The sequence below is a fragment of the Caballeronia udeis genome (assembly GCF_044909315.1).
GTDB lineage: Bacteria > Pseudomonadota > Gammaproteobacteria > Burkholderiales > Burkholderiaceae > Caballeronia > Caballeronia udeis_A.
This window is the reverse complement of record NZ_JBIYEB010000018.1, coordinates 1-57,671: the sequence shown is the minus strand read 5'-3', so window position 1 is coordinate 57,671 and position 57,671 is coordinate 1. Positions and strand designations below refer to the sequence as shown.

50 protein-coding genes and 1 rRNA gene (1 of these 51 running past the window's edge) are annotated in these 57,671 nt (G+C 60.7%); 21 read left to right on the top strand and 30 right to left on the bottom strand.

Annotated elements, in window-relative coordinates; genetic code table 11:
- Nucleotides 1-103, top strand: the 3' end of a protein-coding gene (locus tag ABH944_RS26215) for a DoxX family protein (RefSeq protein ID WP_404610294.1). 269 nt of this gene lie to the left of the window's left edge; only the last 103 of its 372 coding nucleotides appear in the window; the start codon falls outside the window, past its left edge; it ends in the stop codon at nt 101-103.
- A 78-nt stretch (nt 104-181) separates the two neighbouring features.
- Nucleotides 182-691, top strand: a complete 510-nt coding sequence (locus tag ABH944_RS26210) for a M48 metallopeptidase family protein (RefSeq protein WP_404610295.1) — start codon at nt 182-184, stop codon at nt 689-691.
- Nucleotides 692-696: 5 nt separating this feature from the next.
- Here the strand turns inward: ABH944_RS26210 and ABH944_RS26205 are convergent, their stop codons facing one another.
- Entirely contained in the window at nt 697-2,238 is a 1,542-nt protein-coding gene (locus ABH944_RS26205; RefSeq protein WP_404610296.1) for a DHA2 family efflux MFS transporter permease subunit, read from the bottom strand.
- Nucleotides 2,239-2,390: 152 nt separating this feature from the next.
- On the opposite strand from ABH944_RS26205, the gene ABH944_RS26200 reads away from it, so the two are divergent.
- Both ABH944_RS26200 and cls read left to right on the top strand, forming a co-directional pair.
- Nucleotides 2,391-2,834, top strand: coding sequence for a MarR family winged helix-turn-helix transcriptional regulator (locus tag ABH944_RS26200; protein ID WP_062081478.1), 444 nt, complete (start codon nt 2,391-2,393; stop codon nt 2,832-2,834).
- 222 nt (nt 2,835-3,056) lie between these two features.
- On the top strand, nt 3,057-4,340 hold the full coding sequence (cls, locus tag ABH944_RS26195; RefSeq protein ID WP_404610297.1) for a cardiolipin synthase: 1,284 nt from the start codon (nt 3,057-3,059) through the stop codon (nt 4,338-4,340).
- A 203-nt stretch (nt 4,341-4,543) separates the two neighbouring features.
- Here cls and ABH944_RS26190 read toward each other — a convergent pair whose 3' ends face one another.
- Nucleotides 4,544-5,836: a CaiB/BaiF CoA transferase family protein gene (locus tag ABH944_RS26190; protein WP_404610298.1), complete on the bottom strand. Its 1,293-nt coding sequence runs from the start codon at nt 5,834-5,836 to the stop codon at nt 4,544-4,546.
- A 315-nt stretch (nt 5,837-6,151) separates the two neighbouring features.
- On the opposite strand from ABH944_RS26190, the gene ABH944_RS26185 reads away from it, so the two are divergent.
- The 4 genes from ABH944_RS26185 to ABH944_RS26170 all read left to right on the top strand — a co-directional run bounded on the left by ABH944_RS26185 (nt 6,152) and on the right by ABH944_RS26170 (nt 8,616).
- On the top strand, nt 6,152-6,532 hold the full coding sequence (locus ABH944_RS26185; protein WP_404610299.1) for a COG4315 family predicted lipoprotein: 381 nt from the start codon (nt 6,152-6,154) through the stop codon (nt 6,530-6,532).
- A gap of 140 nt (nt 6,533-6,672) precedes the next feature.
- Complete coding sequence (locus ABH944_RS26180; RefSeq protein ID WP_404610300.1) at nt 6,673-7,191, top strand: sigma-70 family RNA polymerase sigma factor; 519 nt, start codon at nt 6,673-6,675, stop codon at nt 7,189-7,191.
- Nucleotides 7,188-7,982, top strand: coding sequence for an anti-sigma factor family protein (locus ABH944_RS26175; RefSeq protein WP_404610301.1), 795 nt, complete (start codon nt 7,188-7,190; stop codon nt 7,980-7,982). The genes ABH944_RS26180 and ABH944_RS26175 overlap by 4 nt, the downstream gene beginning before the upstream one ends.
- Nucleotides 7,983-8,046: 64 nt before the next feature.
- Nucleotides 8,047-8,616, top strand: a complete 570-nt coding sequence (locus ABH944_RS26170) for a YbhB/YbcL family Raf kinase inhibitor-like protein (RefSeq protein WP_404610302.1) — start codon at nt 8,047-8,049, stop codon at nt 8,614-8,616.
- Nucleotides 8,617-8,678: 62 nt separating this feature from the next.
- Here ABH944_RS26170 and ABH944_RS26165 read toward each other — a convergent pair whose 3' ends face one another.
- From ABH944_RS26165 to ABH944_RS26155, 3 genes are all read right to left on the bottom strand, one after another.
- A complete protein-coding gene (locus ABH944_RS26165; protein WP_404659540.1) occupies nt 8,679-10,178 on the bottom strand; it encodes a glycosyltransferase family 2 protein in 1,500 nt (499 codons plus the stop codon).
- A 26-nt stretch (nt 10,179-10,204) separates the two neighbouring features.
- Entirely contained in the window at nt 10,205-10,807 is a 603-nt protein-coding gene (locus ABH944_RS26160; protein WP_404610304.1) for a cytochrome b, read from the bottom strand.
- A 209-nt stretch (nt 10,808-11,016) separates the two neighbouring features.
- Complete coding sequence (locus tag ABH944_RS26155) at nt 11,017-11,958, bottom strand: LysR substrate-binding domain-containing protein (RefSeq protein WP_404610305.1); 942 nt, start codon at nt 11,956-11,958, stop codon at nt 11,017-11,019.
- Between the two features lie 118 nt (nt 11,959-12,076).
- Between ABH944_RS26155 and ABH944_RS26150 the strand changes: the two genes are divergently transcribed.
- From ABH944_RS26150 to yacG, 10 genes are all read left to right on the top strand, one after another.
- Nucleotides 12,077-13,429, top strand: a complete 1,353-nt coding sequence (locus ABH944_RS26150) for an MFS transporter (RefSeq protein WP_404610306.1) — start codon at nt 12,077-12,079, stop codon at nt 13,427-13,429.
- A 1-nt stretch (nt 13,430) separates the two neighbouring features.
- Nucleotides 13,431-14,441, top strand: a complete 1,011-nt coding sequence (locus tag ABH944_RS26145) for a hypothetical protein (RefSeq protein ID WP_404610307.1) — start codon at nt 13,431-13,433, stop codon at nt 14,439-14,441.
- Between the two features lie 169 nt (nt 14,442-14,610).
- Nucleotides 14,611-16,275, top strand: coding sequence for a tannase/feruloyl esterase family alpha/beta hydrolase (locus ABH944_RS26140; RefSeq protein ID WP_404610308.1), 1,665 nt, complete (start codon nt 14,611-14,613; stop codon nt 16,273-16,275).
- Nucleotides 16,276-16,390: 115 nt separating this feature from the next.
- A complete protein-coding gene (locus ABH944_RS26135) occupies nt 16,391-17,680 on the top strand; it encodes an HlyC/CorC family transporter (protein ID WP_062081449.1) in 1,290 nt (429 codons plus the stop codon).
- 210 nt (nt 17,681-17,890) lie between these two features.
- The gene (locus tag ABH944_RS26130) at nt 17,891-19,111 is read left to right on the top strand and encodes a GspE/PulE family protein (RefSeq protein WP_404610309.1); all 1,221 of its coding nucleotides are present in this window, start codon (nt 17,891-17,893) and stop codon (nt 19,109-19,111) included.
- Entirely contained in the window at nt 19,102-20,313 is a 1,212-nt protein-coding gene (locus ABH944_RS26125; RefSeq protein WP_404610310.1) for a type II secretion system F family protein, read from the top strand. The genes ABH944_RS26130 and ABH944_RS26125 overlap by 10 nt, the downstream gene beginning before the upstream one ends.
- Nucleotides 20,314-20,352: 39 nt before the next feature.
- Entirely contained in the window at nt 20,353-21,276 is a 924-nt protein-coding gene (locus tag ABH944_RS26120; protein ID WP_404610311.1) for a prepilin peptidase, read from the top strand.
- A 25-nt stretch (nt 21,277-21,301) separates the two neighbouring features.
- Nucleotides 21,302-21,925 (top strand): dephospho-CoA kinase, encoded by a 624-nt coding sequence (coaE, locus tag ABH944_RS26115; protein ID WP_404610312.1) that lies wholly within the window; start codon nt 21,302-21,304, stop codon nt 21,923-21,925.
- 156 nt (nt 21,926-22,081) lie between these two features.
- Entirely contained in the window at nt 22,082-22,837 is a 756-nt protein-coding gene (gene zapD, locus ABH944_RS26110; protein ID WP_031360708.1) for a cell division protein ZapD, read from the top strand.
- 56 nt (nt 22,838-22,893) lie between these two features.
- A complete protein-coding gene (gene yacG / locus ABH944_RS26105) occupies nt 22,894-23,085 on the top strand; it encodes a DNA gyrase inhibitor YacG (RefSeq protein ID WP_097265428.1) in 192 nt (63 codons plus the stop codon).
- A 35-nt stretch (nt 23,086-23,120) separates the two neighbouring features.
- Here yacG and ABH944_RS26100 read toward each other — a convergent pair whose 3' ends face one another.
- From ABH944_RS26100 to secA, 4 genes are all read right to left on the bottom strand, one after another.
- Nucleotides 23,121-23,558 (bottom strand): NUDIX domain-containing protein, encoded by a 438-nt coding sequence (locus ABH944_RS26100; protein ID WP_404610313.1) that lies wholly within the window; start codon nt 23,556-23,558, stop codon nt 23,121-23,123.
- Nucleotides 23,555-24,418 carry an ATP-binding protein gene (locus ABH944_RS26095; protein ID WP_404610314.1) on the bottom strand — a complete coding sequence of 288 codons (864 nt, stop codon included), beginning with the start codon at nt 24,416-24,418 and terminating at the stop codon, nt 23,555-23,557. Before ABH944_RS26095 ends, ABH944_RS26100 begins: the two co-directional genes overlap by 4 nt.
- A gap of 15 nt (nt 24,419-24,433) precedes the next feature.
- The gene (argJ, locus tag ABH944_RS26090; RefSeq protein WP_404610315.1) at nt 24,434-25,675 is read right to left on the bottom strand and encodes a bifunctional glutamate N-acetyltransferase/amino-acid acetyltransferase ArgJ; all 1,242 of its coding nucleotides are present in this window, start codon (nt 25,673-25,675) and stop codon (nt 24,434-24,436) included.
- A gap of 198 nt (nt 25,676-25,873) precedes the next feature.
- On the bottom strand, nt 25,874-28,684 hold the full coding sequence (gene secA, locus ABH944_RS26085) for a preprotein translocase subunit SecA (RefSeq protein WP_404610316.1): 2,811 nt from the start codon (nt 28,682-28,684) through the stop codon (nt 25,874-25,876).
- A 261-nt stretch (nt 28,685-28,945) separates the two neighbouring features.
- Here secA and ABH944_RS26080 point away from each other — a divergent pair, with 261 nt between their 5' ends.
- Nucleotides 28,946-29,437, top strand: a complete 492-nt coding sequence (locus ABH944_RS26080) for a DciA family protein (protein WP_404610317.1) — start codon at nt 28,946-28,948, stop codon at nt 29,435-29,437.
- A gap of 47 nt (nt 29,438-29,484) precedes the next feature.
- On the opposite strand, the gene lpxC is transcribed toward ABH944_RS26080, so the two are convergent.
- The 18 genes from lpxC to coq7 all read right to left on the bottom strand — a co-directional run bounded on the left by lpxC (nt 29,485) and on the right by coq7 (nt 50,094).
- A complete protein-coding gene (gene lpxC / locus ABH944_RS26075; protein ID WP_062081422.1) occupies nt 29,485-30,402 on the bottom strand; it encodes a UDP-3-O-acyl-N-acetylglucosamine deacetylase in 918 nt (305 codons plus the stop codon).
- A gap of 366 nt (nt 30,403-30,768) precedes the next feature.
- Entirely contained in the window at nt 30,769-31,272 is a 504-nt protein-coding gene (locus tag ABH944_RS26070; RefSeq protein WP_404610318.1) for a peroxiredoxin, read from the bottom strand.
- 267 nt (nt 31,273-31,539) lie between these two features.
- Nucleotides 31,540-32,733, bottom strand: a complete 1,194-nt coding sequence (gene ftsZ / locus ABH944_RS26065) for a cell division protein FtsZ (RefSeq protein ID WP_062081418.1) — start codon at nt 32,731-32,733, stop codon at nt 31,540-31,542.
- A gap of 99 nt (nt 32,734-32,832) precedes the next feature.
- The gene (ftsA, locus tag ABH944_RS26060; protein ID WP_062081416.1) at nt 32,833-34,065 is read right to left on the bottom strand and encodes a cell division protein FtsA; all 1,233 of its coding nucleotides are present in this window, start codon (nt 34,063-34,065) and stop codon (nt 32,833-32,835) included.
- Nucleotides 34,066-34,092: 27 nt separating this feature from the next.
- A complete protein-coding gene (locus ABH944_RS26055; protein WP_097265442.1) occupies nt 34,093-34,845 on the bottom strand; it encodes a cell division protein FtsQ/DivIB in 753 nt (250 codons plus the stop codon).
- A gap of 31 nt (nt 34,846-34,876) precedes the next feature.
- Nucleotides 34,877-35,824, bottom strand: a complete 948-nt coding sequence (locus tag ABH944_RS26050; protein WP_404610319.1) for a D-alanine--D-alanine ligase — start codon at nt 35,822-35,824, stop codon at nt 34,877-34,879.
- On the bottom strand, nt 35,821-37,233 hold the full coding sequence (murC, locus tag ABH944_RS26045) for a UDP-N-acetylmuramate--L-alanine ligase (protein WP_097265445.1): 1,413 nt from the start codon (nt 37,231-37,233) through the stop codon (nt 35,821-35,823). Before murC ends, ABH944_RS26050 begins: the two co-directional genes overlap by 4 nt.
- Entirely contained in the window at nt 37,230-38,375 is a 1,146-nt protein-coding gene (gene murG / locus ABH944_RS26040) for an undecaprenyldiphospho-muramoylpentapeptide beta-N-acetylglucosaminyltransferase (RefSeq protein WP_404610320.1), read from the bottom strand. The genes murC and murG overlap by 4 nt, the downstream gene beginning before the upstream one ends.
- The gene (gene ftsW / locus ABH944_RS26035) at nt 38,372-39,700 is read right to left on the bottom strand and encodes a putative lipid II flippase FtsW (protein WP_404610321.1); all 1,329 of its coding nucleotides are present in this window, start codon (nt 39,698-39,700) and stop codon (nt 38,372-38,374) included. Before ftsW ends, murG begins: the two co-directional genes overlap by 4 nt.
- Nucleotides 39,697-41,208 (bottom strand): UDP-N-acetylmuramoyl-L-alanine--D-glutamate ligase, encoded by a 1,512-nt coding sequence (gene murD, locus ABH944_RS26030; protein WP_404610322.1) that lies wholly within the window; start codon nt 41,206-41,208, stop codon nt 39,697-39,699. Before murD ends, ftsW begins: the two co-directional genes overlap by 4 nt.
- A 55-nt stretch (nt 41,209-41,263) precedes the next feature.
- On the bottom strand, nt 41,264-42,433 hold the full coding sequence (gene mraY, locus ABH944_RS26025) for a phospho-N-acetylmuramoyl-pentapeptide-transferase (RefSeq protein ID WP_031360691.1): 1,170 nt from the start codon (nt 42,431-42,433) through the stop codon (nt 41,264-41,266).
- A 15-nt stretch (nt 42,434-42,448) separates the two neighbouring features.
- The gene (locus tag ABH944_RS26020) at nt 42,449-43,861 is read right to left on the bottom strand and encodes a UDP-N-acetylmuramoyl-tripeptide--D-alanyl-D-alanine ligase (protein ID WP_404610323.1); all 1,413 of its coding nucleotides are present in this window, start codon (nt 43,859-43,861) and stop codon (nt 42,449-42,451) included.
- Complete coding sequence (locus ABH944_RS26015) at nt 43,858-45,399, bottom strand: UDP-N-acetylmuramoyl-L-alanyl-D-glutamate--2,6-diaminopimelate ligase (protein ID WP_404610324.1); 1,542 nt, start codon at nt 45,397-45,399, stop codon at nt 43,858-43,860. Before ABH944_RS26015 ends, ABH944_RS26020 begins: the two co-directional genes overlap by 4 nt.
- The gene (locus ABH944_RS26010; RefSeq protein WP_404610325.1) at nt 45,396-47,264 is read right to left on the bottom strand and encodes a peptidoglycan D,D-transpeptidase FtsI family protein; all 1,869 of its coding nucleotides are present in this window, start codon (nt 47,262-47,264) and stop codon (nt 45,396-45,398) included. The genes ABH944_RS26015 and ABH944_RS26010 overlap by 4 nt, the downstream gene beginning before the upstream one ends.
- Nucleotides 47,261-47,605 carry a cell division protein FtsL gene (gene ftsL, locus ABH944_RS26005; protein ID WP_062081391.1) on the bottom strand — a complete coding sequence of 115 codons (345 nt, stop codon included), beginning with the start codon at nt 47,603-47,605 and terminating at the stop codon, nt 47,261-47,263. The genes ABH944_RS26010 and ftsL overlap by 4 nt, the downstream gene beginning before the upstream one ends.
- The gene (rsmH, locus tag ABH944_RS26000) at nt 47,602-48,579 is read right to left on the bottom strand and encodes a 16S rRNA (cytosine(1402)-N(4))-methyltransferase RsmH (protein ID WP_404610326.1); all 978 of its coding nucleotides are present in this window, start codon (nt 48,577-48,579) and stop codon (nt 47,602-47,604) included. Before rsmH ends, ftsL begins: the two co-directional genes overlap by 4 nt.
- 16 nt (nt 48,580-48,595) lie before the next feature.
- Nucleotides 48,596-49,024: a division/cell wall cluster transcriptional repressor MraZ gene (gene mraZ / locus ABH944_RS25995; protein ID WP_404610327.1), complete on the bottom strand. Its 429-nt coding sequence runs from the start codon at nt 49,022-49,024 to the stop codon at nt 48,596-48,598.
- Between the two features lie 398 nt (nt 49,025-49,422).
- A complete protein-coding gene (gene coq7, locus ABH944_RS25990; RefSeq protein ID WP_404610328.1) occupies nt 49,423-50,094 on the bottom strand; it encodes a 2-polyprenyl-3-methyl-6-methoxy-1,4-benzoquinone monooxygenase in 672 nt (223 codons plus the stop codon).
- A gap of 316 nt (nt 50,095-50,410) precedes the next feature.
- On the opposite strand from coq7, the gene ABH944_RS25985 reads away from it, so the two are divergent.
- Entirely contained in the window at nt 50,411-51,568 is a 1,158-nt protein-coding gene (locus tag ABH944_RS25985) for a porin (protein ID WP_404610329.1), read from the top strand.
- A 177-nt stretch (nt 51,569-51,745) separates the two neighbouring features.
- On the opposite strand, the gene ABH944_RS25980 is transcribed toward ABH944_RS25985, so the two are convergent.
- Together ABH944_RS25980 and ABH944_RS25975 are read right to left on the bottom strand one after the other, a co-directional pair.
- Entirely contained in the window at nt 51,746-53,419 is a 1,674-nt protein-coding gene (locus ABH944_RS25980) for a long-chain fatty acid--CoA ligase (RefSeq protein ID WP_404610330.1), read from the bottom strand.
- A 155-nt stretch (nt 53,420-53,574) separates the two neighbouring features.
- Entirely contained in the window at nt 53,575-55,656 is a 2,082-nt protein-coding gene (locus tag ABH944_RS25975) for a molybdopterin-containing oxidoreductase family protein (RefSeq protein WP_404610331.1), read from the bottom strand.
- A gap of 170 nt (nt 55,657-55,826) precedes the next feature.
- On the opposite strand from ABH944_RS25975, the gene ABH944_RS25970 reads away from it, so the two are divergent.
- Nucleotides 55,827-57,038, top strand: a complete 1,212-nt coding sequence (locus ABH944_RS25970; RefSeq protein WP_404610332.1) for a M20 aminoacylase family protein — start codon at nt 55,827-55,829, stop codon at nt 57,036-57,038.
- A gap of 230 nt (nt 57,039-57,268) precedes the next feature.
- Here the strand turns inward: ABH944_RS25970 and rrf are convergent.
- Nucleotides 57,269-57,381 (bottom strand): 5S ribosomal RNA (gene rrf / locus ABH944_RS25965).
- Nucleotides 57,382-57,671: the final 290 nt, after the last annotated feature.

The window sequence follows — 57,671 nt, the reverse complement described above, 5'->3', positions numbered from 1 at the left end:
GGATCAGTTCTCGCAAGTTCCATCCTGGTTATTGCTCGTCCGGCTGACTTTGCAGGTCGTGCTGATTGCATGCATCTTATGGAGCACGCGTCGGCGTGCTTAACCAAATCCGCATAAGACGTGATGACTGAACCATCGCTCATATAATGCCGAAGGCACCACTCGGCGGTCCCGTCCCATCATGCTTCCTCTGAAATACCTCAGCGCCTATCCGGAAACGCTCCAGGATAAAGTCCGCAAACTTATCGCCGATGACCAGTTGGGCGTGTATCTCGCCGAGCGGTATCCGCACCGCCATGCCGTGCAATCGGACCGCGCGCTGTATCAATACACCGCGGATCTGAAGCAGGAGTTTCTGCGCGTGGCGCCCGCCATCGACAAGGTCATGTACGACGCCAAGCTCGACGTGCTGCGTCATGCGCTCGGCCTGCACACCGCCATATCGCGCGTGCAGGGCGGCAAGCTCAAGGCGAAGAAGGAGATTCGCGTGGCGTCGCTGTTCAAGGAAGCGCCGCCGGAATTCTTGCGCATGATCGTTGTGCATGAACTCGCGCATTTGAAGGAAAGCGACCACAACAAGGCGTTTTACCGGCTATGCGAATTCATGCAGCCCGGGTATCACCAGGTTGAATTCGATCTGCGCGTGTACCTGACACAGCGCGAGCTGACACGCGATTCGTCCATCAAGTAATTTCGTCAATCCGCAGCTGCGTGAGCGAGTGTTTCGCTGGCGGCGCTTCGCATCGGCCGGATCAGCAAGAGCAGCGGCACCACCAGCAAGGTCGCCACGAACATCAGCTTGAAGTCGTTCAGGTACGCAATCATCTGCGCCTGCTGATTGATCGATTGATCCATCAACGCGAGACTCATCTGCGACCCACTCTCGAGCATGGGCTGCATCGACGGATTGAACACGTTCACATTCGCTGCCAGGTCGGCGTGCGCGACCTGCGTGCCGCGCGTCATCATGGTCTGTACGATCGAGATGCCGATACTGCTGCCAATATTTCGCATGAGGCTGTAGGTTGCGGTGCCGTCGGCGCGTAACTCGGGCGTCAGTGTGGAGAACGTCAGTGCGCTCAGCGGCACAAAGACGAAACCCAGGCCAAAACCCTGAATCACGCCAGGCCACACGATGTCGGACACCGATAGCACCAGCGTGTAGTGCATCATCTGCCAAAGCGCGAACGCCGAAATCAAAAATCCCGCGAGCAACAAAAGACGCGCGTCGGTGCGTCGCAACAGCCGGCCGGCGACCAGCATGGCGATCATCGTGCCCGCGCCGCTCGGTGCCGTGACCAGACCGGTTGTGGCGACCGGATAGTTCATCAGGTTCTGCAACATGGGCGGCAGCAACGCGCGCGTCGCGTACATCACCGCGCCGATCACGAAGATAAAAAACACGCCAGTCGCGAAATTGCGGTCCTTCAACAATTCGTATTTGAAGAACGAACGCTTGCCGGCAGTCGCCGTGTGCGCAAGAAAAAATATAAAGCTCAGGACTGCCAGAATCGCTTCGATGCGGATTTCGATCGAGCCGAACCAATCGAGCTGCTCACCCCGATCGAGCAAGGCCTGCAATGCGCCGATCGCCAGACCAAGCGTGGCGAAACCAAACGCATCGAATTTCACGCCGAGCTTCGCGGCTCGCGCCGGCAGGAACGTCAGCACGCCAAAAAGCGCAAACGCGCCGATCGGCACGTTGATGAAAAATACCCAGCGCCAGTTGTAACTGTCGGTCAGCCAGCCGCCGAGCGTGGGCCCGAGAATGGGCCCGACCATCACGCCCATGCCCCAGACGGCCATTGCCTGCCCCTGCTTTTCGCGCGGATTGATGTCGAGCAGGATGGATTGCGAGAGCGGCACGAGCGAGGCTCCGAAAATCCCCTGCAGCAATCGCGACGCGACAATCTGAGCAAGACTCTCCGATAACCCGCACAGCGCCGACGCAACCGTGAAGCCGGCAATCGAGATGACCAGCAGGCGCTTCGTGCTCAGCCGGTCCGACAACCAGCCGGTAAGCGGTGTGGCAATTGCCGCGGCAACAATGTACGACGTCAGCACCCACGTGATCTCATCCTGCGACGCCGACAGCGTGCCCTGCATATGCGGCAGCGCGACATTGGCGATCGTGCTGTCGAGCGTCTGGATCAGCGTCGCAAGCATGATCGAAACCGTAAGCATGGGCCGGTTGAGCGGCGTGGCTGCGGCGCTCGCCGGCATCGATTCAGAAGACATTCAGGCGCCAGTTCCGTTGTCGGATCGCTTATCAGATAGTAAGCATGCTTATTATAACCAGGGTAACTATTGCGGCAAGGCGTCAAAAACCCGGGGAAACCCGCGTTCGCCCGGGTGCAGGTGAGCGCGTGCTTCTTTCGTATAATCCGTGCATGGAAACGCACCTCGACAAGCGCTTTGGTTTTCTGATCTCGGACGTTGGGCGTTTGTGCAGCAAGCGCTTCGACGAGCTCGCGAAATCATCCCTCGATCTCACTCGGGCGCAATGCCGCGCGCTCGCCTATTTGTCCCATTTCGGCGATGTGAACCAGGCGCGGCTAGCCGATCTGCTGGAGGTCGCGCCAATATCGGCGGGTCGCCTGCTCGACCGGATGGAGGAAGGCGGCTGGATCGAGCGTTTTTCGAATCCCGATGACCGTCGCGAACGGACGGTGCGGATGACGGCAAAGGCGGAAGGTGCACTGGGCAAGGCCCGCCGGGTGGGCGATTCCGTGGCGGCTGAAGCCCTGGAAGGGCTGGACGCCGACGAACGCGCACAGTTGATCTCGCTGCTACGGCGCGTGCGTGTGAACCTGAGCTCGATCGTGGACGAGTGAGAGATTTGGAGCAGCTCGGGGCCGCGTTATAGGGTGTCCGCGAAACCGCAAGGCGCGCACGCCGAGCGAGCCGATCAGATCGATCGACGCAGGGCAATAAGTAGAAGGTCCATCCCTTGCTACCAAGTGTGTCGGCACTTCCGTCGCGCACAACCGAGCTTCCCGGCTCGTGCAACACGTCCGCCTTGTCCTTGTCGCTGCCAGTCTCCTACGGAACCCGACATGCTCTTGCTCGCCATACCGCTTACGGTAGCCGTCACGCTCGTCGTGGTCCTGATCCTCGCGAACTTCGTAAGTGGCGAAAAGAAGGTAGAGCACAACATCGACCGGCTGTATGCCAGCGACGACCCGCAATTCATCCGCTCAATGAGCCTCCTGCTCGGGCCGCCAGTGACCTCGGGCAACCGGTACGCCGTGTTTCTGAACGGCGACGAAATTTTCCCTTCCATGCTCGACGGTATTCAAGCCGCCAAACAGACCATCACGTTCGAGACGTTCATCTACTGGTCTGGTGAGATCGGCGCGCAATTCGCGGCGGCGTTGTCGGAAAAAGCGCGCTCGGGCGTTGCAGTGCACATCCTGCTCGACTGGGTGGGCTGCAAGAAAATGGACCACCGTTATCTTGAAGAGCTGCGACAAGCCGGCGCCGACGTCGTGCAATACCACAAGCCGCACTGGACCGGACTTGGGCGAATGAACAACCGGACACACCGGAAGCTGCTGATCATCGACGGCCGCGTGGGTTTCACCGGCGGTGTGGGGATTGCCGAGGAGTGGACCGGGAACGCGCAGGACGAAAAGCATTGGCGCGATACGCATTTCCGGGTGGAAGGTCCGGTGGTCGGACACATGCAGGCGGTATTCATGGACAACTGGATCAAGGCGACGGGCAATGTGCTGCACGGTCCCAAGTATTTCCCGGATATCCCCCCGTTGCCGGAAGGCCATGCCAGTAACGGTGTTGCGCACATGTTCTCCAGCTCACCCACCCACGGCGCCGACGACATGGAACTGATGTACCTCATGGCAATCACGGCGGCCACGCAGAGCATTCATCTGGCCAGCGCGTATTTCGTCCCTGATGGTCTGGCCATCAATGCCTTGGTGGAAGCTGCACGGCGCGGCGTGAGAGTGCGCATTGTGACGCCGGGAAAACGCATTGATACCCATACGGTGCGCGAAGCATCCCGAGCCTGCTGGGGCGACCTGCTGGCCGTGGGTATTGAGATCCATGAGTATCAGCCGACCATGTTTCATTGCAAATTACTCGTGGTGGACGATTACCTGGTTTCGGTGGGATCGACGAATTTCGACAGCCGTTCGTTCAAGCTCAACGACGAGGCGAACCTCAATATTTACGATCGGGAATTTGCCCGTCAGCAAAGCGCGATCTTCGACGCCGATATTGAAAAGTCCCACCTCGTCACATACGAAGAGTGGCTGCACAGACCAATGCTGGAGAAGCTGATAGAGAAAGCAGTGCCGTTGCTCGATTGGCAGCTTTGAGCTGTATGCACGACTTTTCCCAGGCTCCCACTAGCTAGCGCTCCCTCAATGCCGCGTCAAACTACCCCCCGCCGCTGCTTCAATCAGCTTTCTCATAGGCCACGCCTCAGCGTACTGGCCGATCACGGCGACCTCACGATCCGCCTGCTCGGGTAGCAAACGGTCGTCCACCACGGACTAATGCCCTGCGCGTCACATTCAAGCTACCCGCCGATCACCCCCGTTCGCATGAGCTCCTCGATCTGCGCGTCGTCCATGCCAAGCACGTCGCGCAGCATGGCACTCGTGTGCTGTCCAAGCATCGGCGGCGCTTGATCGTAGGTCACCGGCGTAGCCGATAAACGCAGCGGACTCGCAACCGTCGGAGCAACGCCCGCGACGGGATGCGGTATCTCCCGCGCGGCGCCGCGAAATTGCGCCTGCTCGGAACCAAAAGCCTGCTCGATATCGTTGATCGGCCCGCACGGCACGCCGCACGCTTCAAGCGCATCGACCCATGCGTCGCGCGGACGCGTCATGAACACCGCAGCCAGTTGGGGCAACAATTCCGCCCGGTTTACGCTGCGCCCGCTATTGGTGGCGAAGCGTGCATCGAGTGCGAGTTCCGGTACGTTCATCGCGGTGCACAACGAACGAAACTGGCTGTCGTTGCCGCATGCGACGATCACATGGCCATCGCTCGCGGCAAACGTCTGATACGGCACGATGTTCGGATGCGCATTGCCCATGCGCTGTGGCGCAATGCCGGTGGTCAGATAGTTCATCGACTGATTGGCGAGCATGGCGAGCTGGCAATCGAGCAACGCGATGTCGAGATGTTGCCCGAGCCCGCTCTTTTCCCGTTCCATCAGCGCGGCGAGCACGCCGGTGGTGGCATACATGCCGGCCATCAGGTCCGTCACGGCCACGCCGACTTTTTCCGGACCGCCGCCCGCGACGCTGTCGGGCTCGCCGGTGATGCTCATCAGCCCGCCCATGCCCTGGATCAGGAAGTCGTAACCCGCGCGCTGCGAGAGCGGCCCGCTTTGACCGAACCCTGTCACCGAGCAGTACACGAGCCGTGGGTTCAGCGCCGAAAGACTCTCGTAGTCCAGCCCATATTTCCTGAGTCCGCCGACCTTGAAGTTTTCGACGACCACGTCACACGACTTCGCGAACTCGCGGATAAGTGCGGCCCCTTCAGGCGAACTCATGTCAATGGCAACCGACTGCTTGTTGCGGTTCGCGCACAGGAAATACGCGCTCTCCGACGTATCGCGGCCCTCGGCGTCGCGCAGGAATGGCGGGCCCCATGTGCGGGTGTCGTCGCCCGCGCCAGGACGCTCGACCTTGATCACTTGTGCGCCGAGATCCGCAAGGTTCTGCGTACACCACGGCCCCGCCAGCACCCGCGATAAATCAAGCACGCGAATGCCGTCCAGCGGGCGTTTTCTCGTTGTATTCGTGTTTGCACCCGGGGTCCCCGGCGACGGTTGGTTCTTGCTGTCCTGCACCATTTCACCTCGTTGGTTTCAAGCCGGGTTTGGGCTTATTGGCCCGTTCACGGCCGAAAAAATGCGAATCGGCACGTCTGGCCGGGCGGCTGGCGAAGAACCGCATCGTCCGATCCCGTCGATTGTAGCCAAGTCGCTGGATCGAGCGTCTTCGGCCGGGCGTTCGATGATCTGGTGAATCTTCAAGACGACGCACCAGCCAATCGACGGGATCAAAATCACCGGACTTCCGTCGAAATATTTGTCAGGCACCGGAATATTGCGTAAGCATCATCCGTTTATCCCGTACCTGCACAAAAATGGAATGGGACAAACAAGATGAGAATTCGCATCCCGATGCTCGCTGCAACCGTTGCCGCTTCCCTCACCGCGGCCGTCAGCCTGAGTGCCCATGCCACGCCGCCGATGGCCGCGGGCGGCATGTACACCGACGCGAAAGGCATGACGCTCTACACTTTCGATAAAGATCCTGCGTCTGGCCCGAGCGCCTGCAGCGGCGGTTGCGCTCAGGCGTGGCCGGCGGTCATGGCCGATTCATCGGACAAACCCCAGGGTGACTGGACGATGATGCCGACAGCAGACGGCGGCAACCAGTGGGCGTACAAAGGCAAGCGCGTGTACAGATTCGCAAAAGACCAGAAACCCGGCGATGCCAACGGCGACAATTTCAAGGACGTCTGGCATACCGTGAAGCAGTAAGCGTGAAGCAGTACGACGCCATTAGAGCGATGGAGACCAGCAAGTAGCGATCGATGGCCACTGCGCGCGTGCCGGCAATCTCGTCGTCACCGAAGCAGTGGCCAGGAGCGCTGAAGTGAACCAGTCATGAGCATAGGCCTTTGAGCTTCGATACCGACCTCGTTGGCGTTCTTCCGCAGTTGCGGCGGTATGCGCGCGCGCTGACGGGGGACCGCGCGTGGGCCGACGACCTGGTGCAGGACGTAACCGAACGTGCGCTGGGCCGGTCGAAAGGGTTTCGTGTCGGCAGCAATCTGCGCGCGTGGCTGTTCACGATCATGCGCAACCTCTATATCGATCAGTTGCGCGGCCGGCGCGATATTGCCGTCGACGATGAAACCGCGCCCTGGCGGCAGATGGCCGCGCCAGTGGGCGAAGTAGACGGGCTTGTGCTGCGCGACGTGCAACGTGCACTGTATTGCCTGCCGATCGAGCAACGCGAAGTCATGCTGCTCGTCTGCGTCGAGGACATGAGTTATCAGGAGGCATCCGTGGTGCTGAACGTGCCGGCCGGAACGGTGATGTCGCGACTGTCGCGGGCACGTGAACACATGCGTGTGCTGCTCGGTGAGGAGCCGGGCCGCAAATCGGCATCGTTGAAAATCGTGAGTGGCACATGACGAACCCCGAACGTCCGGAACAGGCGGAATCAAGCGCGGCAGCCAATGAGTTGCGCGCGCTGTCGGCGTTCATCGACGATGAAGCGCCGGAGGCCGAACGCGCTGAAACGGCTGAGCGCATTGCCCGAGATCCGGCGAGCGCGGCGACAGTGGCCGCGTATCGCGCGCAGGATAATGCGCTGCGGGCGCTGTTTACCGCCGCGGCCGACAACGAGCCGCAAGTCGTGGTGGTGCGTCCGCGCAGGCGTTACCTGATGGCGGCGAGCTGGCTGGTAGTGGGGATCGCATGCGGCTTCCTGATGCATATGCTGTTGCCGCTCCTCGCTCAGGATCGCCCGGCGCCGACGTTCGCGCAACGCGCGGATATTGCTTACGCCGTGTATGCGCCCGAGCAGCGGCACGCGGTGGAAGTGGCGGCGTCGCAGGAAGACCATCTCGTGACCTGGTTGTCCAAGCGGCTCAACCGGACCCTCACCATTCCCTCGCTGCACGAATACGGGTTCGAACTAGTGGGTGGCCGGTTGCTGCCCGGCGAGGACGGACCTGCGGCGCAGTTCATGTATCAGAACGCCAGCGGCGAGCGGCTTACGCTGTACATGACAAGCGGCTCGGGCAAGCACAAGGACGAGTACGCCATACGGATGCTGCGCGAAGGCCCGCGACGCACGTTCTACTGGACGACGGACCACGCGGGTTACGCACTCTCCGGACAGATCAGCGAGGCGAAACTCCGCGCCATCAGCTTCGATACCTGCGCAGCACTGGGCGGCGACCCGAAGAAATGGCAGTGAGAAATTGTCAGGACAAGCACACCGTACCCAAGCGAAGTTTTTGAGACCTAAGGCCAGAAGAACAATGAAGAGTGATCCAGGCATGCGCCGCACGAAGCGGCTTTTGCGCGTTGCCGTGATTGGCGCGGGATGTTTCCTGACAGCTGTGGCAATCGCCGATGAGCGCTTCACGCTGACCTCGCCCAGCCTCACCGATAACGCCACCCTCGATTCCCGCCATGCCGCCAGCGCGCAGGATTGCGGTGGCAAGAATGTCTCGTTGCCCCTCGCGTGGAGCAATGCGCCGCCCGCCACCGAAAGCTTTGCGGTCACTATCTTCGATCCCGACGGCGCGCGCGGCCTTGGCATCGTGCATTGGGTTCTCTACGGGATTCCTGCTACGACGACCACGCTGGCCGAAGGTGGGCCCCCGCCGGCGGGGAGTATCGGTGGAATCAACCGGACGGGGAAGGACGGTTATTACGGACCCTGCCCGCCACATGGCGATGCACCGCATCATTATGTGGTGCAAGCCTACGCGCTCGATCTCGCCGCCAATGCCCTGCCTCCCGCTCTCGATCGCGACGCGTTGATCGCCGCAATGAAGGGGCATGTACTGGCGTCGTCGAGCATGGTGGTGCGATACGCTCGATGATTACCGCGGCGCGATGATCAGGTCGTATATCAACGATCAACGCGCCGCGGCGTATGCCGTCATCAGGCCTCGTCCGCCGCTGCGAGCCCCGCCCTCGTCTGCACGCGCCATGCACGTGAGCCGCCGAGAAAGTCGATCCAGCCCAGCGCCGCGCCCGTATGGCGCAGCAACTGGAACGTGAACGGCTCGACCACAGCCGTCACGACCGCCATCCACAGGCTCGACCCGGCCGTGTCTCCCGTCCAGCGCCGGTACAAATGCACGGTCCACAAATGGAACGCGAAGTCGATAAGAATCTTCGCGCCGATCACACTGAAAATTGGCAAGACAATTGCGCCACGCCGCTCCACGATAAACCCCAGCAGCAACGCGAACGCCGTCAAGCCGTAGATAGGCTGCACGGTATCGAATGCCTTCACGGGCAACATCAGCAAACCGAGCGTGCCGTAACGCCGGTTGCCGGTCATATCGCGATTCCAGTATTGCGTCTGCAAAAAACCCGCAAACCAGCGCCGCCGCTGCCGCATGAAACCGCTGAACGAACTGGGCGCGTCCGTAATCGCATGCGCGTTGCCCACTACCCGCACGTCCCAGTCCAGACCGTGATCGACGGCATGACGGCGCAGCCGGTGAATCAGCTCGTAATCCTCCACCAGGCATTGCGGATCGAAACCGCCGACGGCCAGTAGTGCATCGCGGCGAAACGAGGCGAACGCGCCGGAGATCAGCAGCAGGCTATCGGCACGCATCCACGCAAACCGCGCGATGAAATTGCGGATGTACTCGTACGTCTGGAACCACTGGAAAAAGCGCCCGCTGATCGTTTTGCTGCACACCGGCACCAGGATGCCCGCCGCCGCAACCAGATTCGGCCGAGCTGCGAACGCGCTGCGCATCGCGAGGACGGCGTCGTCGGCCAGACGCGTATCGGCATCGACGGTCATCACTATCGGCGTACTGATCTTTTCGATCGCCACGTTCAGCGCACGCGCCTTGCCGCCATGCGCCACGCGCAGCCAAAAGAGCGTCGGATGCAGCGTCGACGCCGCGCTCAACTCACCCTCCGCCGGCGCGACAAGGCCGAAGCGCTGCGTGAGAAGCTCGGCGGTGCCATCGGAAGAACCATCGTCGGCGATCACGATTTGCGCCGCGCCATGCGTTTGCCCGAGCAATTTCGCAAGCGTGTTGGGCAGCACCACCGCTTCATTGTGCGACGCCACTATCACGCCGAGCTTCGGCAATGCGCGTTCGCGCTGCTTGCGGTCAAGCGGCTTGGGCGGCCTGACGAGTGTCCACGATTTCGCCGCGACGAACATCAGCAGCAAGGTGTCGTAGACCACGTAGGCGATGCCCGTCGACCATGCCACCACGCCGTGCAGGAAAAACGCGCGGGCGAACAACACGAGCCACAGCATGAGCACGCCGCCGTGAATCAGCACGCTCGCGAGCGTGACCGGGCGCGGCGCGATGCGCGGCGAAGCCTGCGCGAGCGCATCTTCCAGCGAGCGTGTCAAAAGCGGATCCGATTGGGTTGACTGGGGTGCGGTCTTTTTCGTTCGCATGGGGACGCCGTGTAGTTTCACATCCATCACGGCACCATCCGCGAAATCACCGACTTCTTGTCGATCCATTGATGCTTGAGCGCGCCGCCCACGTGCATCGCTAGAAGTGCGTACAGCGCATAACCCAGCCACGCATGCAACGCGCCGAAACGATCGTGCAACGATTCCTTCAGCACCGGATCGAGGTGCATCACAAACCCCAGACGCGGCCACGGAATCACGCCGAACAGATGCATCGGATGGGTAGCGGCGTCTTTCCACGCCGAGTCGTGCAGCCAGCCGGACAACGGCAAACCGATCATCAGCAGATACAGCAGAAAGTGCGCGATGTGAGCGGCCACGTGTTCCCACTTCGGAAATGCCTTCGGCAACGGCGGCGGCCGATGCGAAACACGCCACAAGATGCGCAGCAGCACCAGCCCGAGAACGGTAATGCCGATGGACTTATGGGTATCGACGACCGGACGCACCCATGAATCGGGAAACGATTCCGCCGTCAGTCCCAGCACGACGTTGCAGATAATCAGCAACGCAATGAGCCAGTGCAGGACCATTGCGGTACGCGTATAGCGCAACGGCATCTCGGTTTGTGGCGGTTTCGACGCCAGATTGGCGGCATGCGTGGACATTGAAACTCCGTGCGAAAAATGGGGATCGGCTGGATAGTTCTGCGCCCTGCCGCGCCGGGGTTGTTCAAGCGCGAGTGTTTGCAGACGACACGATCCAAACGCGCCGTGGCGCCGTTTTATTCCATCGATTCTGCGGGAAAACGCGAACTTACGTTTGTAGCGGGTTTGTCAGGTAAGGCGTCGAAATATATTGGCAGCTTCAGGCGGCTTTAAGCGCCCTCTGCGCCTTGCGCGTGCGGCGATGCAAACGCCAGCACCGCTTGCGCGAATCGCAGCGCAGCCGGATTCGCCGCGTCGCGGCGCGTGACAAGGTGCAGCGGCGCGGAGAACGCCTCGTCACCGGAGACAGCGCAATACACCACGCTTTCTTGCTGGTATCGCTGCATGGATGCCGGCACGAGCGTAATGCCGCCGCCCGCCGCCACCAGGTTGATGGCGCTCAGCATGCGCGGCACTTCGCTCACCACGTCCGGCTTGAATCCCGCCGCCTCGCAAGCGCGGATGAAGTCGGCGTACATGCCCGGCGCACCAGGCCGCCGCACAAAGATGAACGACTCCCCGGCGAGCGACTTCAGCGGTACACGCAGTTGTTTGCCCGGGCGCACGCCTTTCGCCGGCAGCAGAGCGTGGCCGACCGGCAGCACGAGCACCATGCGCTCTTCGTGCAGCAGGTCGAAGCGCAATTCGGCAGGCGTCTCGATCGGCTTGCGCAGGATGCCTGCATCGACGCGTCCATTCATCATCCGTTCGATGATGTCGGCGGCATTGATCTCGTTCAGGTCGATGGCGATATCCGGATGCGTCGCGCGAAAACGGCGGATCACGGCGGTGGCGAGCGGATGGAATGCCGCCGAACTCGTCAGTGCGATCCGCACGGAGCCGAGCTGGCCGTTCGCCACCCGCCGGGCGTTGACCACGCCTTGGTCGAGCGCGTCGAGCACGGCGCGGGCATCAACCTCAAACGCCGCGCCCGCCGATGTCAGCTCGACCCCACGCGGCAAGCGCGTGAAAAGGGCGAACCCCAGCTCACGTTCGAGCTCCTGAATCTGCTGCGACAACGGCGGCTGCTGGATATGCAGCCGCGCCGCCGCCCGCGTGAACTGGCGCTCTTCGGCGACGGTGAGGAAGTACCGCAGGTGACGCAGTTCCATCGACAGGCCTCACATATGTCATAGATATGGCAACGCCATCCGATATGTATTTTACATTTGCCATCCCGTTTCGTACTCTTCGACTCAAATACACATAAATGCACGGATCAGGAGACGTATGGAAACCACCTTCCCACCCAACGCGACCGACCATCCGCCGCCGTCGTTGGCGTCGCTCAGCAAGTCGCAGATTCGCCGCGCCGTGCTGGCGTCGGTGATCGGCAACGGGCTGGAATGGTTCGATTTCCTGATCTACGGCTACTTCGCGAAGATCATCGCGCACGTATTTTTCCCGGTAGGCAACACAGCGCTTTCAACAGCGCTGACGCTCGGGACATTTGCGGTCGGGTTTATTGTGCGACCGCTCGGCGGGATAGCGATCGGCGCGTATGCGGATCGCGTCGGGCGCCGCAAGACGCTCTCCATGCTCATCCTGCTGATGGCCGCCAGCACCTTGTTGATGGGCCTGACACCCGGCTACTCCAGCATCGGGATCGCCGCGCCTTTGCTTGTGCTGCTTGCACGCGTCATGCAAGGTTTATCCGTTGGCGGAGAGTTCGCCACGGCCGCCGCGATGCTCACGGAATACGCGCCACGCGGCAAGAAAATGTACTTCGGCAGCTTCCAGATGACGTCGCAGGCGGTGGCGCTCGTGCTCTCGTCGGCGTTCGGTTATTTCCTGACATCGAATCTGGATCGGGCGTCGCTTGAATCGTGGGGCTGGCGCGTGCCGTTCCTGGTCGGCGCGCTCGTCGGACCGGTGGGGTTTTATATCCGCCATAAAGTCGCTGAATCGCCCGAATTCGTGCAGTTGCGCGAACGGCTAGGCCACACGCCACGCCAGACCATTCGCGGCTTTTTCCGGCAACGCGGCGACGCGTCGTTGTGCGCGATGGGCGTGATCATCGTCGGCACGGCGACGAATTACCTGTGGCACACGTTCATGCCGCTGTACGTCGAGCGCCAGTTGCATTTACCGCTCAAGAACGCGTTGTTCGGCACGGCGGTGTCGGGGCTGGTCTCCATCGTGGGTTATCCACTCGCGGGGAAACTGGCGGACCGGATCGGCGCGTACCGATTGTTCTTTCCGGTAACGATTGTCTGGGTCGTGATCGCGTATCCGCTGTTTGCATGGGTGCTCGCGTCCCCCACGCCAGGTCGCGTTTTCGCCGCGCAAATGGTCGCGACCGTAGTGCTGAGCCTGATGTCCGGACCGCATCCCGGCATGCTCACGCAGTTGTTTCCCACCGCCACGCGGTCCACCGGCGTCGCCCTCTCATACAACATCGCGGTGACGCTGTTCGGAGGCCTCGCGCCGCTGACCGTCTCCACGCTGATCACCGTCACCGGATCGAATATCGTGCCGGCGTATTACCTGATCTTCGCGGGCTTCGTCTCGCTTGCGCTGGTCGGGCTGACCCGTTCCGGACGGCGTCTGCGCCGCGATCCCGATGCGCTCCCGCTGGATTGAGATGAACTCCTCCCATAAAGCTCGCAATGAGCGTCCGGTGAGCGCTGTCGGCAATGAACGGCTGCGCGTGGTTACGCCACGCGGCGCGGGTATGGTGCCGTTTTACCGGTCGATGGAAGATCGCGATGCCGCGGACGTTTCGCGAATCGTGATCCTGCTGCATGGCCGCCTGCGCGATGCCGATGCCTACCTGCTCTCGGCGCAACGCGCGCTGGCGGCGGCATCGACCGATCCCGCCGGTACGCTGCTGCTCGTGCCGCAGTTCCTGGCCACCGCGGATATTTCGGCGCACGGCTTGTCGGCCGATATGCTGCACTGGGAATGGACCTCATGGATGGGCGGCGACGACGCGCTCGGTCCCGCTCCGCTCAGCTCCTTCGATGTCCTCGATGCATTCGTCGAGCAATTCGCGGATCTTGCGCGTTATCCGGCTCTGCGCGAAGTGGTGATCGCCGGGCATTCGGGTGGCGCACAGGTCGCGCACCGATACGCGATAGTGGGTGCCGCCCGCAACGTGCCTGGCGTGCAGCGCCGGTACGTGATCGCGAATCCATCGTCGTACGTGTACTTCGATTCGATGCGACCCTGCGCGGACGGCGTTCTGCGTCCCGCCAATACCGCCGCGTGCCCCGGCGTGGATGACTGGAAGTACGGCGTACAGCGCGTGCCGCGCTACGCGGAGTCCGCGTCGTTCGATGGACTCGAAACACGCTATGCGGCTAGCGACGTTGTTTATCTGCTCGGCCAGCAGGATTGCGATCCACACCACGACGCGCTCGACCGTTCGTGTGCAGCACAAGCGCAAGGACCCCATCGGCTCGCGCGTGGGCGTTCTTATTTTTCGTACCTCAAGGCACGCCACCCGGCGCTCGAACATCGGTGCTGGGAAGTCGCCGGCGTAGGCCACAACGGCGCGGCGATGCTCGCTTCGAGCGAAGGCGTGCGAGCGCTGTTTAACGTGGAACGACTCGCAAACGTGGTCGATTCATCGACTGCCGGCGCGACGGACTAAACACAGCGCGACTCACTACAACACCAAAGAACGTTGCCTCCGCGACGGGACTGCTGTCGCCTGGACGATGCGACGTTGGTTTCTTTTTCTGTTTATCGGCCGGCGTTTGGCTGGCTCGTTTGGGTCGTTTTTCCAATGAAGCAGCAGTTAATAAACATTTGGAGACAGCATGATTAAAAACACCATCGCCGCTTGCGGCGTATCCCTTGTCGTCGCGACGCTGGCCGGTTGTGGCGGTTCATCGTCGAACAACGACAGCACGCCCCCCACGCCGCCTGTTTCGTCCGCCGCCGCGTGCACAGCGCTGGGCGGGACGAAGATCGCGGCGGCGTCGATTGGGGCGGCCAGCAACGGCGCCACAGTAGCAAGCGCAACGCTGGTCGCTGCGTCTAGCACGTCCGGCGAGTATTGCCAGGTGAACGGCACCATTGCGCCCGTCGATGCAACCGCGCCGAACATCAATTTCGAAGTCAACTTACCCACTGCATGGAACAAAAAGGCGCTGCAATACGGCGGCGGCGGTTTCGACGGCACGCTCATCACCGGCCTTGCCGCACTCGACATGGCGCCGGCCGGTTCATCGACACCGCTTGCACGCGGCTATGTGACCTTCGGCGATGACTCCGGCCACCAGAGCAAAAGCATCACCGACGGCTCGTTCGCCGCGAACGATGAAGCGCTCGCCAACTACGGTGGCCTGACGCTGAAAAAAACCCATGACGTCGCCATGCTGTTGCTCAAGGCCCGTTACGGCGCCGCGCCCACGAAAACCTATTTCTTCGGCAGCTCGACCGGCGGCCGTGACGGCCTCACCGTGATCCAGCGATGGCCCGCCGACTATGACGGCATTGTCGTGAACCGGCCCGCGCTGAGCTACACAGGTCTGCGGCTTTCCAACGTCGTGCTTGGCCGCGCGCTTTATCTGAATAACGGCGCAGGCTGGTTCGACGTGAACAAGACCGTACTGCTGGAAAACGCCGTGATGAAAGCCTGCGATACGCTGGACGGCGTGGCCGACGGTATCATCTCGAACGTTGCGGCCTGCAAGCTCCAGGCGCCCGCCGTGCTCGCCGCCCTGCGCTGCCCGGCCGGCAAGGACACGGGAGACACCTGTCTTTCCGACGCCCAGATCGCAACCGTGAACACCATTGCTTCGCCGCTGCTACTACCCTATCCGCTCGCGAACGGCGTCACGCGCTACGCCGGGTACAACATCCTCGCCGGCTCCGTGTTCGCGGGTCCGTACACCACACGCAACTTTGGCACTTCTCCAATACCAGCCAACCCCGCCGGCAAGAACGACGCGAACCAGTGGGTCACGGGTGACCAGTGGGTGAAGTACTTCATCACGCGTATCCCTACGTTCAATTCGCTCACCTTCGATCCGCTTAATCCGGCCACGTACCAGGCGCAAGTCCAGCAAGTCTCCGCCGAAAGCGATGCGACCAACCCCGACCTCTCAGCCTTCATTGCGAAGGGCGGCAAAGCGATCATCACTCACGGTCTCGCCGATGAGATCGTCAGCACGGACTCGTCGGTCGACTACTACAACGCGCTCGTGCAGAAGTTCGGTCAGGCTTCGGTTGACAGCTTCGTGCGCTTCTACCTGATGCCGGGTGTTGGCCACGGCACCGGACCGTTCCTGCCGCAAGTCGATTCGCTCGGCGCACTGGAACAATGGGTGGAAAACGGCACGGCGCCGGAAACGCTCACCGTCACGGACTCGACAGCCGCGACCGCCGGGCGTACGCGGCCGCTGTGCCGTTACCCGACCTGGCCGAAATACACGGGCGGCGATGTCAATTCAGCAGCGAGTTTCAGTTGTAGCCAGTAACCGCCTGGGGAGGATCGGGTAGGTCGAACCATTGTCCGGAAGGCTTGTCGAGCAAGAGAAGCAATCGCTTTCTGCTCTGCTATAGTCTTTCCCATCCTCCCTTTCCAGATCGCGCGTGGACCACATTCCCTTATGGGCGCAAATCTGCGCCATTTTCCTGCTGCTGTTTCTGTCCGCATTCTTCTCCATTTCCGAAACATCGATGATGGCGCTCAATCGCCATCGCCTGAAACACCTCGCCACCAAGGGTTCGCTGCGCGCTCGCGTCACGCAGGGCCTGCTTGCCAAGACCGATCAACTGCTGAGCGTGATCCTGATTGGCAACAATCTGATCAACACGATCATTCCGGTACTGACAACGTCCATCGCGCTGCACACTTTTGGCCATAACAATTTGGTCTTGTCGGTGACAACCGGGGTTGTCGCATTCCTGATCATTGTGTTTGCGGAGATCGCACCAAAGATTGTGGGCGCGACGTATCCGGAAAAGGTCGCGCTCCCGGCCAGCCTGGTCTTGTCGCCGTTGATGCGCGTGGCGAGGCCGCTCGTCTGGTTCGTGAACCTGTTCGCGAACGGCGTGCTGAGGGTGCTGCATATCAATACAAAAGGCGGCCGGGACCAGCGGCTTTCCACCGAAGAATTGCGCACCATCGTGCTGGAATCGGGCAACTTCATGCCGACCAAGCACCGCAGCATATTGCTGAACCTGTTCGACCTGGAGAACATCACCGTTGACGACGTGATGATCCCGCGCCGCCGGATTGAAGCGCTGGATTTCGACGCCCCTTTCGACACCATCCTGCATCAACTCGAGACCTGCTATCACAACAAGCTGGTGGTATATCAGGGCGACATCGACCGCGTGCTGGGTGTTCTGCACGTGAGAAAGACGCTCTCGGCACTGCATAACCAGGAATTCGAACGCGAGACCTTGCGTGAATTGTTGGCCGAGCCGTACTTCGTCCCGGCCGGCACGCCCGTGTTCCAGCAACTGCAATTCTTCCAGGAAAGCCGGCATCGAATTGCGATCGTGGTGAACGAATATGGCGAGTTGCAGGGACTGGTGACGCCGGAAGACATCATTGAAGAATTGATCGGTGAGTTCACCACAACCATTCCGCGCGGAGCCGGTTCGCGTGGCGGCTGGAACGAGGAAGGCGAATGCATTGTGGCGGGGAGCATGCCGCTGCGCGAACTGAACCGCTGGCTGAAACTGTCGCTTCCCACCGACGGCCCGAAGACCCTCAATGGCCTGATCCTCGAGACGCTGGAGGAGATCCCGGACGGCGACGTGAGCGTGCGTATTGCAGGCGTGCACTTTGAAGTAATGCGCAGCGACGATCAGGCAATACGTACCGTGAAGATATTCCGGCCGCAAGGCGTGGTGCTGAGAAAGCAAGCTTAGCGACGAAGTTGGGTTCATGGGCGGGTCGGGTCTCGAATGGGGCCTCGGGTTGCATCAGCTTGCGCTCTTTCCGCCTTCGCGAATCACCCATTGGGCCGCGTTAGCCATTCGGCCTGCTTTTTCGGCGGTGCAAGCGTTAGCCATTCGGCCGAGTTGGAACGAGGCGCGGGGCAGCCCAAGATCGGGTATCCCGTCCACCGAGCCATGCCCATGCAGTCCTCTCTCCCGGTTACATTTTCGCAGCCACCACCACAGCTATCCGCTCGCCAGGCCGATGCAATCCCGGACGCCGACAGCGCACCCGCCGTCGCGTTACTCGCCGATACCCTGCGTGAAGCAGCGGCGCGCGGTGCCTCCGATATCCACGTGGAACCGGGCGAACATAAGTGGCGCATCCGGTTGCGTATTGATGGCGCACTGCACGTCTTTCTCAAGCCCCCGCCTCATCTACGCGACGCATTCACCACGCGTATCAAGGTGTTGGCGCGCATGGACATTGCCGAGCGGCGCGTGCCGCAAGACGGGCGTTTGCGATTGCCGCTGGCAAACGGGAACCCGGAGGACTATCGCGTAAATTCGCTGCCGGTCCTGTTCGGTGAAAAACTCGTATTGCGTCGGATGGAGTCGCTGCCGGCTGATTTATCGCTGGCGGCGCTGGGGCTCACCCCCGACCAGCAGAAGACCATAGAAGCCGCGATCCACGCGCCGCACGGACTTGTGCTGGTCACCGGTCCCACCGGAAGCGGCAAGACTCTCTCGCTGTACTGCTTTCTGCGGATGCTCAACGCGGAGTCGCGCAACGTCTGTTCAGTCAAGGATCCGGCAGAGATCCAGCTTGCGGGTATCAATCAGGTCAGCGTCCGCGACAAGGCGGGCCTCACTTTCGCAGTCGCGCTGCGCGCATTCATGCGACAGGATCCGGACGTGATCATGGTGGGCGAGATCCGCGACGCCGAAACCGCCGACGTCGCCGTAAAGGCCGCACAAACCGGCCATCTCGTGCTCTCCACGCTGCATACGAATGACGCGCCCGCCGCGATCGCAAGACTGATCGATATCGGCATCGCGCCGTACAACCTGGCGTCGGCGCTGAGGCTCGTTACGGCGCAGCGACTGGTGCGGCGTCTTTGCCAAGCCTGTTGCATGCCTTCGGAGCTGGAGTTCGAGCCGGGTTTCAGGCCCTATGAGCCGCGAGGCTGCGCGGCGTGTCATGGCATTGGTTATCGCGGGCGAGTGGGTGTACATCAACTGATGCCGGTCTCAGACTCCCTACGCGAACTGATCGTCGCACGTACCGCCACGCACGCTGTCACCCGGCAAGCGCAAAGCGAGGGCATGCCGAGCCTGCGCGACGCCGCGTTCGCGAGAGTACGCGAAGGCATGACAAGCGTAGTGGAAGCCGCCGACGCCACGGAGCTCGCATGGGCGTGAGCCGGCTGTCCTTCGATACGCGCTTTGGCTGGCGAGGCGTTGACGCAAACGGCGCGGACAAACGTGGCAGGACAATAGCCGCGGACTCGACCAGTGCGCGTGCTGCGCTAAAGCGCGACGGTGTCACGGTGCTCGAGATCACCGCGCTCGGCTCGGCCCCGCCGCCCAAAGCACGCGCCACCGACGTCACGCTATTCACCCGCCAACTCGCCGGCTTGCTGCGTGCCGGCTTGCCGCTCGCGCCGTGTCTGGAGCTCATCGCGGACACCCCTTCGCGTGGTGGCCTGCCACGCATCGTGGGATCAGTTGCACGCGATATCACGCAGGGCGTCACCTTCTCGGAAGCCCTCGCGCGTCATCCGGCCTGCTTCAACGCGCTTTATTGCCAACTGGTTGCAGTCGGCGAATTGGCCGGTGCGTTGCCGGCCGTACTCGCGCGGCTCGCCGAAGACCGCGAACGCGCGGGTGCCCAACGGGCGAAACTGCGCGCTGCACTGACCTATCCGGTGGCGGTGCTGCTGTTATCGCTTGCCATTACCGCAGGATTGCTGATTGGCGTCGTGCCGACCTTCAAGACCATCTTCGATGGTTTCGGGGCTAAATTGCCGGCACCGACCTTGTTCGTGATCGCATTATCGGATGGCGTCGCGCGCTGGAGCGGACCGTTCGCGCTCCTTTGCATGGTTGCCGGCATCGCGCTCAAGCGGCTTTTAACGCGCGTCCCGGCAGCCCGAAGCGCGTTTGATCGCGCCGTGCTCAAATTGCCGCTCGCCCGTTCCCTGCTACGTGCTCTCGCGGTGGCGCGCTGGAGTCGCGCGCTCGGCACCTTGCTGGCGGCGGGCACGCCGTTATCGGGTGCATTCGATTCGTTGTCGAGCGCCACGGGTATCCGTATCTTCGATACCGCCACCGTCGAGATCGCCAGGTGCCTTCGAAGCGGCGAGCGGCTCGCAGCCGCCATGCGTGCGGTTGGCTGCTTTCCGCCGGATGTGGTGCAGCCTATCGCCGTGGCCGAGGAATCCGGTTCGCTCGACGCGATGCTGCTCGATCTCGCTACACTGGGCGACCGTCAGGTAGACGAACAGACCAGTGCGTTCGCGAGCCTGTGTGAACCGGTCGTGATCGTCGTGCTCGGTGCATTGGTGGGCGGGCTCGTCGTCGCGATGTATCTTCCGATCGTTCAACTCGGGAATGTGGTGTAGGTGGTGTAGCATCGCAGCCGAATTCAACCCAGGACAGCCATGCAGCCTTTGTATCAGGCGGAGTTTTCAGGCCGCTATCTCGACGCTTACGGTTCCGCGTTCGGCGCTTTGCCGCTCGCGGCGCAGTATGGTTTCGCGATCATCTTCGGGCTGGTGATCGGCAGCTTTCTGACAGTGGTCGTGCACCGCCTGCCGATCATGCTCGAACGTGCGTGGAAAGCGGAGAACGCTGTCCTCAAGGAGGACGATGCGGATGACAGCGCGCCCGACGCCACACCCCTCGCCCGCTACAACCTCGCCGTCCCTCGCAGCGCCTGCCCACACTGCGGCCACGTGTTGCGGGCGTGGGAAAATATTCCAGTCGTGAGTTATGTACTGCTGCGTGGCCGTTGCGCGAAGTGCAACGCACGCGTCAGCGCTCGTTATCCGGTGACGGAGTTGGCTACCGCGCTGTTTGCTGCCCTCTCGCTGTTTGCGTTCGGGCCCGCGCTGATCGCGCTCGCAGCATTCGGCCTATGCGCGACGCTGCTGGCCGCGAGCCTGATCGACTTCGATACCCGCTATCTGCCCGACACACTGACATTGCCTCTGCTGTGGGCCGGCCTGATCGTCAATCTCGGCGACACGGCATTCGTCCCGCTGCACGAAGCGGTGATCGGCGCGATCGCGGGTTATCTGTTTCTCTGGTGCGTGTATTGGCTGTTCAGGCTGGTACGCGGCGTGGAAGGCATGGGTTACGGCGACTTCAAGCTGCTCGGCGCGCTCGGCGCGTGGCTTGGCTGGCAAGCGCTCCCGCAGGTCGTACTGTTGTCGGCGGTGGCAGGCGCCATCTTCGGCCTGGCGGCTACGGGTATCGGCAAGATGCGGTTTGAAGAACCGCTGCCATTCGGGCCGTTTCTCGCGGCGGGCGGCGTGATTACGCTATTTTTCGGTACACCGCTTTACGCAATGTTCGGCGGATAAACCAAGACGAAAAGGGAGTTGAACGATGTTCAGCATCGGCCTGACCGGCGGGATCGGCAGCGGCAAGACCACGGTGGCGGACATGTTCGCCGCGCGTGGTGTGCCCGTGATCGATACGGACCTGATTGCGCACCAGATCACCGCACCGGGCGGGGTCGCGATGCCGCTAATCGAAAGCACGTTCGGCCCGGAATACGTCGCCGCTGACGGTTCGCTGGATCGCGCAAAGATGCGCACGCGCGTTTTCTCCGATAACACTGCTAAGGCTCAACTCGAATCGATCACGCATCCGCTGATCCGCGCCGAAAGCGAACGTCAGCGCAATGCAGCACAAGGGCCCTATCACATCGTCGTGGTGCCGCTGCTGATTGAAGCGGGCGAACGCGCCAGCAAAGTGGAGCGGATTCTCGTGGTCGACTGTCCGGTGGACACGCAAATCGAGCGTGTGATCCGGCGCAATGCCTTCACACGCGATCAGGTGCTCGCCATCATCGCGCATCAGGCCACGCGTGAAGCGCGTCTGGCAGCCGCCGACGATGTCGTCGTCAATGACTCTGCCGCCACGCTGGAAACGCTGCAGCGCGAGGTGGAAGCCCTGCACGCACGCTATGTGGCAATGGCGTCCGGCACGAGCAAACCGCGTACCTAGCAAGTGCATGCAACGCGTTCGAACTCGTCACGAACGGCGCTGAAAATGTGCGCCGGATGCGATTAAACCTGTGGATTTGCCTGGGGTTTGATGCGGCATTAGAATGTCCTCACTTTCTGACATCGAACCCATCGACCAACGCCGAGGCGAGCGCGCTTGATCCTTTACGAGTACCCCTTCAACGAGCGAATCAGAACGCTGCTGCGTCTCGAAGACCTTTTCGAGCGTTTCACCTTCTTTCTGACTCAAGAAGACCCGCGCGAACATCACGCTGCACTGACCACGTTGTTCGAGATCGCCGAAGTCGCGGGCCGCACGGATCTGAAAGCGGACCTGATGAAGGAACTGGAGCGGCAGCGTCAGACGCTTGCGCCGTTCCGCGGCAATCCCGGTATCGAGCAGGATGCGCTGGAGTCCGTGCTGGGCGAGATCGAACAGACCTTGGCCGGCCTCGGGCAGATGCAGGGCAAGACAGGCCAGCATCTGGCCGATAACGAGTGGCTCGCGAGTATTCGAAGCCGTACGATCATTCCAGGTGGAACCTGCCGCTTCGACCTGCCGTCGTACTTCGCGTGGCAACAAAACCCCGCCGAGGAGCGCCGCGGGGACATCGCGAAATGGGTCACGCCCATGCTGCCATTACGCGACGCCGCGACTATCGTGCTGCGTCTCGCACGCGAATCGGGACAGGCGTCCAAAGTGATGGCGATGCAAGGCAGCTATCAGCAAATGCTTTCGGGTCGAACTTATCAATTGATGCAGGTGCGGGTACCGTCCGACACCCGCCTGATTCCCGAAGCGAGCGCGAACAAGTACATGCTGTGGGTACGCTTCACGGTGCAGGACGGCGATCTGAGGCCACGTGCAGTAGATGCCGACATCCCATTCCACCTGACGCTCTGCAGTCTTTAAGTTGGGCTTGAAAACCCCATTTACTGAACTCAACCTCTTTAAATCCGCACTGCAGAATGACCACTATCGTTAAATGCCCGACTTGCGAGAAGGACGTCCGCTGGGTTCCTGAAAGCCGCTTTCGTCCGTTTTGTTCAGACCGTTGCAAGCAGATCGATCTCGGCGCCTGGGCGACCGAGAAGTACAAGATCGGCGGTAGTCCGCAAGACACGCCGCCCGATGAAGACTCATATAGCGGCCTGAACTAGGCCGCGTAACAAGACTCCACTGCGAAACAAAGCATCTAGACTGCTTCAGCCGCAAGCCATTCGAGCACCGGAATGGCTGCCGGCAACAACGGGGAGACATCGGCGGGAAGATGCTGCCAGGCCAGCGCCTGGCCTTCACGTCCAACCGGCTCCCCGCTCCATGCCGTCACCTTGCAAAAGTAGAGCCGCACGTATGCATGAGGGTAATCGTGTTCGAGGGTCCGCCAGCGCTCGCAACTGGTTACGTCAATACCCAATTCCTCATGCAATTCCCGCGTGAGCGCGGCTTCAACACTTTCCCCCGCTTCCAGCTTGCCGCCGGGAAACTCCCAGTAACCTTCATACGGCTTGCCTTCCGGACGCTGCGCCAGCAAATAACGGCCGTCTGGCTGAACGAGCACACCTACCGCGACGTCCGTCACCTTGCGCCCATCGGGCGCCGTGTTTGAAACGCTCGTAGTAGACGCGCTCATGCCTTGCGGCCCGACCAGTCGCGGGCGAATTGCCACGCCACGCGTCCCGAGCGCGATCCGCGCTCCAGCGCCCACACGAGCGCGTCGCCGCGAGCACCGGCGATCTCTTCTTCCTGGCAGCCGAAATGCTTCAGCCAGTGCCCGACGATTGTCAGGTAATCGTCCTGTTTGAACGGATAGAAGCTCACCCACAGGCCGAATCGCTCGGACAGCGAAATTTTTTCTTCGACTACTTCGCCAGGATGAATTTCACCGTCGGACGTGTGTTTGTACGTCTCGTTGTCGCTCATGTATTCGGGCAACAAATGACGCCGGTTCGACGTTGCGTAGATCAGCACGTTGTCCGATTGTGCGGAAATCGAGCCGTCCAGCGCCACTTTCAGCGCCTTGTAGCCCGACTCACCCTCCTCGAACGAGAGGTCGTCGCAGAAGACAATGAACCGTTCCGGCCGCACCGAGATCAGGTCGACGATATCGCCGAGATCGTGCAGATCGTCTTTATCGACTTCGATCAGCCGCAATCCTTCCGCGTGGTACGCGTTCAGGCAGGCCTTGATCAGCGATGACTTCCCCGTGCCGCGTGCGCCCGTCAGCAGCACGTTGTTCGCCGGCGACTTGCGCACGAACTGCCGCGTGTTCTGCTCGATAAGCCCCTTCTGGCGCTCGATATTGCAAAGATCGTCGAGCGACAACGGCGACAAATTCGCCACCGGCTGCAGGAACCCACGCCCCTGGCGCTTGCGCCAGCGAAACGCCACGGCGCTGTTCCAGTCGATTTCGGGCGGAGCCGGCGGCAACATCCCTTCTACGCGCGCCAGGACGGCTTCGGCGCGGGTCAGAAATTGTTCGAGTTTATCCATGGAAAATGTGTTGGTTCAGGACCGGTAATCGGCGTTGATGCTGACGTAATCGTGCGAGAGATCACACGTCCAGATGGTGGCGTCGGCCTGACCGCGGCCTAGTAGCACGCGGATCGCGATCTCGCTTTTCTTCATCACGCGCTGGCCGTCTTCCTCGCGATACTCAGGATTGCGGCCACCGTTCTTCGCGACCAGGACGTCATCGAGATACAGGTCGATCTTGTTCACGTCGAGATCCGCCACGCCCGCATAACCGATAGCGGCAAGAATCCGGCCAAGGTTAGGGTCCGACGCGTAGAACGCGGTCTTGACGAGCGGCGAATGGCCGATCGCATACGCGATCAGGCGGCATTCGGCTTCGCTCGTGCCACCCTCCACTGTCACCGTCATGAACTTGGTTGCCCCCTCGCCGTCACGCACGATCAGTTGCGCCAGCTCCTGCGCCACCGACGTTACCGCCTCGCGCAGCGCGAAATACGCGGGCGAATCCGTGGAAGCGATCAAAGGCAGCGTCGACTTGCCCGAAGCAATCACGATAAACGAATCGTTCGTCGAAGTATCGCCGTCAATGGTGATGCAGTTGAACGAGCGATCTGCAACGTGCTTGATCAGCGTATCGAGCACCGGTTGCGTGACAGCGGCATCGCAGGCGAGAAAACCGAGCATGGTCGCCATATTCGGCCGGATCATGCCGGCGCCCTTGCTGATACCCGAGAGCGTGACCGTGTGGCCATCGATCTGAACCTGACGCGATGCCGCCTTCGGCAAGGTGTCCGTGGTCATGATGGTTTGCGCGGCGTCGTACCAGTGAGCCGGTTTTTGATTCGCCAGCGCGGCGGGCAATCCCGCTTTCAAGCGATCAACGGGCAGCGGCTCGAGAATCACGCCGGTGGAAAACGGCAGGATCTGCGTGGCTTGCAGGTCCAGCAGCGCCGCCAGCGCCTCACATGTTTCGCGCGTGTGCGCCATACCCGGTTCGCCGGTTCCTGCATTCGCGTTGCCCGTGTTCACCACCAGCGCGCGAATGCCCTTGGCGCCCGCGCGCACTGCGTCCAGATGCTCGCGACACACCGTCACGGGCGCCGCGCAGAAACGGTTTTGCGTGAACACGCCGCCGAGCGTCGCACCTTCTTCGATCTGTATGACCAGCAGGTCCTTGCGATTCGGTTTTCGAATGTTCGCCTCGGCCCAGCCTAGCGTGACGCCGGCGACGGGAAACAGGTGGGCGGGATCGATCGAGGGGAAATTGACGGCCATGTTCGCGACTCGCTGAAAGTGGCGAGTGCCGGCGCGGAGAAGGCGCAACGGCACAGGGATAAAAGAAACGGAGCCTGACTTGTTTGAAAGACGGACGCCCGGGGATACCAAAACCAGCCTGCCAAAGACAAACGACGCATCGCTGCGTCGCCTGTCTCCAATGCTCCTTGTTGCTCGCTACCGCTCTTCAAGCGTTGATTATGCAAGCTTGCCGTGACAGTTTTTGTACTTCTTGCCGCTGCCGCACGGGCACGGGTCGTTGCGGCCGACCTTCGGCACGTCGTCAGACGCTGCGCGGGTGGCGACGGTCGTGTCGTCGCCGTATGCCATCGCCTGGTTGATCATCTGCGTGGTGGCATCTGCCGCGACCGATGCGGCCTCGGCGCCGCCATCGGCGAATTCCGCGTGCTGGAACGACACGTTCTCCAGATGGCTGCCTTTCTCTTCGTACTGTTCGGCGGCTTCTTCAAGCTGCTCCGGCGACTGGATCTGCACGTTCATCACAACCCGCGTGACTTCCTGCTTCACCGAATCAAGCATGGCGGCGAATAGTTCAAAGGCCTCGCGCTTGTATTCCTGCTTCGGGTTTTTCTGCGCATAACCACGCAGATGGATACCCTGACGCAGGTGATCCAGTGCGGCGAGGTGCTCACGCCAGCGGCTGTCGAGCGTCTGCAGCATGATCGAACGCTCGAATGCGCTGAACGATTCACGTCCGACCAGCGCTACCTTGGCTTCGTAGCTTTCGTCGGCGGCGGAAACTACCGCTTCCAGAATCTCGTCTGCGTCGATGGAATTCGACTCGTTGATCATCTCCTGGACGGCGAGATCGAGTGACCATTCGTTGCGGAGCACTTCTTCCAGTTCCGGCGCGCTCCATTGCTCTTCAATGCTTCCCGCCGGAATGTACGTGCGCGTCACCTCGGTGATCACGCTCTGGCGCATGGCGGTGATGGTCTCCGCCACATCGGTTGCTTCGAGCAGTTCGTTGCGCTGCTGGTAGATCACCTTGCGCTGATCGTTCGATACGTCGTCGTATTCGAGCAATTGCTTGCGAATGTCGAAGTTGCGCGCTTCCACCTTGCGCTGCGCCGATTCGATCGAACGCGTGACAATGCCCGCCTCGATCGCCTCGCCTTCCGGCATCTTCAGGCGGTCCATGATCGAGCGCACACGGTCGCCCGCGAAAATACGCAAAAGCGGATCGTCGAGCGACAGATAGAACCGCGACGAACCCGGATCACCCTGACGTCCGGCGCGGCCGCGCAACTGATTGTCGATACGACGCGATTCGTGCCGTTCCGTACCAATGATATGCAGCCCGCCCGACGCCTTCACGCGATCGTGCAGCGCTTGCCATTCGTCTTCGAGATGCTTGATGCGGCGTTGTTTTTCTTCGTCGGAGAGCGATTCGTCCACTTCGATGAACGACGACTGCTTCTCCACATTGCCGCCCAGCACGATGTCCGTACCGCGACCGGCCATGTTCGTCGCAATGGTGACCGCGGCTGGCCGTCCGGCTTCCGCAACAATCGCCGCTTCGCGTGCGTGCTGCTTCGCGTTCAACACCTCGTGCTTGAGGCCCGCTTGTGTGAGCAGGCCGGACAGCAATTCCGACGCCTCGATGGACGTGGTGCCCACCAGCACCGGTTGCCCGCGCTCGACGCAGTCGCGAATGTCACGCGTCACGGCATCGTAGCGTTCCTTCGCTGTCTTGTAGATCTGGTCCTGCTTGTCGATCCGCTTCGGCGGACGGTTCGTCGGGATCACGACCGTTTCCAGCCCGTAGATCTCGTTGAATTCGTACGCTTCAGTGTCCGCCGTACCGGTCATGCCGGACAGCTTTGAGTACATGCGGAAGAAATTCTGGAACGTGATGGACGCAAGCGTCTGGTTCTCGTTCTGGATCTTGACGTGTTCCTTCGCTTCCACGGCCTGATGCAGGCCGTCTGACCAGCGCCGTCCGGTCATCATGCGACCGGTGAACTCGTCGACGATCACGACTTCGTTGCCCTGGACCACGTAATGCTGGTCGCGGAAAAACAGCGTGTGCGCGCGTAACGCAGCGTACACGTGATGCATCAGCGTAATGTTTTGTGCCGCGTAAAGACTTTCGCCTTCACCGATCAGGCCCCATTCGGCCAGCAGACGCTCGGCCTTTTCGTGACCTTGCTCGGTGAGGAAAACCTGACGCGCTTTTTCGTCGAGCGTGTAGTCGCCCACTTTCTCGACGCCCGTGCCATCCGCCTTCTCTTCGCCGATCTGCTGTTCGAGCAGCGGCGGCAGCGCGTTCATGCGCACGTAGAGTTCGGTGTGATCTTCGGCCTGGCCGGAAATGATCAGCGGCGTACGCGCCTCGTCGATAAGAATCGAGTCCACCTCGTCAACCACCGCGAAATTCAGCGGGCGCTGCACGCGCGCGTGGGTCTCGTAGACCATGTTGTCGCGCAGGTAGTCGAAGCCGAACTCGTTGTTCGTGCCGTACGTGATGTCCGCGGCATACGCTTCTTGCTTCTGCGCGTGTTCCATCTGCGAGAGGTTGATGCCCCACGACAACCCGAGGAAGTTGTAGAGCTTGCCCATCCATTCGGCGTCGCGTTGCGCGAGATAGTCGTTCACCGTGACTACGTGTACGCCGCGTCCGGACAACGCGTTCAGATACGCGGCCAGCGTGGCGACAAGCGTCTTGCCCTCGCCCGTGCGCATTTCCGCGATCTTGCCGTAATGCAGCACCATGCCGCCGATCAGCTGGACGTCGAAGTGCCGCATCTTCAGCACGCGTTTGCTGGCCTCGCGGCACACGGCAAACGCTTCGGGCAGCAACCGGTCGAGCGATTCGCCGCTCGCCACGCGCTGGCGGAACTCGTCGGTCTTCGCGCGCAGTTGCTTGTCCGTGTACTGCTCGATCGTCGGCTCGAAAGCATTGATCGCCGCAACGGTCTTTTGGTACTGCTTGACTAGGCGCTGGTTGCGACTGCCAAAAAACTTTTGGAGGAAACCGGTGGTCATCGGATCAGTGTCTGCGTCGCGGTATCGGCTTAGAGCGCGCTGGGTGCGTCCCGGTTCGGGGAACCTCGGCGGCTCAAGTCCATGGGTGAAATCGAATCGGGGATTTTAGCACGCGCCCCCGATGGAGCTTGCGCGTACATCGTTTGTGGTACATCGACCCAGCGACATGCCGGAGCCGTTCAAACCGGCAAGCACGCCGCCATGTCACACGGTGCGCAGCGTTACAATCAGCGCATCGCCGCCAGCCCCACAGATTGAAAAATGAGCCGATTTCCGCCGAATTCAAGGCCTCCGCCACGCTTCGATCCCCGCAAACCGCAAGCACTGACGGAAGTGCTCGGGCGCACCAGCGAGTTTCTCGCGCTGCGCGCCGGGGTTGAGCAAGTGACGGCGCTGCAACGCGACCTGGCGGCGCTGCTCCCCGATTATCTTGGATCCAACGTGGAACCGGGGTTCATTAAAGACGGTGTATTGGCCCTTTTCGCCGCACATAACGCGCTCGCCGCCCGCCTTCGGCACATCGAGCCGCGTCTTTTGGTGGATTTGCAACAGCGCGGCTGGGCGGTCAATGCCCTGAAGATTCGTGTCCGGCCACAGGCAATGAAAGATGTCGTGCCGCCCAAACAAGCGCGCATGTCTGCCGCAGGAGCCGACGCGTTGCAAACGCTCGCCGAAACGCTCGAACCGTCACCGCTTCAGGAAGCGCTTGCGAAAATGGCTGCGCGCCATCACGTGAAAACACAAAAAAAATGAGCGGCGCTCGAAAGCAGCCGCTCATTTCATTCAAACTCAATTCTTAATTACGCAAACGCCGTCTGGGTATCGAAAGCGAAACCACGCGGTGCCGCTTGCTTGTCCTCGAACGTGACAACTTCATACGCGTCTTCGTGTGCCAGTAACTCACGCAGCAACATGTTATTCATTGCGTGGCCGCCTTTATACGCGGCATAGGACGCCAGCAGCGGATGACCAGCCACATACAAGTCGCCGATTGCGTCCAGCATCTTGTGCTTCACAAACTCGTCTTCATAACGCAAACCGTCATTATTCAGAATCCGGTATTCGTCCAGCACGATGGCGTTGTCCATACTGCCGCCCCGCGCCAAACCGAGTTCGCGCATCATTTCCACTTCATGCGCAAAACCGAACGTCCGTGCACGGGCAATATCCCGGACATATGACGTATTCGCAAAATCCACTTCAAGCGCTTGACCGGTTTTATCGACAGCCGGGTGGCGGAAATCAATGGTGAATTTCAGTTTGAAGCCGAAATACGGATCGAGACGCGCGAATTTATCGCCGTCGCGGATTTCAATCGGCTTCGTCACCTTGATGAATTTCTTTGCCGCGTTCTGCTCTTCAATACCCGCCGATTGAATCAGAAACACGAACGAAGCAGCGCTGCCATCCATAATCGGAATTTCTTCAGCCGTGACATCGACATACAGATTGTCGATACCCAGTCCCGCGCATGCCGACATCAAATGTTCGATGGTCGACACGCGCGCGCCGTCCTTCTGCAACACCGAAGCCAGGCGCGTGTCGCCGATCGCCATGGCCGACACCGGAATGTCCACCGGCACAGGCAGGTCGATTCGCGCAAAAACAATACCGGTATTGGCTGGAGCGGGCCGAAGCGTCAAATCCACCTTGCGGCCCGAATGCAGGCCGATCCCGACGGTTTTGACAATGGTTTTAATGGTTCGCTGCTTCAACATGATTTTTTTCGCTTCGATTGTGACTCTCGATTGAGAGAATCAATCGTGAATTTGTATTCAATAGCACGGAGTATACTCCAATCGCCTCGCGTCGTCCCAGGAGGAACCTTGCAACTTGTTTCCCCACATTACCGGGTAAGTTCGGCACGTTTGATGCCGTGCCACGCGAAAGCAAGGAGAGTCGGGCCGACGACCGGAATGGAGGCATTCCCGGACATCGGCGCCGCGTTACGGCTTTGTTAAGACTTTGTTGCGGCGTGTTTCAAACCTCGGCGGGAGCGTCATTTTATGTGGCACGAATGCAACATGATTCCCGGCCCATTGACCTGAAAACGGCCCAACATCCACTCAACATTGCTTCAAACATTAGCCCAACGTCGCCAATACGCTCTCAGCGCTGCTGACTTCAAACTTGCCGGGTGCTTCAAGATTCAGCGTCTTGACCACGCTGTCCTCGACCACCATGGCGTAGCGCTGGGAGCGAATTCCCATGCCACGCTCCGACAAATCCTGCTCCAGACCGAGTGCTCGGGTAAAACGTGCGCTGCCGTCGGCGATCATCTTCACCTTGCCCGAGGTTTGAAGATCGCGTCCCCACGCGTTCATCACGAACGCGTCGTTGACGGAGACACACCAGATTTCGTCGATGCCCGCCGCAGCCAGCTTCTCTGCGTTTTCGATAAAACCTGGCACATGCCTGGCGGAACAGGTGGGCGTGAACGCACCCGGCAATCCGAAGATCACCACGCGCTTGCCCGCCGTCCGCTCGCGCACCGAGAAACCGTTCGGTCCCACGGCGCACCCCTCCGACGCCACATCGATAAATTCGAAAAGGCGTTCGTCGGGCAGCGTTTCACCTGTCTTGATCATGGATCGGCCTTTCACTGAGTCAGTGCTGGTCACGCCAGCGATTCAAAACTTGATTCATACGTCACACATTCAACGTCATCGCGCGACGACTGCTCTCACCGTTCGATCTCATCCCAATATAGACGATGATGAACGTAATCGAAGCGGTCACTCAGCCACAGTCCAGCGTCCAGCAGACGCGGCCTGAAACCTGAGACAGCACGACCTTCGCCTGATGCTTTTTCTAAGGGCGTTTAATACAAAAACCAGCCGCCTCGGCAAAAATCATCAGTCGGCTTGCTTGCGCAGGAACGCCGGAATGTCGTACGTATCCACACCCTTTTCCTGCAGCGCCTGCACGTGCGAAGCTGCCGTTTCACGCGACGAACGCCACACTGCCGGCGTATCCAGCGCGCCGTAATCCGTACCGTTCGATTGCTGCGGTGCGTAGCTGTGCTGCGCATGTGCGATCGGTGCGTTGTCCGTCCCGGTACGCAGCAGGGTCATCGGTGCAGCTTGTTGCTTCTTCGCTGCACGGCCGAGGCCCGTGGCGACAACCGTCACGCGCAATGCATCGCCCATGGCGTCGTCATACACCGCACCGAAGATCACGGTCGCATCTTCTGCCGCATACGACTTGATCGTGTTCATCACTTCACGCGTTTCCGACAGACGCAGCGAACGGCTCGACGTGATGTTCACCAGCACGCCACGCGCGCCCGAGAGGTCCACGCCTTCCAGCAGCGGACTTGCCACGGCTTGTTCCGCAGCCAGGCGTGCGCGATCGACGCCGGCAACTGTCGCCGTGCCCATCATCGCCTTGCCTTGCTCGCCCATCACCGTCTTCACGTCTTCGAAGTCGACGTTGACCAGCCCGTCGACGTTGATGATTTCCGCGATGCCGGCAACAGCGTTGTTCAATACGTCATCAGCGCACTGGAAGCACTTGTCCATCTCGGCGTCATCGCCCATCACCTCGAACAGCTTGTCGTTCAGAACGACGATCAGCGAGTCGACGTGATCCTCCAGTTGCTGCGATCCCGCTTCAGCCACGCGCATGCGGCGGCCGCCTTCGAACTCGAACGGCTTGCTGACCACGCCGACCGTCAAGATACCCATTTCCTTCGCGATCTGAGCCACGACCGGTGCCGCACCCGTACCCGTGCCGCCACCCATGCCTGCGGTGATGAACACCATGTGTGCGCCACGCAATGCGTCGGCAATACGCTCGCGCGCATCTTCCGCCGCGGCCTTGCCCATGTCCGGCTTCGCGCCTGCTCCGAGACCCGTGTTGCCCAACTGGATCACCGAGGTGGCACGCGAACGCGCGAGCGCTTGCGCATCCGTGTTCATTACGATGAAGTCCACGCCCTGGACCCCACGGTTGATCATGTGCTGTACCGCATTACCGCCAGCACCACCAACACCAACGACCTTGATGATCGTTCCGTTGGTTTCCGTTTCCAGCATTTCGAAATCCATATTGCCTCCGTCAAGAATGAAAATCGGCGTTATTCGGCAAGAGATCGGGCAACCTCTTGTCGCGCGCCAGCCGCCGGCACCAGCGCGAATTCTGTTTGTTCAGAAATTTCCCAGGAACCAATCTTTCATGCGTCCCAAAACCTGTCCCATCGATCCGGACTGCACGGCGACCTTGCGGCCACGCATGCGTTGCGAACGGCCTTCGACGAGCAAACCCATTGCTGTGGAATAACGCGGATTGCGAACCACATCGGCCAGACCGCCCGCGTATTCAGGCACGCCAATGCGCACCGGCTTCAGGAAGATGTCTTCGCCGAGTTCGACCATGCCGGGCATCATTGATGCCCCACCGGTCAGCACCACGCCGCTGCTCAGCAATTCTTCGTAGCCCGACTCGCGCACGACCTGCTGCACGAGCGAGAACAGTTCTTCAACGCGCGGTTCGACCACCGCCGCGAGCGCCTGCCGCGACAGCGTGCGCGGACCGCGCTCGCCCAGTCCCGGCACTTCGATCATTTCGTCCGGGTCCGCCAGCGCCTGCTTTGCGATTCCATAGCTCACCTTGATATCTTCGGCATCGGGCGTCGGCGTGCGCAGCGCCATGGCCACGTCGCTTGTGATCTGGTCACCGGCAATAGGAATCACCGCCGTATGGCGAATCGCGCCTTCGCTGAAGATGGCGATGTCCGTCGTGCCACCGCCGATATCGACGAGCACCACGCCCAGTTCCTTCTCGTCTTCCGTCAGCACCGCCAGCGACGAAGCCAGCGGCTGGAGAATCAGGTCGTTCACTTCGAGCCCGCAGCGGCGCACGCACTTCACGATGTTCTGCGCCGCGCTCACCGCACCCGTCACGATGTGCACCTTCACTTCCAGCCGGATACCGCTCATGCCGATCGGCTCGCGCACATCTTCCTGGCCGTCGATGATGAATTCCTGCGTCAGGATATGCAGCACCTGCTGATCGGTCGGGATGTTGATCGCCTTGGCCGTTTCGATCACGCGCGCCACATCGGCCTGCGTGACTTCCTTTTCCTTGATGGCGACCATGCCGCTCGAATTGAAGCTTCGAATGTGACTGCCGGCGATGCCGGTGAATACATTCGTGATCTTGCAATCGGCCATCAGTTCGGCCTCTTCGAGCGCGCGCTGGATCGACTGGACGGTTGCCTCGATGTTGACGACGACGCCCTTCTTCAATCCCTTCGAGTCGCTCTGGCCGAGCCCGATCACCTCGTAGTGGCCCTCGCCTTTCAACTCGGCGACGATAGCCACCACCTTCGACGTCCCGATGTCGAGGGCGACCAGCAAGTCTTTGTAGTCTTTGCTCATAGCGTGCTCATTGCCTGTGATGTCTGCTTACTTCTTCGCTTTGTCGGTGTCGCTGATGAAGCGCATGCCGGCGGCCTTGATCGCAAAGCCGTTCGGATAGCGCAAATCCGCGTACTCGATGTCATTTCCCCACCGCCCCGTCACCGCCGACCACGCCGCCACAAACCGTCGGCTGCGATCAAACAACGTGTCCTGATTGCGCTCGCGCCCCAATTCGATCTGCGTGCCGTTGGAAAGCTTCACTGTCCACGCATATCGCGGCGACAAGATGACTTCTTCCGGATGAGCGTCGAGCGGCGCAAACCACTTCGTGAAATCGTGATACCGGGCAACCACTTCTTTCGCCGATCCGTCCGGCCCTTCGAACGCGGGCAGGTCGTCGTCGAGTTCGCCCTGGTTCGCCGTGAACAGGTCGCCGTCCACGCTCACGAGCTGATCTGTCCCCCACGTGCCGAGCGGCTTGAATTCTTCCAGCGTCACCGCCAGCGCATTCGGCCACACGCGCCGCACGCTCGCGTGGCGCACCCACGGCATCTGTTCGAACGCGGTGCGTGCAGCGTCGAGATCGACGGTGAAATAATTGCCCTTCAAATGCCCCACCACGCTTGCGCGCACGGTCGGCGAATTGATGTGCAATGTGTCGCCATCAATCTGGATCTCGCGCAGGCGGAACTCCGGCCGCTGGATCGCCCAGTAACCGGCGGCCCCAAGCAGCACGAACACGAGCAATACGTGCAGTGCGTTGGCCGTGAGGTTCATCTGGCGAGCGTTATTCCACATGTTCGATATCGTCGGTTTCGTCTACGTCGGTTCAGTCTTGCAATGTCAACGACAACACCTTCACCACCAGATCCTTGTAGCTGATCCCGACCGCACGTGCCGCTTTCGGCGGCAGCGAGTGGTCCGTCATGCCCGGCGCGGTGTTCACTTCCAGGAAGTACGGATTGCCGTCACCGTCCATCATGAAATCCGCTCGGCCCCAATCAGTGCAGCCGAGCACGTCGAACGCGCGGCGTGAAAGCTGCTTCATGCGCGTTTCCTCGGCGGGCGTGAGGCCACAGGGAATCGGATACTGCGTGTCGTCGGCGATGTACTTCGCGTTGTAATCGTAGAACTCGCCCGCCGGCACGATCTTGATGATCGGCAAGTCCAGGTCGCCCGCGATACAGCACGTGTATTCACCGCCGCCTTCAATGCTTTTCTCGACCAGCACGATCTTGTCGAACTTCGCTGCTTCGATCAGCGCCGGCGCCAGCGTTTCCGCGCTCTTCACCTTGATCACCGCCACGCTCGACCCTTCGCTCGCCGGCTTCACGAACAGCGGCAAACCAAGCTTCGCAACAATCTTCTGCGCATGCGCTTCGTAGTCGTCACCACGCATCACGACTTCGAACGGCGGCGTTGGCACGCCGGTTTGCTGCCACACGAGCTTCGTGCGAAATTTATCGAGACCAAGTGCCGAACCGAGCACACCGCTGCCCGTGTATTTGATGCCGTAGAAATCGAGCGCCCCCTGCAACTGGCCGTTCTCGCCATACCCGCCATGCAACGCGATAAACACCCGCGCAAACCCTTCGGACTTCAATTCGGCCAGCGGCCGTTCCGCCGGATCGAACGGATGCGCGTCGATGCCGGCATCGCGTAATCCCTGCAGCACGAGACGTCCCGAATTGAGCGATACCTCACGCTCGGCGGTTTCCCCGCCAAGCAGCACGGCCACTTTGCCGAATACCTTGGGGTCGATTACATTGCTCGTCATTTCAAAGCCTTCGAATCCTGAACTTGCGCCGTCAACCGAGCGCATACGCCGCCGATAGAACCGGCGCCCATCGTGATCACTACGTCGCCGTTACGTGCCAATGTGGCAATCGCGTCCGGCATCTCATCCACCGTTTCGACAAACACCGGCTCCACTTTCCCCGCGACGCGAATCGCACGCGCCAAAGCGCGGCCATCGGCGGCGACGATCGGCGCTTCGCCTGCCGCATAGACATCGGTGAGCACGAGCGCATCGACCGTGGACAGCACCCGCACGAAGTCTTCGAAGCAATCGCGCGTGCGCGTGTATCGATGCGGCTGGAACGCGAGCACAAGACGCCGTCCAGGAAATGCCCCACGCGCAGCGGCAACCGTCGCCGCCATCTCGACCGGGTGATGACCGTAGTCGTCAATCAGCGTGTATGCGCCGCCTTCGGCGGTTTTCACGTTCACTTCGCCGTAGCGCTGAAAACGCCGGCCTACGCCGGTAAATTCTTGCAATGCCCTCTGGATATCGGCATCGGCGACTTCAAGTTCAGTCGCGATTGCAATCGCAGCGAGCGCGTTCTGCACGTTGTGCGTGCCCGGCAGGTTCAACACGATGTCCAAAGGCGTTGCGTCTTCACGCAGCGTCGTGAAATGCATCTTGCCGTCGCGTGCTTCCACGTTCACCGCGCGCACTTGCGCTTCGGCGCCAAGGCCGTAGCGGATGATCGGCTTCGACACGAACGGCAGGATTTCACGCACGTTCGGATCGTCCACGCACAGCACCGCGATGCCGTAGAACGGCAGCCGATGCGTGAATTCGATGAACGCCTGCTTCAGCCTCGCGAAGTCGTGGCCGTAGGTATCCATGTGATCGGCATCGATGTTCGTGATGACTTCGATCACCGGAAAGAGATTCAGGAACGACGCGTCGGATTCATCGGCTTCGGCCACGATGAAATCGCCCGTACCCAGCCGCGCATTCGCGCCCGCGCTGATCAAGCGGCCACCGATCACGAAGGTCGGATCAAGTCCGCCGGCGGCCAGCACGCTTGCCACCAGCGACGTGGTCGTGGTCTTGCCGTGCGTGCCGGCAATCGCGATGCCCTGCTTCAGGCGCATCAGCTCCGCGAGCATCACGGCACGCGGCACGATCGGAATCCGGCGATGGCGCGCGGCCAGCACCTCGGGGTTATCGGAGCGCACGGCGGTCGATACGACCACGGCATTCGCACCGTCGATATTCTCTTCACGATGCCCGATCGCCACGCGTGCACCCAGCGTAATGAGGCGATCGGTCACGCCGTTGCTCGTCAGGTCCGAGCCGCTGACCTGGTAGCCGAGGTTGAGCAACACCTCTGCAATGCCGCTCATCCCCGCGCCGCCAATGCCGACAAAGTGAATGTGTTTGACGATATGTTTCATGGCTGGATTTCCTTCGGCGCTTGTATCAGCGCGCTCAAGCCGGCTACGTCGGCGCAGACCCGGCCGACGCGTTCAGCCGCGTCGGGTTTCGCCAGGGCGCGAGCCTTCTCCGCCATGTGGCCAAGCGTCTCGCGAGTCTGTTCACGCAACCAGCCGGCGAGCTTTTCCGCCGATAGATCGCGCTGTTGTATCAAGTGGGCCGCGCCCGCATTAGCGAGGAACGCGGCGTTGGTGGTCTGGTGGTCATCGACAGCGAACGGGAACGGCACGAACAGCGCGGCCACGCCAACCGCCGCGATCTCGGACACGGTCATCGCACCCGAGCGGCAGATCACGAGATCCGCAGCGGCGTAAGCGCTTGCCATATCGTCGATAAACGGCACCAGTTGAACATCGTCATCCGCCGATAAACCCGCCGCCGCGTAGTTCGCTTTCAACGCATCGATATGCTTGGCGCCCGCCTGATGCACGACGCGCGGACGCAGCGCCGGGTCGAGCAACGCGAGCGCTTTCGGTACGGTTTCATTCAAAGCGGCTGCACCCAGACTGCCTCCGACGACCAGAACGTTGAGGCGCGCTTCATGATTCAGATTCCGCGCGGCGTAGCGTTCTTTGGGTGGCAGAGCCTCCGCAAGTTCCGCACGAATTGGATTTCCGGTCCATTCAGCATTCGGCAGTGCATTGGGGAACGCGACCAGCACGCGTTTGGCCACATGCGCGAGCACCTTGTTCGCTAGTCCAGCGATTGAATTCTGTTCGTGCAGCACGAGCGGCGTACCGCTCAGCTTCGACATCAAGCCCGCCGGAAACGTGATGTATCCGCCCATGCCGAGCACCACGTCGGGCTTCACCGAACGTAGCGCACGCAGGCTTTGCGAGCATGCGCGCAACAGGTTCACGGGCAGCATCAGCTTCGTCCTGATGCCCTTGCCGCGCACGCCGCCAAAGCGCACATATTCCATCGCAATACCGTGCTTCGGTACGAGCGTCGCTTCCATGCCCGACGCGTTGCCGAGCCACACCACACGCCAGCCGCGCGACTGCATCCAGTGAGCGACCGCGAGCCCCGGGAACACGTGTCCTCCGGTGCCGCCGGCCATCACCATCAGCGTGCCTGCGCGAGATGACGTCGAAACCGTCATACCTTTCCTCCGCGCATGAGCACCCGGTTTTCGTAGTCCACGCGCATCAGCACCGCGAGCGCGACGCAGTTCAGCAAGATGCCCGAACCGCCGTAGCTCACGAGCGGCAACGTCAGGCCTTTGGTCGGCAGGAGACCCAGGTTCACGCCCATGTTGATGAAGGTCTGCGCACCGAACCAGAGGCCAATACCCTTCGCCATCAAACCGGCAAACGTGCGGTCGAGCGCGAGCGCCTGGCGGCCGATTTCGAACGCGCGCCGCACGATCCAGTAGAAGAGCAGGATCACGATCAGCACGCCGACAAATCCGAGTTCCTCGCCGATCACCGCCAGGATGAAGTCGGTGTGCGCTTCCGGCAGGTAGTTGAGCTTTTCGACACTGCCGCCCAGTCCCACGCCGAACCATTCGCCGCGACCGAATGCAATCAGCGAGTGCGTCAACTGATACGCCTTGCCTTGTGCATAGCGGTCATCCCACGGATCGAGGTAAGCGAAGATCCGTTCGCGACGCCACGGCGATGCCCACACGAGCAACGCAAACGTGCCGACGGCCGTTGCGACCAGGCCACCGAACAGCTTGGCGTTCACGCCGCCGAGGAACAGCACGCCCATGGCGATAACCGCGATCACCATGAACGCGCCCATGTCCGGCTCGAGCAGCAGCAATGCGCCGACGAAGCCGACGGCAACAGCCATCGGCAAAAAGCCGCGGCCGATGCTATGCATGAACTCTTGCTTGCGCACCGTGTAGTTCGCCGCGTAGATGGTTACGGCGAGCTTCATGATTTCCGACGGCTGCATGTTCGTGATGCCAAGCGGAATCCAGCGGCGCGCGCCGTTCACGCCCTTGCCGATGTGCGGAATCAGCACGATCACCAGCAGGAACAGCGAGAACAGGAAGAATTTCGCCGCGTACTTGTCCCACGTGGACACCGGAATCTTGAACGCGATGATCGACGCCACGACGGCCGTGGCTATTGATACAAGATGGCGCACGAGGAAGAAGTAGTCGTGGTACTGCGCATATTTCGGCGAATCCGGCATGGCGATGGACGCGGAATACACCATCACGATACCGAGTCCGAGCAACGCGATTGTCACCCACAGCAGCGAGTAGTCGTAGTCGAGCATGCGCGAACGAATAGGCGTCACGCCGTTGACCGCGCTCGAGATGCCACTCGCGCGCTCGGCCACGCGCGCACCAAGACCACCAAGCCCGCCCGTGCGGTCCGTACGCGAGGTGCGGCCGCCGAGCGTGGCGCTGTCGTTGGCAACGGCGTTGCGTTGACCGGTCAGTTTCGAGCCAAAACGTTCGGACCAGCTCATAGCATCACTCCCCGTTCTGCCGCAATGTCAGCCACCGCTTGCCGGAACACGTCCGCGCGATGTGCGTAGTTCTTGAACATGTCGAAGCTGGCGCACGCCGGCGACAGCAATACCGCGTCACCCGGTTGAGCCAGAAGCGCTGCCGCTTGCGTCGCGGCTTCGAGCGTTGCGTGGTCGTGCAACGGAATGTCCGTGTCCGCCAGCGCCTCGCGAATGCGCGGTGCATCGCGGCCGATCAGCATCACCGCACGGCACCAGCGCGCGACCGGCGCGGCGAGCGGCGAAAAATCCTGGCCCTTGCCGTCGCCACCTGCAATCAGCAAAGTCTTTTGCGCCAGGCCATCGAGCGCCGCGACGGTCGCGCCAACATTCGTGCCTTTGCTGTCATCGACGAAATCAATGCCTTCTATTTGCGCGATCACTTCCACGCGATGCGGCTCGCCTTTGTATTCACGCAAGCCGTGCAGCAGCGAAGCGAGCGGCAGACCGACGGCCCGTGCCAGCGCCAAAGCAGCCAGCGCGTTCGCTGCGTTATGCAGACCGCGAACGCGCAGTGCATCGACAGGCATCAGGCGCTTCGAATACACGTTCGGCTCAGCGGCGACATCGCTTTTACGACGGCGCGTAGGCGCGGGTTCATCGCTGAGATCGCGGTCGTTGCCCTGCACCAGCCATGCGATACCGTTCTCACGCAACAGACCGTAATCGCCGAGACGAGCGGGTTCGTTCAGCCCGAATGTCACCACGGTCGCAGGATTCCCCGATCCCAGCGCCATGGTCCGCGCGTCGTCACGATTCAACACGCGTACGGTCTTTTCACCGAAGATGCGGCCCTTCGCTGCAACGTATGCGTCGAAGCCGCCATGCCAGTCGAGGTGATCTTGCGTAATGTTGAGCACAGCAGCAGCGTCCGGCTCGAACGAGTGTGCCGTCTCAAGCTGAAAACTCGACAACTCCAGCACCCAGACATCGGGCAGCTCGGTGCTGTCGATTGCTTCACTTAACTTGTCCAGCATCGCCGGGCTGATGTTTCCCGCCACCGCCACGGTCTTGCCGGCACGTTCGCACAACAACCCGGTCAGCGCGGTCGTCGTGGTCTTGCCGTTGGTGCCCGTAATGGCGATCACCTTCGGCGCATAGCCGTTCGCGCCAAGCGACTTCAACGCTTGCGCGAACCATTCCAGCTCGCCCCACACAGGGACGCCGCGTTCCCGCGCGGCGTCGAGGAGCGGCCTCACATCGTCAGCCAGAGGCGACAGTCCCGGGCTGATTGCAACAATCTCCACACCGCCATCGAGCAGCGCCGGCGTGAATTCACCGCCGACAAATTCCGCGTCGATGCCATGCGCTGCGAGTTCCGACAGGTTCGGCGGCGTGGCGCGGGTATCGGCCACGCGCAGACGGCACCCGTGACGCGCGCACCAGCGCGTCATCGCGAGGCCTGATTCACCCAGCCCCAGCACAAGCACCATCGGACTTTGCCGATCGAAGAACTTCTCGCCAAACATCGCTTTACCTTTTTCCCGACCAACTCAAAATCAACACACGAATTTGCGTAACTTATTAACGCAGCTTCAGCGTCGACAAACCGAACAGACACAACATCAGCGTGATGATCCAGAAGCGCACGACCACCTGCGTTTCCTTCCATCCCGACAACTCGAAATGGTGATGCAGCGGCGCCATCTTGAAGATGCGCCGCCCTTCGCCGAAGCGTTTTTTCGTGTACTTGAAATAGCTGACCTGCATCATCACGGACAGGGTTTCCGCGACGAACACGCCGCCCATGATGAACAGCACGACTTCCTGCCGCACGATCACGGCGATGGTCCCGAGCGCACCGCCGAGCGCGAGCGCGCCGACATCGCCCATGAAGACTTGCGCGGGGTGCGTGTTGTACCAGAGAAATGCGAGCCCCGCGCCTCCCATTGCAGAACAAAAAATCAATAGTTCGCCGGCCCCGGGAATGTGCGGGAACAGTAAGTACTTCGAGTAGACCGAGCTACCCATCACATAAGCGAACGCGCCCAGCGATGCGCCCACCAGCACCACCGGCATGATGACGAGACCGTCGAGGCCATCGGTGAGATTCACCGCATTGCTCGAACCGACGATCACCAGGTACGTCATCGCGATGAAACCCCAAGTGCCGAGCGGATAGCTGATCGACTTGAGGAACGGCAGCATCAGGTCGGCGCGCGCGGGCAAGCCCATCGACAAACCGCTGCGCACCCACGCCATGAACAGGTCGAACACGCGTGCGTTGTTCGCTTCGGACACGCTGAACGCGAGATACACCGCGGCGAACAAACCAATCACCGACTGCCAGAAATACTTTTCGCGCGACGACATTCCGCGCGGGTCTTTATGCACGACTTTGCGGTAGTCATCGACCCAGCCGATCACGCCGTAGCCGAACGTGACAAGCATCACGATCCACACGAAGCGATTGGTCAGGTCAGCCCAAAGCAGCGTGGAAAAGGCGATGCCCAACAGGATCAGGACGCCACCCATGGTCGGCGTGCCGGACTTCACCAAATGCGTTTGCGGGCCGTTCGTGCGCACGGCCTGACCGACTTTCAGCGAGGTCAATTTGCGAATCACCCACGGACCGCAGACGAGGCCGACAAACAACGCCGTGATCGTCGCGCCGACTGCGCGGAACGTGAGGTAGGTAAACACGCGCAGAAAACTGGCGTCATTCTGAAGCCATTGCGCGAGTGCGAGTAGCATGCTGGTCCTTCTTCTTCAGTGCGCAGCAGGCGTAGCGCCCGCTGCGGGTTGGTGTGGACTCGTCACGGCGTCCACCACGCGCTCCATCTGCATGAAACGCGAGCCTTTCACGAGAAACGTGGCGTCGGGTCCGAAACCGGCGTCGGTGAGTGCTGCAATGAGTGAGGCAATATCGGTGAAATGCTGTGCTGTTGCGCCGAAGGCTTTGGCCGAATCAACGCTCGCGTCGCCGAGTGCGTACAACGCATCGATGCCCCGTTGCGCCGCATACGCTCCCACTTCGCGATGAAACGCCGGGCCCTGGTCGCCGACTTCGCCCATGTCGCCCATGACCAGCACGCGTGGCGACGCTTGCGACGCAAGCACGTCGATAGCCGCACGCATGGAGTCGGGATTCGAGTTGTACGTATCGTCTATAACCGTCGCGCCTTCGAGCGGCGTAAGCACCGCGCGCTTCACTTGCAGGCGACCCTTTACGGGCTTGAATGCTTCGAGCCCGCGTTTGACGGCATCGAGTGAAACGTTCGCGGCAATAGCCGCGGCCGTAGCCGCCAACGCGTTGCGCGCGTTGTGTTCGCCCAGCACCTGCAACGCGACGTCGAGCGAGCCTTGCGGCGTGTTGATCTCAAGCGTCGCACCAACCAGCTTGCCGGTCACCGCTGCTTCCGTTTGCGACGCGTCCGTATGCAACGCGAAATCGAGAATCGGATTGCCCGTCGCGGCAACGCGCCAGATGCTCGCGTATTTGTCGTCGGCGGGGAAAACGGCCGTGCCGTTAGCGGCCAACGCGTGAATCACCGATGCGTGCTCGAGCGCGACCGCTTCCACCGTCGCCATGAATTCCTGATGCTCGCGCTGCGCGTTGTTAACGACAGCAACCGTCGGCGCGGCGATCTTGCCGAGCGTTTCCGTTTCGCCCGGATGATTCATGCCAAGTTCGATGACCGCCAGCTTGTGGGTTTCGTTCAGGCGGAACAAGGTCAGCGGCAAGCCGATGTCATTGTTGAAATTGCCTGCCGTCGCGAGCCGCGCGCTTTCGCCCACGGCCGCCGCGAGGATCGACGCGATCATTTCCTTGACCGTGGTCTTGCCATTGCTGCCGGTGACTGCAATCAGCGGAATCGTGAAGCGCTTGCGCCAGCCGTAGGCCAATGCGCCAAGCGCCGCGCGCGTGTCCTTGACCTTGATCTCAGGCACGGTGAAATCGTCCGGCGTGCGCGTGGCCAACACCGCTGCAACGCCGCGTTGCGCGACTTGCGGCAGGAAATTGTGGGCATCGAAACGATCGCCCTTGATCGCGATGAACAGATCGCCCGGACCCGCAGTGCGGCTATCCGTGGATACCCGGTCGAACGTGACGTTTTCATCGCCTATAACAATCGCGCCCGGAATCTGCAACGCGGCATCGCGCAGTGTGAACAGCGTCATTCTCCACCTCCGCGCGCTTGCGTGGCGCGAGCGGCAAGCGCCAGGCGTGCGTGATCCTGATCGGAGAAGGCGCGCTTTTTTCCCATGATTTCCTGCGTGGCTTCGTGGCCCTTGCCGGCCAGCACGACCACGTCCTCGCGCGCCGCAGTGCGGATCGCCTGGAGGATCGCGCTCGCGCGGTCTTCTATGCGGCGCGCTTTCGACGCGTCCTGAAAGCCCGCTGCAACCTGATCGATGATCGCAAGCGGATCTTCGCCGCGCGGGTTGTCGCTGGTGATCACCACGTGATCGGCGTTCTTCTCCGCGATAGCGCCCATCAGAGGACGCTTGGTCGCATCACGATCGCCACCGCAACCAAACATGCAGATCAACTGACCGCCACGCGCTTCGGCGATCGGCCGCAGCGCTGCCAGCGTTTTCTCGAGTGCATCCGGGGTATGCGCGTAATCGATCACAACCAGCGGCTCATCGTTCTGCAAGCGACCGCCAAGGCGTTGCATCCGCCCATTCACCGGTTCAAGCTTTGCAATCTGCGCAAGCGCAGCGTCAAGCGGAATCTGCGCCGCCAGCAACGCGCCCAGCACGCCGAGCAGGTTGCTCACGTTGAACTCGCCGAGCGTCGCGACTTCCACGTCGGCATCGCCCCAGTCGGAACTCAGGTGGAACGCGGTGCCCGTCGCCGTTGCGCGCACGCGGCTGGCAAGCAGCAACGCGTCGGCTTTCACTTCGGCGCCAGCGGCGTTTTCGATTCCATACGCAATCGTTCGCGTCCTGCCGTGACACGATGCAATCAACCGCCGGCCAGCCGGATCGTCGCGATTGATGACAGCGGCTTTCAAAGCCGGCCACGCGAACAGTTTCGCCTTCGCCGCTTCGTACGCGGCGAACGTGCCGTGGTAGTCCAGATGATCCTGCGTGAGATTCGTGAAGATGGCGACATCGAATTTCGTGCCATTCACGCGCCCCTGATGCAGCGCATGCGACGACACTTCCATGGCCACGGCCTTCGCGCCCTCGGTCTTGAATTGGGCAAACGTGCGTTGCAGCTGCGGCGCATCGGGCGTCGTAAAGCCTGAATGCACGAGCTTGCCCGGCATGCCGCTGCCGAGCGTACCGACAACTGCGCACGGCGTACCCAGCGCCGAGAGCGCCGTTGCCAGCCAATGGCTGCACGACGTCTTGCCGTTCGTTCCGGTCACGCCCACGACCAGCATGGATTCTGTGGGCTCGCCATACCACGCCGACGCAATCGGGCCGGCCAGTTCATTGAGCGCCTTGACCGCAAGCGTATGAGACGCGTCGGGCTTGCCCGCAAAGTTTTCCGGCTGATACAGCACGGCGGCAGCACCCTTTTCGAGCGCGGCATCGATAAAAGGGCGACTGTCGGCGCCATCCACGGCGTACGCAAAAAACACGTCACCCAATGTCAGCGAACGCGAATCGGCGTGCAATTGCGCGCTGGCGTCCGCGTGCGTACGCAGCCACGCGACCGCTTTCGCGATCTGCGCCTGCTGCTTGACCAAGTCCAGACCGCTCATCGAACGACTCCCGGGTGATTCTTCGGATTCGTCGATACCTTCAGCTTCTTCGGATTCGTGTTCGCGTTCGTATTCGTCGCGTTCGGCTTCTTGATGTCGGTGGCGGGCGTGCCGGAAGCGGGGTCGTCGGACACCACCATCTGCTTCACTGCCATGTCGGGCGGCACGTTCAACGAACGCAGCGTGTCACCGGCGATGGCCGAGAACACCGGACCTGACACCTGGCCGCCAAAGTGGCTGCCGGCCGTCGGTTCATCGACAGACACCGCCACAACGATGCGCGGATCCGGCATGGGCCCCATGCCGACAAACGATGCGCGATACCGCGATTTATCGTAGCCACGCCCTGCGTGCTTGTACGCCGTACCGGACTTTCCGCCCACGCGATACCCCGGCACCGCCGCATCGGGCGACGTGCCGCCCGGCGCCGTCACGGTCTCCAGCATGGCGCGCACTTCACGCGCGGTGGTCGGCGAAAACACTTGCGGGCCCGTCACGGGAGCATCGCCCGGCGTCCGGAAAATGGAGACCGGCAATACCTGCCCGTCATGCGCGATCGCCGTGTAGGCACGTGCCAACTGGAACAGCGACGCGGACAGGCCATAGCCATACGACATGGTCGCCTGTTCGATCCGGCGCCAGCTTTTCCACGGCCGCAAACGGCCCGACACTGCGCCCGGGAAACCCACCTTCGGCGCCTGGCCGAGCCCGATGCTCGTATACATGTTCCACATCTCTTCGGGCTTCAACTGCATCGCGATCTTGGTCGCGCCAATGTTGCTCGACTTCTGGATCACGCCACCCACGGTCAGCACGCCGAACGCCGAGTCGTCGGTGATGCGCGCGCCGTCGAGCACGAACGAACCGCCGCCCGTATCCACCAGCGTATTCGGCGTGACGCGATGCAGATCGAGCGCCAGCGAAATGGTGAACGGCTTCATGATCGAGCCCGGTTCGAACGTGTCCGTCATGATCCGGTTGCGCAGCTGCTCGCCGGTCATCAGCGAGCGGTCATTCGGGTTGTAGGTCGGATAGTTGACCAGCGCGAGCACTTCACCGGTCCTCACGTCGATCACGATCGCCGCGCCCGCCTTCGCCTTGAACTTCTCCACGGCAGCTTTCAGGTTCGTATACGCGATGTACTGGATCTTGCTGTCGATCGACAACTCCACATCCTCGCCGTTATGCGGCACGACTTGCTCGTCCACGTCTTCGACGATGTGTCCCATCCGGTCCTTGATCACGCGACGCATACCCGGCGTACCGGCAAGAATGCCCTGATCGCCGAGCTCAACGCCTTCCTGACCCTTGTCTTCAATATTAGTAAAGCCGATCAGATGCGCGGTGATCTCGCCTTCCGGATAAAAGCGCTTGTATTCACCCCGCGAATAAATGCCCGGGATGTCGAGGGCCGCGACTTTCTGCGCGACCTCGATCGGCACCTGGCGCTTCACGTAGACAAAGGTCTTGTCCATGGAAAGTTTCGCGCGCAATTCCTTCGGCGACATATCCAGCAGCGTAGCGAGCTGGCCGAGCTTGTCGGCGCCGAGATCGTCGGGAACTGCTTCGGGAATGGCCCAGATCGCCTTCACCGGCAGGCTGGTTGCGAGCACGAGGCCGTTGCGGTCCTTGATCTGGCCGCGTGTGGCGGGCATTTCGAGCGTGCGCTGATAGCGGCTTTCGCCCTGCTTCTTGAAGAACGCGTTACCCGGACCCTGGATCCAGAACGCGCGCCCCGCGAGCGCGACGAACGCCATGAACAGCATGAACACGACGAGCTTCGAGCGCCACATGGGGAGGCGCACCGAGAGAATGGGGTTGGGCGTGAAGGCGACGCCCTTGTTTTTCTTTGGCGACGGTTTCATCGTTTCACCCCGCGTGCGGGAGGAGCCGACGCCGGAACGGGCGCAGGCAACGGCGCGTCCGTGGCCTTCGACGTCGCCGGGTCATAGTTCAGGTATTGCGTGCGGCCCGTGGTGACGGGCTGCATCTTCAGGGACGTAGTGGCCAACTGCTCGATACGCGAAGTTTTCGACAACGCGCTCTGCTGATATTGAAGCTGCGAAAAATCCTGCTGCAACTGACGCTCTTCCGACTGCGCCCGCTGCACATCGATAAAAATCTGCCGTTGCTTGTTCGAGGCGCTCACCGCCGACAACGCGCAGCCGAGCACGACGATCAAGAGGAAGATGTTGAGACGGTTCATAGCGCCGTCTGCCCGGTGGTCTGCGCAGTAACCCGCTCGGCAATCCGCATTACGGCGGAACGCGCGCGAGGGTTCGCCGCGACTTCAGCGTCAGACGCAAACACACGGCCGATCAGCTTGAGTGGCGGACTGGGCAGGTCGACGGCACGAATCGGCAGGCGGCGGTCGATCGCAGGCCCGCTTGCGTGGGCCTGCATGAAACGTTTGACGATCCGGTCCTCGAGCGAATGAAAGCTGATCACGACCAGCCGCCCCCCTTGCTCCAACAACGCCAATGCTGCGTCCAGAACTACTTGCAACTCCGCAAGCTCTTGATTGATGTGAATCCGTATAGCCTGAAAGGTGCGAGTTGCCGGGTCCTTGCCCTTCTCACGGGTTTTGACGACGTGACCCACGATTTGGGCAAGCTCGCCCGTGCTGACGAGAGGCCCAAGACGGTCGGACTCTGCCCGGCGAGCAACAAGCGCCTTTGCAATCTGAAAAGCAAACCGTTCTTCCCCATAATCTTTGATCACCTCCGTCAGTTCCTGCACCGTTGCCCGCGCCAACCACTCCGCAGCAGATTCGCCACGGCTCGGGTCCATCCGCATGTCGAGCGGGCCGTCAGCCCTGAAGCTGAAGCCGCGATCCGGATCGTCCACTTGCGGCGACGACACCCCCAGATCCAGCAACACGCCCGACACCTTCCCTACTCCTCGCTCGGCAGCGGCATCAGCTAACGAGGCGAAACTCTCATGCACTATGGAAAATCTTGAATCCTGAATCTGTGCGGCCGTGGCAATGGCCAGCGGATCTTTGTCGAAGGCAATCAGGCGACCCGCTTCGCCCAGCTTCGTCAGGATCAGCCGGCTGTGACCGCCGCGCCCGAACGTCCCATCTATATAGGTACCGTCCACGCGCGTAACCAGCGCATCTACCGCCTCATCCAGCAGCACCGTGCGATGCTGCAATTCGTTTTTCATCGCAGGGGCCATGTTCTTTAGCGCCGCGTCAAAACGTAAAATTCTTCAGCGCGTCGGGCATACCTTGCGCCATTGCCGCTTTTTCCTTCTCGGTGTAAGTCACCGCATCCCACACTTCCAGGTAATTACCCATTCCGAGCAGCGTCACTTCTTTAGTCAGCGATGCCGCCGCGCGCAACTCCGGCGATACCAATACCCGTCCAGCGCTATCGAGCTCGACGTCCATGGCGTTGCCGAGATAGATCCGGCGAATCCAGATTGCGTCCATAGGGAGTGCAGCGATTTTCGAGCGGAAGATTTCCCACTCAGGGCGAGGAAAGAGCAACAGGCATCCATCCGGGCTCTTGGTGAGCGTAACCCGGCCTTCTGCCTGTCCTTGCAGCGCTTCCCGATAGCGAGACGGGACAGACATCCGTCCTTTCGCATCGAGCGATAGCGCCGAAGCCCCTTGGAACACTCGCCCTCTCCTCTTCACGCCACGGCGGCGCGTCACGACTTTGTTGGAATATGCCTGAAAGTGCTCGCTGAATCACACAAAAATACACTTTCTCACACCATTTCCCACTGTAGAGGAAGGCATTTCGCCGGTCAATACGATCTGGCATTTTTTGACTAAATTTGTTTGTTAGAACAATGACTTAGCGCTGACCGCTAAAGTAGGTCGAAATTTCGAAAAGCGTTATGAATGAATGACGTAGTGGCGAATGTGAAGGTAGTACGTGAAATGACGGACAAAGACTAGGGGATAGTTTCGTTCTGTGAAGGCCCACGGAGGAATTGCGGGTCAGATTGAACACAGCAAGCGGGCGAGGAGCGGCAGCGCATCCCGCCGGATTCGGCGAGATGCGTGATTGATTAAATATAGTACGCGGTGCGGGTCATGACCTTCGATGTCGCGCGCATCAGCGCCCGCACCGGAAACGGCAATTCGATGCCGCCCGCGTTGATGGCGGCAACGGCATGCGCGGCTTCATCGGCGCGCATTTGCTCGACGATCGCGCGCGATGCGTGGTCGTTCGCGGGCAGACTCGTCATGTGGCTGTTCAGGTGCTTCTCTACCTGACGTTCTGTTTCTGCCATGAACCCGAGACTGACGCGGTCGCCGAATCTTCCCGCAATAAACCCCAATGCCAGTGACCCGGTGTACCACAGCGGGTTGAGCAGACTGGGCCGCGAGTCGAGATCGCGCAATCGCTGCATGGTCCACGCCAGATGGTCTTCCTCCTCGCGCGCCGCATCTTCGAAGCCGCGCTTCAAGGTGGTCGACTTGGTCGCAAGTTTTTGCGCCTGATACAGCGCCTGCGCGCACACCTCGCCAACGTGATTCACACGCATCAACGCCGCCGAATGCGCCTTCTCTTCCGCGCTCAGCGTTGTATCCGTTGCAACGGCATCAGCGTCGGCGTGAGACTCGGCACTGTCCACATGAAGCGGAGGCGCCTCCGGTATGGGGCGTGACATCCGCGATACGCCGGTCATCGACCGCAGTCCACGATCGAACTCAGAGATCAGTTCATCGAGTGTCATTTCATAACTCCTGTTTCGATCTCCTGAGCGATATTGCACCGGACGGAAACCGATAGGCTAACCAACAAATTACGCACTCTTCAAAACGTGTAATTAGGGCAAATACGGGTCGCAAATATGCCGAAAACACCGATTTTACCGCATGTTGCGTAAACGTCACACGGGGCAAAGAGAGAGGCTGCTTTTCCTTTGTCGCCAAAAATCTCTTTGTTACATTACGTTCAACTTCAATTTTGGAGTACCGGCGGGGACGTCAACACACTGGCGCTAAGAACAGTGACCTTGCCAAACAGTTTCAACACTTTGGAGATCATCAATGAAAAAGTCGCTTCTCGCTCTCGCTGCGTTGGGTACATTCGCAGGTGCCGCGCATGCTCAGAGCAGTGTGACGCTGTACGGTATTGTCGATGCAGGTTTCGCTTACAACAATAACTCGGGCGGCCATAAGCTGTACGAAACGAGCGCCGGCAATCTGCAAGGCGATCGTTGGGGCCTGCGTGGCACGGAAGATCTGGGCGGCGGCCTGAAGGCGCTGTTCGTGTTGGAAAACGGCTTTAACGTGTATTCGGGCAAGCTGGGTCAAGGCGGTGACGAATTCGGCCGTCAAGCCTACGTTGGCCTGTCGAGCCAGTACGGTACGGTCACCCTCGGTCGTCAATACGACTCCGTGGTGGACTACACGGGCGCGTTCGAAGTCGGTAGCCAGTGGGCGTCGTTCTACGCTGCGCACCCGGGCGACCTGGACAACATGAACAACTCGAATCGAGTGAACAACTCGATCAAGTACGCAAGCAACAACTACAGCGGCTTTACGTTCGGTGGCTTGTACAGCCTGGGCGGCGTGGCAGGTCAATTCAACCGCAACCAGATTTTCTCGGCTGGTGTTGGCTATGCGCAAGGTCCGTTGCAGTTGGGCGCAGGCTACTTCAACGTCAAGAACCCGAACTTCTCGTTCTTCGGCAACACCTCGACCGCCTCGACGACGGGTTCGAACATGACCGGTTCGACGGTGTACTCGGGCTATGCATCGGCCAAGACGCAACAAGTGATCTCCGCTGCCGGTGCTTACACGTTCGGTGCGGCAACTGTCGGCGCAACGTACAGCAACACGCAGTTCAAGGATCTCGGACAAACCGGTCTTACTGGCGCAACGGGCCAGACCACAGCCGGCAGCGCCAAGTTCCACAACGCCGAACTGAACTTCAAGTATCAGCTGACGCCGGCTCTGTTGCTGGGCGCTGCATACGACTACACGAAGGGCTACGGCGTGAACGACGCGAAGTACCACCAAGGCGTACTTGGCGCGGACTACTTCCTGTCCAAGCGTACGGACTTCTACATCGATGCGATCTATCAACACGCATCGGGTACGGATTCGACCGGCCATACGGCTGTTGCAAACATCAACGGCCTGTCGGCGTCGTCGACGTCGAACCAGGTTGCGGCTGTTGTCGGCATCCGTCACAAGTTCTAATAAGTCGTAATAAAAACAGTTGTCTTGAAAGGCGCCTCCGGGCGCCTTTTTTTCGTGTCTATTCCGTGATTCCAGACTGAATCGAGCCGGTTTGGGTACATGCGACGAAAAAAAGCCCCCACATCTTGCGGTGCGGAGGCCTGCTTGCTATTTTTCCCTTTGGCAGTTGAGCCGCGCTCAGGTGTTGCCGTCGCGCAACTCTCTACGCAGTATCTTGCCGACATTACTCTTCGGCAGTTCCGTCCGGAACTCGATCACGCGTGGCCGTTTGTAGCCCGTCAAGCGCTCCTTACAGAAGGCCATTACATCGGCTTCCGTCAAATGCGGATCACGGCGCACGACGAACAGTTTGACGGCTTCGCCCGAGGTCGCGTCCTTCATACCGACGGCTGCCACTTCGAAGACACCAGGAAGCTTCGCCACCACGTCCTCGATCTCATTCGGGTACACGTTGAAGCCCGACACCAGGATCATGTCCTTCTTGCGGTCGACTATCTTCACGTAACCACGTTCGTCCATGATGCCGACGTCACCCGACTTGAAAAAGCCGTCCGTGGTCATCACTTTCGCCGTCTCGTCGGGGCGGTTCCAGTAACCTGCCATCACCTGCGGGCCGCGAATGCAGATCTCACCGGGCTGGCCAAGCGGCATGTCGTTGTTGTCGTCGTCGCGGATGGCGAGTTCGGTGGAGGGAAACGGCAAGCCAATCGTTCCGGTGTATTCGGTAGCAGTCACCGGATTGCAGGTCACGCACGGCGATGTTTCGGATAACCCATAACCTTCGATGATCGGTGAACCCGTGGTCTCGAACCACCGCTTCGCCACGGCTTCTTGCACAGCCATGCCACCGCCATTTGCCGCGATCAGCTTGGAGAAATCGAGCTTGGCGAATTCCGGATTGTTCAGCAGCGCGTTGTAGAGGGTGTTCACAGCCGGAAACGTGTTGATCTGGAAGCCTTTGAGCTCCTTGATCGTTCCCGGGATATCGCGTGGATTCGGAATCAGGATGCCCATGCCGCCCGTACGCAGGGTCAGGAAGCCGCAAACGGTCAGCGCAAAGATGTGATAAAGCGGCAGCGCCACGACGGTAACGAATTGATCGATGTCCGGCCGGTTCTTGCGTCCTGGATTGAGCCAGACTTCTGACTGCAGGACATTCGCGATCAGGTTTCGATGCAGCAGCATCGCGCCCTTCGCTACGCCTGTCGTACCGCCGGTGTACTGGAGAAAAGCGATGTCGTCGGGACCCTGCTTGACGGGTTTGAGCGTTTCGCGCGCACCTTGTCGCAACGCCGCGTTAAAACTCACGTGGTCAGGGAGATTCCACGCCGGCACCAGTTTCTTCACGTTCCGTACGACGAAGTTGACGATCAAGCCCTTCGCGCCCATCAGGTCGCCCATGGACGCAACCACCACGTGCTTGATCACGGTGTTTTTCACAACGGCTTGCACGGTGTGCGCGAAGTTCTCGAGCACCACGATTGCCTCGGCTCCGGAATCCCTTAACTGATGTTCGAGTTCACGCGGGGTGTAGAGCGGATTCACGTTCACGACGACATAACCTGCGCGCAGAATGGCAGCGATCGCGACCGGATACTGCAACACGTTCGGCATCATGATCGCGACGCGCGCACCGGTCTTCAGACCACGCGACTGGAACCACGCGGCTAGCCGGCTGGACAGCGTGTCGAGTTCCCCGTAGGTAATTCCCTTGCCCATGCAAACAAACGCACGTTTGCTGCGATGTTCGCGAAAACTCTCTGCCAGCAGGTCAGAAAGCGAATTGAACTGAGTCGCATCGATTTCGTGAGGCACGCCTGCCGGATAGGACGTCAGCCAGATTTTTTCCATACGGCGTCTCCTTTGTATGATTTTAGAATGATCGTGCGAAAATGCTTAGTAGCGCATCGTAGCCGCTCGATTGCATTCCCACAACCGGGTTAGACGCCAGCTTCCAATCCGAGCGGCCCGTGCTTCCCCTTACGCCTGCTGGCTTCCCGCTCAATTCAGTACGCTGCTTCGACCTCCACGAGACAGTCATAAAATGTCGCAGACCCGCCCAGATCGGTCAGCGCCTGACTCGTCACCTGGTTGGCGTTGCAACCATCCGGCGCGAGTTTCTTCCACCATACCGATAATCCCACCACCACGCCCTCACGCGCACGATCGGTGACGCGCACACGCGCCTGCATCGAACCGCGATCGTTGAATACGCGCACCAGCTCGCCTTCGGTGATCTGACGGGCATGGGCATCGGCGGGATGCATGTCGAGATGAGGCTCACCTTCCGTCGATCTCAGGCTTTCCACGTTGACGAAGCTGCTGTTAAGGAAGTTCCGCGCGGGCGGCGAGATCATTGCAAGCGGATAGCGTGCCGCGAGCGCCGGCGCATACTCGGCTGATTCGTACGGCGGCAGGTAATCCGGGACGGGCTCAAGGCCGGCACGTTGCAAACGCTCACTGAAAAATTCGCATTTCCCCGATGGCGTGCGGAAACCGCCCTCGGCGAACGGCGCTTCCGCCAGCTTGAGCTGCGCCCAGCCCTTTGTTTTCAGCGTGTCCCAGCTCACGCCGGCGAGCGCGGGATCGTCCCAGCGGAAAGCCTTCGACGCCAGCTCTTCATCACTTTCGAACAGGGCCGGATGCGTCAGCCCCATGGCCTTGGCCAGGCCGCGGAAAATTTCCGTGTTTGCCCGCGACTCACCCACCGGAGCGATCGCCGGCAAGTTCGCCATCACGTGCGTATGGCCGTACGACTTGTGAGCATCGAGATGCTCGAGTTGCGTAGTCGCCGGCAGGATGAGGTCAGCGTAATCGGCGGTATCGGTCTGAAAATGTTCGAGCACGATGGTGAACAGATCCTCACGCGCAAAGCCCGCCGCGACCTTCGCTGAATCCGGTGCGACCGCAACCGGGTTCGAGTTGTAGACGATCAGCGCTTCGACTTTCGGGCCAAAGCTGGCATCACCCGGATGCAGCAACGCGTCGCCAATAGCGTTCATGTTCACAATGCGCGGCAGCGTCGACGGCCATCCTGGCAACAGATCCGGCCGTTCGAGCGCGTTGACATCCACCGGTGCCCAATTCGACGACGACAGCAGCAAGCCCCCCGACCGCTTGCGCCATGCGCCTGTGAGCGAAGGCAGACAGGCGATCGCGCGAACCGCATTGCCGCCGCCGCGCACACGCTGCATGCCGTAGTTGAGGCGTATCGATGCTTTTTTTGTCGATCCGAACGCCCGCGCGAGATCGATCACGACCTGCGCTTCGATCCCGCAGATGTTCGCGACCCGTGCCGGCGGATAGGCTTCCGCGCGGGCCTTGAGTTGATCGAAGCCCAGCGTATAGGCTTCGATGTAATCCTGATCGATCAGCCCTTCGCCTATCAGGACGTTCATCATGCCGAGCGCCAGCGCGCCGTCCGTGCCCGGTTTCAAAGCGATGTGCTGGTGGCATTTTTCCGCTGTCAGCGAGCGGTACGGATCGATGGCGATCAGCTTCGCGCCCCTGCGCTTGGCTTCCTGCGCACGAGTCCAGAAGTGCAAGTTCGACGCAATCGAATTCGATCCCCAGATCAGGATCAGTTCGCTTTCCTCGAAATACTCCGTATGCATGCCAAGGCTTCCGCCATAGGTATAGCGCAGACCCGCGGCGCCGGCGGCCGCGCAGATGGTACGGTCCAGGCGCGACGCGCCGAGCACATTGAAGAAGCGCGCGGCAATACTTTCGCCCTGCACGAGGCCCATCGTGCCTGCGTAGCTGTAAGGCAAGATGGCTTCGGGCGCGCGAGCCGCGATTTCATTCAGCCGCTCTGCGGCGAATGTCAGCGCTTCGTCCCAGCTTATGGCCTCGAAACGGCCGTCCCCCTTCGCACCGACCCGACGCATCGGCGTGAGCAATCGATCCCGATGGTGAGTTCGCTCCGCATAACGAGACACCTTTGTGCAAAGGACCCCTTGCGTAGGCGGGTGGTCGGGGTCGCCGGTCACCTTGATCGCGCGGCCGTCCTTCACGGTGACGCGCATCGCACAGGTGTCGGGACAATCGTGCGGACAGACAGCGCGAGCGAATTCAGCGGGAGCGTTCATGCGGGTATCCGGTAGGAATGTGCAAAAAGCGGACAGATAAGACGATTTTATTACGGTTGGCCCGACCTCACCGTCTCACGCTTCGATAAATAATCGGGGGCGTAGAATGGTGCGATAGACGCGAACGAAGGCACGCGCAACGTTAATTTTTTCAGACAGGGGACAGTTTCATGAATCTGATTCCAGAAATCGAAGCGTCGCACGAGGAAATCAAAGCGCTACGACGAACGATCCACGCGCATCCCGAGTTGCGTTATGAAGAAGTCGGCACGGCAAAGCTGGTCGCCGAAAACCTCGAGCGATGGGGCCTGGAAGTACATCGCGGCATGGGAAAAACCGGCGTCGTCGGTGTGCTAAGACGCGGTTCCGGTAAGCGATGTATTGGTCTGCGCGCCGACATGGATGCATTGCCGATCGCCGAAATCAACACGTTCGAGCATCGGTCGCAACACGAAGGCCGCATGCATGCGTGCGGACATGATGGCCATACCGCCATGTTGCTGGGCGCTGCGAAACATCTGGCGGAGCACGGCAGGTTCGACGGCATCATTGTGTTTATCTTTCAGCCGGCCGAAGAGGGTGGAGCGGGCGCCAAGGCGATGATCGAGGACGGGCTGTTCGAACAATTTCCCGTCGATGCCGTATTCGGTATTCACAATTGGCCGGGAATGCCCGCAGGCCACTTCGGGGTCACGCCGGGCCCGATCATGGCATCGAGCAATGAATTTCGCATCAATATCAAAGGCGTTGGCTCGCACGCCGCGCTACCGCACAGCGGACACGATCCGGTTTTCACGGCAGTTCAGATTGCCAATGGACTGCAAGGGATCATCACGCGTAACAAGAAACCTATCGACACTGCCGTCCTGTCTATCACGCAGATTCATGCCGGGGATACGTCAAATGTTGTCCCCGATGAAGCCTGGCTCGGTGGCACGGTGCGAACGTTTACCGTCGAGACGCTCGACTTGATTGAGCACCGGATGCGGGAGATTGCGAAGGCGACCGCGGCGGCGTACGAGTGCGAAGTTTCCATCGACTTTCATCGTAACTATCCTCCCACGGTCAACGATGCTGAGCAGACGCGGTTCGCGGCTTCTGTGATGGCTAAAGTCGTTGGAGAGGAGAACGTCAATGCTTCCGTCGAACCGACGATGGGCGCCGAGGATTTCGCCTTCATGCTGCTTGCGAAGCCGGGTTGCTATGCGTTTTTGGGGAATGGAGAAGGGTCGCATCGAGACACTGGGCACGGCTTGGGGCCATGCACGCTGCACAACGCAAGCTACGATTTCAACGACGCATTGTTATCCGTTGGATCAACATATTGGGTGCAACTCGCGGAGACGTTTTTGGCTGCTGGAGAGAATCAAGCGATGCGCTGAATGAGTTCATCGCGTTTAACGTCCATGCGCCCACTTTGCTGAAGTGGGCGCATTTTTTTGCGCTGGCGGGTTTTGCTTTAGGCGTTGAATCGCCAGTTTCGAGCAAGCGATTAGAGCGAGAAGAACTTCACGGAAGGTGGATCCTGAAACGCGGACCCTGAAACGCAAAAACCCCACCTTTATGGGGTGGGGTTTTTGTCTAGCTGCGCAGTCGCTGCAGCGAATGGGGAGCCTGACGATTACCTACTTTCACACGGGTATCCGCACTATCATTGGCGTGGAGTCGTTTCACGGTCCTGTTCGGGATGGGAAGGGGTGGTACCAACTCGCTATGGTCATCAGGCATAAGGGGGTGTTGTGGTGGGGTTTGAGGCCATCACAACCAATCTGGGGAAGAAGTAGTCGAGCTCACTCGTGTTGGACTTTCATCCTGAGCGCCTCGGTGTTACTGGTGTTGCTTTGGGTTGTGTTTGTTGGCACAACACTGATCTCAACCTTGGCGTGTATGAGCATGTCGCTCGCCCCCTTCGGGGGTGGTGTCCAAGTAAAGCGCTCAAGCGCAAACTTTGACCGACATAAAACACACTGGTTATAGGATCAAGCCTTACGGGCAATTAGTATCAGTTAGCTTAA

Coding starts and splice junctions, on each gene's coding strand:
- ABH944_RS26210 (WP_404610295.1), top strand. CDS start 182: ATGCTTCCTCTGAAATACCTCAGCGCCTATCCGGAAACGCTCCAGGAT.
- ABH944_RS26205 (WP_404610296.1), bottom strand. CDS start 2,238: ATGTCTTCTGAATCGATGCCGGCGAGCGCCGCAGCCACGCCGCTCAAC.
- ABH944_RS26200 (WP_062081478.1), top strand. CDS start 2,391: ATGGAAACGCACCTCGACAAGCGCTTTGGTTTTCTGATCTCGGACGTT.
- cls (WP_404610297.1), top strand. CDS start 3,057: ATGCTCTTGCTCGCCATACCGCTTACGGTAGCCGTCACGCTCGTCGTG.
- ABH944_RS26190 (WP_404610298.1), bottom strand. CDS start 5,836: ATGGTGCAGGACAGCAAGAACCAACCGTCGCCGGGGACCCCGGGTGCA.
- ABH944_RS26185 (WP_404610299.1), top strand. CDS start 6,152: ATGAGAATTCGCATCCCGATGCTCGCTGCAACCGTTGCCGCTTCCCTC.
- ABH944_RS26175 (WP_404610301.1), top strand. CDS start 7,188: ATGACGAACCCCGAACGTCCGGAACAGGCGGAATCAAGCGCGGCAGCC.
- ABH944_RS26170 (WP_404610302.1), top strand. CDS start 8,047: ATGAAGAGTGATCCAGGCATGCGCCGCACGAAGCGGCTTTTGCGCGTT.
- ABH944_RS26165 (WP_404659540.1), bottom strand. CDS start 10,178: ATGCGAACGAAAAAGACCGCACCCCAGTCAACCCAATCGGATCCGCTT.
- ABH944_RS26160 (WP_404610304.1), bottom strand. CDS start 10,807: ATGTCCACGCATGCCGCCAATCTGGCGTCGAAACCGCCACAAACCGAG.
- ABH944_RS26155 (WP_404610305.1), bottom strand. CDS start 11,958: ATGGAACTGCGTCACCTGCGGTACTTCCTCACCGTCGCCGAAGAGCGC.
- ABH944_RS26150 (WP_404610306.1), top strand. CDS start 12,077: ATGGAAACCACCTTCCCACCCAACGCGACCGACCATCCGCCGCCGTCG.
- ABH944_RS26145 (WP_404610307.1), top strand. CDS start 13,431: ATGAACTCCTCCCATAAAGCTCGCAATGAGCGTCCGGTGAGCGCTGTC.
- ABH944_RS26140 (WP_404610308.1), top strand. CDS start 14,611: ATGATTAAAAACACCATCGCCGCTTGCGGCGTATCCCTTGTCGTCGCG.
- ABH944_RS26130 (WP_404610309.1), top strand. CDS start 17,891: ATGCAGTCCTCTCTCCCGGTTACATTTTCGCAGCCACCACCACAGCTA.
- ABH944_RS26125 (WP_404610310.1), top strand. CDS start 19,102: ATGGGCGTGAGCCGGCTGTCCTTCGATACGCGCTTTGGCTGGCGAGGC.
- ABH944_RS26120 (WP_404610311.1), top strand. CDS start 20,353: ATGCAGCCTTTGTATCAGGCGGAGTTTTCAGGCCGCTATCTCGACGCT.
- coaE (WP_404610312.1), top strand. CDS start 21,302: ATGTTCAGCATCGGCCTGACCGGCGGGATCGGCAGCGGCAAGACCACG.
- yacG (WP_097265428.1), top strand. CDS start 22,894: ATGACCACTATCGTTAAATGCCCGACTTGCGAGAAGGACGTCCGCTGG.
- ABH944_RS26100 (WP_404610313.1), bottom strand. CDS start 23,558: ATGAGCGCGTCTACTACGAGCGTTTCAAACACGGCGCCCGATGGGCGC.
- ABH944_RS26095 (WP_404610314.1), bottom strand. CDS start 24,418: ATGGATAAACTCGAACAATTTCTGACCCGCGCCGAAGCCGTCCTGGCG.
- argJ (WP_404610315.1), bottom strand. CDS start 25,675: ATGGCCGTCAATTTCCCCTCGATCGATCCCGCCCACCTGTTTCCCGTC.
- secA (WP_404610316.1), bottom strand. CDS start 28,684: ATGACCACCGGTTTCCTCCAAAAGTTTTTTGGCAGTCGCAACCAGCGC.
- ABH944_RS26080 (WP_404610317.1), top strand. CDS start 28,946: ATGAGCCGATTTCCGCCGAATTCAAGGCCTCCGCCACGCTTCGATCCC.
- lpxC (WP_062081422.1), bottom strand. CDS start 30,402: ATGTTGAAGCAGCGAACCATTAAAACCATTGTCAAAACCGTCGGGATC.
- ABH944_RS26070 (WP_404610318.1), bottom strand. CDS start 31,272: ATGATCAAGACAGGTGAAACGCTGCCCGACGAACGCCTTTTCGAATTT.
- ftsZ (WP_062081418.1), bottom strand. CDS start 32,733: ATGGATTTCGAAATGCTGGAAACGGAAACCAACGGAACGATCATCAAG.
- ftsA (WP_062081416.1), bottom strand. CDS start 34,065: ATGAGCAAAGACTACAAAGACTTGCTGGTCGCCCTCGACATCGGGACG.
- ABH944_RS26055 (WP_097265442.1), bottom strand. CDS start 34,845: ATGTGGAATAACGCTCGCCAGATGAACCTCACGGCCAACGCACTGCAC.
- ABH944_RS26050 (WP_404610319.1), bottom strand. CDS start 35,824: ATGACGAGCAATGTAATCGACCCCAAGGTATTCGGCAAAGTGGCCGTG.
- murC (WP_097265445.1), bottom strand. CDS start 37,233: ATGAAACATATCGTCAAACACATTCACTTTGTCGGCATTGGCGGCGCG.
- murG (WP_404610320.1), bottom strand. CDS start 38,375: ATGACGGTTTCGACGTCATCTCGCGCAGGCACGCTGATGGTGATGGCC.
- ftsW (WP_404610321.1), bottom strand. CDS start 39,700: ATGAGCTGGTCCGAACGTTTTGGCTCGAAACTGACCGGTCAACGCAAC.
- murD (WP_404610322.1), bottom strand. CDS start 41,208: ATGTTTGGCGAGAAGTTCTTCGATCGGCAAAGTCCGATGGTGCTTGTG.
- mraY (WP_031360691.1), bottom strand. CDS start 42,433: ATGCTACTCGCACTCGCGCAATGGCTTCAGAATGACGCCAGTTTTCTG.
- ABH944_RS26020 (WP_404610323.1), bottom strand. CDS start 43,861: ATGACGCTGTTCACACTGCGCGATGCCGCGTTGCAGATTCCGGGCGCG.
- ABH944_RS26015 (WP_404610324.1), bottom strand. CDS start 45,399: ATGAGCGGTCTGGACTTGGTCAAGCAGCAGGCGCAGATCGCGAAAGCG.
- ABH944_RS26010 (WP_404610325.1), bottom strand. CDS start 47,264: ATGAAACCGTCGCCAAAGAAAAACAAGGGCGTCGCCTTCACGCCCAAC.
- ftsL (WP_062081391.1), bottom strand. CDS start 47,605: ATGAACCGTCTCAACATCTTCCTCTTGATCGTCGTGCTCGGCTGCGCG.
- rsmH (WP_404610326.1), bottom strand. CDS start 48,579: ATGGCCCCTGCGATGAAAAACGAATTGCAGCATCGCACGGTGCTGCTG.
- coq7 (WP_404610328.1), bottom strand. CDS start 50,094: ATGACACTCGATGAACTGATCTCTGAGTTCGATCGTGGACTGCGGTCG.
- ABH944_RS25985 (WP_404610329.1), top strand. CDS start 50,411: ATGAAAAAGTCGCTTCTCGCTCTCGCTGCGTTGGGTACATTCGCAGGT.
- ABH944_RS25980 (WP_404610330.1), bottom strand. CDS start 53,419: ATGGAAAAAATCTGGCTGACGTCCTATCCGGCAGGCGTGCCTCACGAA.
- ABH944_RS25975 (WP_404610331.1), bottom strand. CDS start 55,656: ATGAACGCTCCCGCTGAATTCGCTCGCGCTGTCTGTCCGCACGATTGT.
- ABH944_RS25970 (WP_404610332.1), top strand. CDS start 55,827: ATGAATCTGATTCCAGAAATCGAAGCGTCGCACGAGGAAATCAAAGCG.